The sequence below is a fragment of the Micromonospora sp. C97 genome (assembly GCF_018070385.1).
In the GTDB taxonomy this organism is placed as follows: Bacteria; Actinomycetota; Actinomycetes; order Mycobacteriales; family Micromonosporaceae; genus Micromonospora; species Micromonospora parva.
In genome coordinates, this window is record NZ_JAGPXU010000020.1 from 57,672 (window position 1) to 113,368 (window position 55,697).

A 55,697-nucleotide genomic window follows, 5' to 3' on the forward strand; every position below is an offset into this window, starting at 1 on the left:
GCCGTCATCAGGATCGGGCGCAGCCGGCGACGGCCACCTTCGACCACCGCCTCCTGAACCCCCATGCCCTGCGCCCGGTACTGGTTGATCAGGTCGAGCAACACGATCGCGTTGGTCACCACGATGCCGACCAGCATCAGCACACCGATCAGCGCCGGCACGCCGAGCGGCGTTCCGGTGACCAACAGCAGGCCGATCGCACCGGTCGCCGCGAACGGGATGGAGATCAGCAGGATCAGCGACTGGGTCAGGCTGCGGAACGTCGCCACCATGATCAGGAAGACGATCGCGATCGCGGCCAGCACCGCCAGGCCCAGGTCCGCGAAGGCGTCCGCCTGATCCGCGCTGACACCACCGATGGTGAAGCTCGCACCCGGCACGTTGATGCCGTCCAACCGCTTCTGCAACTCAGTGCTGGTCGCGCCCAGGTTCGAGCCGGTCGCCGAGCCGGTCACCGACACGCTGCGCTCACCGTCGATCCGACTGACCTGCTGCGGCCCCTCGCCCTGGGTGACCTTCGCGATGTCGCCCAAGGTGACCGGACCCACCGGCAGCGCCCGCAGCGCCTCCACCGTCGTCGGCGGCTGCGTGCCCAGCCGCAGCACCACGTTCTGCTGCCGGCCGTCGAGCGTGACCTGCCCCAGCGGCGCTCCCCGGAACGCCTGCGACACCAACTGCCCCACGGCGGCCTCGGTGAGCCCGACCCGACCGGCGGCGACCCGGTCGACCGTCACGTCGACTCGCGGCACCTGCGCGGCCAGGCTGGTGGTGACGTCCTCGACGTCCGGCACCCCGGCCATCGCCGTGCGGGCCTCCTCGGCGGCCCGGGCCAGCACCTCCGGGTCGCTGGCCTGGACGATCACCTCCAGCTGGCTGGTCGACGCCTCCTGCCCGCCACCGAAGCTGATCTCGCCCAGCCCGCTGCCGAGCTTGTCGAACTCCTCGCGCAGCACCTCACGCATCTGCTTCGCGTCGGTGTCACCGTCGAGCGCCAACGACCAGTTGGCGACGTTGTTGCCGCCACCCCCGAACGGGTTGTCCCCGCCGCCGGCGGTCACCTGGTACGTCTTGACGCCCTTGGTGCGGGACAGCACCGACTCGATCTGCTTGGCCGCCGCGTCGGTGGCCGCCAGACCACTGCCGGCCGGCAGCTCCTGGCTCATGTTGAGGGTGTCCTGGCCGGAGTCGTCCAGGAAGTTGGTCTCCAACTTCTGCGACAGGCCGAAGGTGCCGAAGAGCACCAGCAGGCCGAGCCCGACGGTGATCCAGCGGGTGGACCGCTTGCGGGTGGCGAAGCCGATCACCGGCAGGTAGCCCCGCTGCAACGGGTTGCGCAGCTCCTTCTCCTCCGCGCCGCGCCGTACCGCCTCGTCGTCGGCGGTGCCGCTGGGCGGCTTGAGGAACCAGTACGCGAGGACCGGGATCACGGTCAGCGACACCAGCAGCGAGGCGACCAGGGCCACCGTCACGGTGATCGCGAACGGCGCGAAGAGCTGGCCCACGAACCCGCCGACCAGCGCGATGGGCGCGAACACCGCCACCGTGGTGAGGGTGGACGCGGTCACCGCACCGGCCACCTCCCGGACCCCGGTGATGATGGCGTGCCGCTTCTCCTCGCCGTACTCCAGGTGTCGTTTGATGTTCTCCAACACCACGATCGAGTCGTCGACCACCCGACCGACAGCGATTGTCAACGCGCCGAGGGTGAGCAGGTTGAGCGAGTAGTCACCGATCCACAGGGCGATCAGCGCCACCAGCACGGAGAGCGGGATGGAGACCGCGGTGACCACCGTCGAGCGCACCGACAGCAGGAAGACCAGGATGACGATGACCGCCATCACCAGGCCCAGCAGGCCCTCGGTGGTCAGCGACTCGATCGACTTCTCGACGAACGGCGCCTGGTCGAAGACCACCGTCAGCTCCGCGCCGGAGGCGTCCTTCAGGTCGTCGAGCCGGTCACGGATCTCGTGCGAGATCTGCACGGCGTTGCCGTCCGGGGCCGCGGTGATCGCGACACCGAGGCTGTCCTTGCCGTTGGTACGGGTGATCGCGGTGGCCGGAGCGAGCTGCTGCTCGACGGTCGCCACGTCACCGAGTCGCACCGGTGCCGCCGCCGGGGCGATCACGATGCCGCGCAGCTCCTCCAGGGTGGCGATCGGCGTACCGACCTGCACCGGGAGGGCCAGTGTGCCGTCGGTCACCGCGCCGGCCGGCACCGCCACGCCGTTGGTCTTCAGCGCCGCGCCGATCGCCGTCGGTTGGATCTTCGCGGCGGCCAGCTTCGCCGGGTCCGGGGTGACCACCACCACGTCGTCCCGGTCGCCGGTCACCTCGACGGTGCGTACCCCCTCGATGCCCTCCAGCTCCGGCACCACTGTGGCGCGCAGTTTCTCGGCGAGCGCCCGCTCGTCCCCGGTGCCGGCCGCGGCCAGCACCACCGCCGGGAGGTCGTCGGTGCTACCCGCGATGACCTGCGGGTCCACGCCCTCCGGCAGCTGGGCGTCGATGCGGCTCAACGCGGTCTGCATCTTGTTGACCACGTCGTCCAGGTCGGTGCCGAACTCGTACATCACCTGGACGGTGGCCGCCCCCTCGCGGGACGTGGAGGTGATCTTGTCCAGCCCGGGGATGCCCTGCAGGGCGTTCTCGATCGGCTCGGTCACCTGGGACTCGACGATCTCGGGGCCGGCGCCGGGGTAGGGGGCCACGATGAACGCGGCCGGGAACTCGAGCGACGGCAGCAGTTGCTGCTTCAGCGACGGCACGGCGAACGCTCCGAACACCGTGGTCACCACCGCGATGAGGGCGATCAGCCCTCGGTTGGCGAGGCTGAATCTGGCGAGCAGCGACATCGGCCTGGCTCACTCCTGAACGAGAATGCGGGCGGGGATACCCGAAAGTGTGCCGGACTCGCCTACCTCGACCCCCGCCGCCCCCGGGCCGCCCGCCCGCCGTCGATCACCACCAGGACGGTGGCGCGCTCAGGCGAGGTCGAGGGCGCGAGCCGCCGCCAGCGGGTCGTTCCCGATGGTCACCGGCGCCGGTGCGGTGGAAATCGCCCATTCCGGGTCCTTCAACCCGTGACCGGTCACCGTGCACACGACAGTGGAACCGGGCGGCACCGCGCCCGCCGCACCCTGCTGGAGCAGACCGGCCACGCTGGCCGCGCTGCCCAGCTCGACGAAGACCCCCACCTCGCGGGCGAGCAGGCGGTACGCGGACAGGATCTCGCGGTCGGTCACCGACGCGATCAGGCCACCGGAGGCGTCCCGGGCATCCAACGCCTTGGTCCAGCTCGCCGGGTTGCCGATCCGGATCGCGGTGGCGATCGTCGACGGCTCCGGCACCACCTGGCCGGTCACGATCGGGGCCGCCCCGGCGGCCTGGAAGCCGTACATCTTCGGCGTCCGGGTGGTGGCACCGGCCGCCGTCTCCTCCGAATATCCCATCCAGTACGCGGAGATGTTGCCGGCGTTGCCGACCGGCAGGCAGTGGATGTCGGGCGCGTCACCGAGCGCCTCGACGATCTCGAAGGCGGCGGTCTTCTGCCCGTGCAGACGGTCGATGTTGACCGAGTTGACCAGCGCGACCGGGTAGTCCTGGGCGAGCTTGGCGGCCGTCGCGAGGCAGTCGTCGAAGTTGCCGTTGACCTGCAACAGCTTCGCGCCGTGCACCAGCGCCTGGGCCAACTTGCCCAACGCGATCTTGCCCTGCGGCACCAGCACGGCACAGGTCAACCCGGCCCGAGCCGCGTACGCCGCGGCGGAGGCGCTGGTGTTGCCGGTGGAGGCGCAGATGATGGCCTTGTTGCCGGCCTCGACCGCCTTGGACACCGCGAGGGTCATCCCCCGGTCCTTGAAGGAGCCGGTCGGGTTGGCACCCTCCACCTTCAGGTACACGTCGCAACCGAGCCGGGCGGACAGCACCGGCGCCGGCAACAACGGGGTGTTCCCCTCGTGCAGCGTGACGACCGGCGTGGCCGCGGTGACCGGCAGCCGATCCCGGTACGCCTCGATCAGACCCCGCCACATGTCGTTTCTCCTCGCCTCTACCGCCGCGCCCACCCGAGCGTCACGGCCACCTTGGACCAGCCTGCCGGAGCGGTCGATGGCACACCCCGGCGTACCCACCTGACGGGACGCGCGAGCCGTGCCGTCGATGATGCAACGACTCAGGCGTCGCCCTCGACCCGCAGCACGCTGGTCACCGACCGGACGATGTCCAGCCCGCGCAGCTCGCCGACGGTCGCCGCGAGCGCGGCGTCCGGGGCCACATGCGTGACGATGACCAACTCGGCGTCGCCGTCGCGGCCCGCCGGTCCGCCGGCCGAGCCCTGCCGCACCGTCGCGATCGACACGTCGTGCCGGGCGAACACGCTCGCCACCGACGCCAGCACACCCGGGCGGTCGGCCACGTCGAGGCTCACGTGGTAGCGGGTCAACGCCTCACCCATCGGCCGGACCGCCAGGTCCGCGTACGCGCTCTCGCTGGCCGCGCGCACCCCGGCGAGCCGGTTACGGGACACCGCGACCACGTCGCCGAGCACCGCGCTGGCGGTGGGCGCTCCGCCGGCGCCCCGACCGTAGAACATCAGCTGCCCGGCGGCGTCCGCCTCCACGAAGACCGCGTTGAACGCGTCACCGACGCTGGCCAGCGGGTGGCTGCGGGGGATCATCGCCGGGTGCACCCGGACGCTGACCGTCTCCCGGCCGGTGGGGTCCACGCCCCGGGCCGCGATGCAGAGCAGCTTGATCGTGCAGCCCATCGCCTGGGCGCTGGCCATGTCCGCGGCGGTCACCTCGGTGATGCCCTCGCGATGCACGTCGGCGGCGCCGACCCGGGTGTGGAACGCCAACGAGGCGAGGATCGCCGCCTTCGCCGCCGCGTCGAAGCCCTCCACGTCGGCGGTCGGGTCGGCCTCCGCGTACCCCAGGGCGGTGGCCTCGTCGAGGGCCTCGGCAAAGCCGGCGCCGGTCGCGTCCATCGCGGAGAGGATGAAGTTGGTGGTGCCGTTGACGATGCCGGTGACCCGGTTGATCCGGTCGCCGTGCAGCGACTCGCGCAGCGGGCGCAGCAGCGGGATGGCCCCGGCCACCGACGCCTCGTAGTAGAGGTCGCCGCCGCCCTCGGCGGCCGCCTCGTGCAGGGCCACCCCGTCCTCGGCGAGCAGCGCCTTGTTGGCGGTGACCACGCTCTTGCCGGCGCGCAGCGCCTCGACCAGCCAGCTGCGGGCCGGCTCGATGCCACCGACCACCTCGACCACCACGTCGACGTCGTCGCGCTTGATCAGGCCGAGCGCGTCGGTGGTGAACAGGTCCTCGGCGACCGGCAGGTCACCCCGGTCGCGGCCGAGCCGGCGGACGGCGATGCCGGCGATCTCCAGCGGAGCGCCGATCCGCGCGGCCAGGTCGGCCGACTGCTCGTGCAGCAGCCGGACCACCTCCTGGCCGACAGTGCCACAGCCGAGCAGCGCCAAGCGCACAGGTGACGTCATCCAACATCCAATGCGAGCAGGTCCTCTTCGGTTTCCCGCCGGACGATCAGGCGCGCCTGGCCGTCGCGCACCGCGACCACCGGTGGCCGGGGCACATGGTTGTAGTTGCTGGCCATGCTTCGGCAGTACGCACCGGTGCCGGGCACTGCGACAAGATCTCCGGGCTGCACGTCGGCGGGCAGGAATTCATCCTTCACCACGATGTCCCCGGACTCACAGTGCTTTCCCACCACGCGGGCGAGCAACGGCTGCGCGGTCGAGGCGCGCGAGGCCAGCGTCGCCGAGTAGGACGCGTCGTACAGGGCGGTGCGGATGTTGTCGCTCATCCCCCCGTCGACGCTGACGTACGTCCGGAGGCCGTCGAGATCCTTGACCGTGCCGACCTCGTAGAGGGTGAACACGGCCGGCCCGACGATGGCCCGGCCCGGCTCGATCGACAGGTGCGGCACTGCCAGGTTCTCCACCGCGCACTCCGAATCGACGATCTTGCGAAGTCGCTTGGCCAGATCCTGCGGTGTCGCCGGGTCGTCCTGGGTGGTGTACGCGATGCCGAACCCGCCGCCGAGGTCCAGCTCGGGAAGCTCCACCCCGCGCGCGTCGCGGATCTGGGCCTGCAGGGCGAGCACCCGACGGGCCGAGACCTCGAAGCCGCTGGCGTCGAAGATCTGCGAGCCGATGTGCGAGTGCAGACCGCGCAGCTCCAGCACACCCTCGTCGAGGATCTTGAACGCGGCGTTGGCGGCGGCCCCGCCAGCCAGCGAGAAGCCGAACTTCTGGTCCTCGTGGGCGGTGGCGATGAACTCGTGGGTGTGCGCCTCGACGCCCACGGTGACCCGGACCAGCACCCGGGGCCGGACCCCGCGCTCGCGGGCCAGCGCGGTGAGCCGGTCGATCTCGGTGAACGAGTCGACGATGATGCGACCCACCCCGGCGTCCAGCGCCCGGCCCAGCTCGGCGACCGACTTGTTGTTGCCGTGGAAGCCGATCCGCTCCGGCGGCATCCCGGCCGACAGCGCGGTGGCCAGCTCGCCGCCGGTGCAGACGTCCAGGTGCAGCCCCTCCTCGGCGATCATCCGGACCACCGCCCGGCAGAGGAACGCCTTACCGGCGTAGTAGACGTCCTCGGTCGGGAAGGCCGCCCGGAAGTCGCGGCAGCGCGAGCGCAGGTCGGCCTCGTCCAGGACGTACACCGGGGTGCCGAACTCGGCAGCGATGTCGCGGACGCTCAGGCCCGCGACGGCGACAGCGCCGTCCGCGCCACGCGTCACCGACCGCGGCCACAGCGCCGGCACGAGGGCGTTGACGTCGGCAGGGGTACGCAGCCAGGCCGGCCCCTGGTTGCTGATGTCCGCGTGCAGCGCACCAGCCTCATGAGCGCGCATGTCACATCCTCTCGGGGGCGGAGACGCCGAGCAGGTGCAGACCGTTGGCGATCACCGTGCGGGTGGCGTTGTTGAGCCAGAGCCGGGCGCGGTGCAGGTCGGTGACCTCCTCGTCGCCCAGCGGCAGCACCCGGCAGTTGTCGTAGAACCGGTGGTAGGAGGCAGCCACGTTCTCCTCCAGGTAGCGGGCCACCCGGTGCGGCTCGCGCAGCTCGGCGGCGGTGGCCACCACCGCCGGGAACTCGGCGAGCGCCTTGAGCAGCTCGTTCTCCTTCTCGTGGTCGAGCAGCTCGGGGCGGAACGCCTCGGCGTCACCCGGAACCAGCCCCACCTCGGCGGCGTTGCGGGCCACGCCCGCCGTCCGGGCGGCCACGTACTGCACGTAGTAGACCGGGTTGTCGCGGGTCGCCCGGGTCCACAGCTCGATGTCGATGTCGATCGGCGAGTCGCTGGAGTAACGGGCCAACGCGTACCGGGCGGCGTCCACGCCGATCGCCTCGACCAGGTCCTCCAGGGTGATCACCGTGCCGGCCCGCTTGCTCATCCGCATCGGGGCGCCGTCGCGCAGCAGGTTGACCAGCTGCCCGATGAGGATCTCCAGGTTGCGCTCCGGGTCGTCGCCGAAGCAGGCGGACATCGCCTTCATCCGGCCGATGTAGCCGTGGTGGTCGGCACCCAGCATGATCACGACCCGCTCGAAGCCGCGCTCGCGCTTGTCCAGGTAGTAGGCGCAGTCCGCGGCGAAGTACGTCCACTCGCCGTTGGACTTGCGCAGTACCCGGTCCTTGTCGTCACCGAAGTCGGTGGTACGCAGCCAGGTGGCGCCCTCGGACTCGTACAGGTGCCCCTGCTGGCGCAGCCGGGCCAGGGCGAGGTCCAACTCACCCCGGTCGTGCAGGTCCTTCTCGTTGAAGTAGGTGTCGAACTCCACCCCGAAGTCGCGCAGCGAGCTGCGGATCTCGTCGAACATCAGCGCGACGCCCTCGACCCGGAAGATCTCCTGGGCGGCGTCGTCGTCGAGCGAGCGCACCTCCGGCCGGCGGGCCTGCACCTCGCTGGCGATCTCGGCGATGTACGCCCCGCCGTAACCGTCCTCCGGAGCAGGCTCGCCCTTGGCCGCGGCGAGCAGCGACCGGGCGAACCGGTCGATCTGCGAACCGGCGTCGTTGAAGTAGTACTCCGTGCCGACCTGCGCGCCGGTGGCCCGCAGCAGCCGGCTCAGCGCGTCACCGACGGCCGCCCAACGGACCCCGCCGATGTGCACCGGCCCGGTCGGGTTGGCCGAGACGAACTCCAGGTTGATCTTCTCGCCGGCGAGCCGGTCGCTGTGGCCGTACTCCGAGCCGGCCTCGACGATCATCCGCGCGAGTTGACCGGCGGCAGCGGCGTCGAGCCGGATGTTCAGGAAGCCCGGCCCGGCGATTTCCACCGATTTCACACCCGCCGCCCGACCCAGCTCGTCGGCCAGGGCCGTCGCCAACTCCCGGGGCGGGACGCCCACCTTCTTGCTCAACTGCAGCGCGAGCGTCGAGGCGTAGTCGCCGTGCTCGGGGTTGCGCGGTCGCTCCACCACCGTGCTCGCCGGCAACGCGGCGCGGTCGAGGCCACGCTGGTCGAAGACGGCGTGGGCGGCGGCAAGGACGACCGAGGCTAGTTCTGCAGGAGTCACCCATCCATGTTATCGGGGGTAGACTCGGGCACTCGGCGGCTCCCCTGCGCGTCATCCGGCCCGCCACTCCCCTGACCGACCGACTTGACGAGGCACGATGAGCATCAGCACCCCGGGTGGCCCTGAGCGCCGCCCGACCGTGGTCAGCACCGGCAAGAAGCCGGCCGCCGGCCGGCCGGCGTCCGGCGCCAAGGCCGGCTCCGGCAAGCCGACGGGCAAGCCGGCAGGCTCTCCCCGGGCCGGCGGCAAGGGCCCGCGCAAGCCGGTCACCCCGGTCAAGGTGAGCCAGGGCCGCGCCTGGGGTCCGATCGCGCTCTTCGTCGCCGTGGGTGTGCTCTTCGTGGCGATCGTCGGGTACGGCGCCTGGGCGACCTTCCAGGGCTCCAAGCCGTGGGACAAGCGGGCCAACGCCATCGACGGCATCGTCAACATCCGCAAGTCCGACCCGGACAGCCTGAAGTACGAGTCGCACAAGTCGGGTCCGCTGACCTGGAACTACTCGCCTCCGGTGGGTGGGGTGCACAACGCCGCCTGGCAGAACTGCATGGGCGACGTGTACGACGCCCCGATCGCCAACGAGCACGCGGTGCACAGCCTGGAGCACGGCGCGGTGTGGATCACCTACCGCCCCGACCTGCCGAAGGACCAGGTCGACAAGCTCGCCGGCAAGGTGCGCGGCGTCGAGAAGACCTTCATGAGCCCGTACGAGGGCCTGGACAAGCCGATCTCGCTGCAGGCCTGGGGCTACCAGCTCAAGGTCGACAACGCCGACGACTCGCGGATCGACGAGTTCATCAAGGACCTGCGGGTGAACGCCTCCGTCGAGGGCCCGACGGCGCTCTGCAACACCGGCATCACCGCCACCGGCACCACGCCGCGTGAGCTTCAGCAGCAGCCCACCCAGTAAGGACCGCAATGACCGCTCCGGCGACCACCGACAGCGAGCACGACGACGACATCCCGGCCACCCCGGACGAGGGTGGCCGGGCCCCGGCGTCGCGCTACGGCGTGCTGGCGCTCGCCGTCATGCTGGTGGTGGGGCTCCTCCTCGGGTACGCGGGCGGTCTGCTCACCCCGCGACTCACCCAACCCGGTGACGCCTCGGTCGAGGCGGGCTTCGCCCGGGACATGACCACCCACCACGCGCAGGCGGTGGAGATGAGCCTGATCGCGTACCGGTCGGCGACCCTCCCCGAGGTGCGGCAGATCGCTGTCGACATCGCCACCGGGCAGCAGGGCGAGATCGGCGCCATGCAGACCTGGCTGCGCGAGTGGGGTCTCAGCCCGACCGGGTCGAAGCCGCCGATGTCGTGGATGTCCGACGGCGCCACCGTCACCGACGGTCTGATGCCCGGCATGGCCACGCCGCAACAGATGACCGCCCTGCGCGAGGCTCAGGGCATCGATGTCGACCGGCAGTTCCTGGCCCTGATGTACGACCACCACCTGGGCGGCATCCACATGATCGACGCGGCGCTCGGCGCTACCGACAACGACGAGGTGCTGCGGGTGGCGAACACCATGAAGGCCACCCAGCAGACCGAACTGAACAACCTCCGGCAACTCCAGGCGCAGGCAGCCAAGGGCTGACCGACCCACGGGCACACACCGGGCCCGCGTCTCCGCCGCACGATGGCGGGACGCGGGCCCGACCCGTACCACCCATACCTGCCCATACTCGGCCCACGCACCCGGCCCATTGCCCGCGCCCAACCCATGCCCAGCCCCGCCCATGATCGACTCGGGTTTCAGGAAACTGGGGTGTCGTCGTGAGCGGGACACCACGACTTCTTGAAACCCGAGTCGATCAAGGCGCACACTCGGTGGCTTGCGCCCCGAAAGATACTCTTTGTCCCTTGTGGGGCTATCGCGAGGCACGGGCGATTACGTTGCTTAGAGAGTTTTCTCCCCACATATCGTGACCAGTTGCGATTCGGGCTCGTTGCCCAAGACGTGGGGGTTGCACTCAGAGACGCACGGCGTTCGGTCACCAGTTGGTGCCGACGCCACACCATCGGTGGTGACGGGGCGGTGGCAGCCGTCCGTCGCGGACAGCGGCAGGGCGAGCCGGGAATGCTCAGCCGCGAACAGGAACTCGAGTTGATCGACACGCTGCGGGGCGTCCACCCCGACGAGTTCGGCCTGGACGAGGAGCTGTGGACGCGGCAGAGCCTCACCACGCTCATCCAGCGGCGCTTCGACCTGCCGTTGGACCCTGGTGCGGTCGGGGCGTACCTGCGGGCCTGGGGGTTGGGTCCGCGCGAGCCGCGCGAGCGCGCCTGCGGGCTCTGCGTCAGCGCGGTCGAGCGGTGGGTCCGCAGTGACTACCCGGCGATCACCCGGGCCGCGCAGGAGCACCTCGCGGAGGTGTACTGGATCGGGCGGGTCCGACTGCGTGGCACCATGCCGGCAGCGGACGTGATCTCCGCGGTCTCGTCCCGTGGCCGGGTGCGCTTCATGATCACCACGCCGACGGTGGACCCGCCGCTTCCCCGCGACTTCGTGCTGCGGCTCAGCGGCGAGGAGCAGCGCACCGTGCACCTGATCGTGGACGGCTCCTGGCCGCGCAACGAGTGGCCACGTCGGCTTCCCCGGCGGATCGTCCTGCACCCGCTGCCCAGTTGCGGGCGGGCGATCGCGGCGGCCTGAGCACCGGGTGAGCCGGTTGCCGACACGATCGGCTCACCCGATACCGATTCGGCGTACGCGGAAGAGGTTTGCTAGTCTTCTCCAGTCGCTGAGCCCCCGTAGCTCAGGGGATAGAGCACCGCCCTCCGGAGGCGGGGGCGCAGGTTCGAATCCTGCCGGGGGCACCAGGAAACAGTTTTACCCGACACTGCCGGGCGCAGGGGCACACAGCCTCCACGCGCCCGGTTTTGCGTTTCCGCTCGCCGAAGCCCGGAACGGGTCGCCTGGGTGGACCTGAGCCCGTGCGTCGGTGCAGCTGCCACGCCTGACCAGGGGAAGCACCGCATCGGCCAGCTCCACGCTTCCGGTTCGCCGCTCCGCCCTCCCGTACCGCTCCGCTTCGAGTGTCACCTCAGCGGTAGCGGCGCGTCCGTCACCTCATCCGTGCCCGGGTACGTCAGGGCTGATCACCGCCAGCTGTGGGGTCGTCGCCGCCGCGACGACACAACGCGCACGGCCGCCGAGCGTCTAGCTCGGACGGGCCGCGTCGGCGTAGCGGCGGGCGAGTCCCCCGAAGGCGGCCTTGAGCTCTGCGGGCCCGATCACCTCGATGTCCGCGTCGAACCTGCCGAGCGCGGCGGCGAGGCCGACCCAGGACCAGGAGCCCTGTACGAGCTTGCAGCGGTCGGGGCCGAGTTCTTCGACAAGCCCGTCGCGGGTGTACGCGGCGACGGCGGCGGCGGGAAGGCCGAGGATGACCTCCCCCACGCAGGGCCACGCCGAGGTGTCGGTGGAACCTCGGAAGCGGCCCGTGACGTACGTGGCCACGTCTCCCCTGGGCAGTCGTCGTGGGGTGAAGCGTGGCCCGGTCGGGGTACGCGGGCTGACCCGGTCACAGCGGAAGGTTCGCCAGTCGTCTCGGTCGAGGTCCCAGGCGACGAGATACCAGCGCCCCTTCCAGGTGACGAGGTGGTGGGGCTCCACGCGGCGGGGCGGCGCGTCGGTGGTGGCGCTCGTCGAGCCGTAGTCGAAGCGCAGAACCTCGTGGGCGTGGACGGCCGCGCCGAGGGCTGTCAGCACGGTGCGGTCGACCGGGGAGTCCGACCCGGTGGCGGGTTGTCCGACGGCGGTGACCTGGAGGGCGTCGATGCGGTGCCGCAGTCGGCTGGGCATGACCTGCCGCATGGTGTTCAGCGCTCGCGTCGCGCCCTCCTGGATGTCCGCGCCGGAGAGGGCTGCCACCTGGAGTGCGACGGCGATCGCGACGGCCTGCTCGTCGTCGAACAGCAGCGGTGGCAGTCGGGCGCCGGCGTCGAGCCGGTACCCGCCGTCCGGCCCCTTGAAGGCTCTGATCGGGTAGCCGAGCTCGCGCAGCCGGTCGACATCGCGTCGCACCGTTCGCGGGCTCACGTCCAGCCTCTCGGCCAGGAGGCCGCCCGGCCAGTCACGTCGGGCCTGGAGGAGCGAGAGCAGCGACAGCAGTCTCGCGGAGGTCGTGGCCATGCATCCGAGTCTGCTCCAGGTAGCGGCCACAACCTGACCGCTACCCCTGCCATCGTCGGCGTCACGCCCGGGCAACAGCCACGGGCGACGTCACACGAGGAGCAGCAATGAGCATCAACACCGTCGCGCACATCAACCTTCGGGGCAACGCGCGGGCCGCCCTCGGTTTCTACCGGTCCGTCTTCGGCGGGGACCTCGCAGCGGTGACCTACGCCGACGCCCACAACGTGCAGAACCCGGACGAGGCCGACCAGATCATGTGGGGTCAGGTCACGTCCGCCGAGGGCTTCCAGATCATGGCGTACGACGTGCCGTCGGCGCGGCCGTGGAGCCAGGGCGAGAGCCCGTTCTTCGTCTCGGTCCGGGGCAGCGACGCCGACGAGATCACCGGCTACTGGAAGAAGCTGAGTGAGGGCTCGACTGTCCTGGTCGACCTCGCACCCGCTGGCTGGGCTCCCCTCTACGGCATGCTCACCGATCCGTTCGGCGTCACCTGGGTGCTCGATGTCGCCGTCGAGTACGACCCCGCCTGACCAGAAGGAGCAGCCCACCGCCGATCGCGAGGGATCGGCGGTGGGCCTCGGTGCCGCTCAGTGTGCCTCGGCCGGCACCAACCTCGGGTGCGCCTCGGGTGTCGTACCCGCGTCCGGGCCGCCGGAGTCCGAGCGGCGCTTGAGCCAGCGGTCGATCACGAGGTTCAGGACCAGCCCGACAGCGCCCCAGATGGCGATGACCAGCAGGTTCTGTCCGACGCCGACACCGTCGAAGTACCGCAGCGAGCGGGCGATGTCGACCGCCGCGGGCAGCGGCAGCACGTCCTGGAGAGGGCGGAACACCTCGGGCACCAGGTACACCGACATGCCACCGCCGGAGGCGGGTACGCCGGCCATCATCAGCACCACCATCATCGGGATGATGCCCGCCAGGCCGACGGTGCGGGTGAGCACTCCGGTGGCCAGGGAGACCGAGAAGATGGTCAGGGCTCCGTAGGCGATCATCTCCAGGGCGTTGCCGGTGATCGCGCCGATGAGGACGTCGAAGAGGAACCACAGCCAGACGGACATGCCGATCGCCCAGCCGCCCAGCAGCGGCAGGAACTGGGGCAGGCGCCGCACGTGCGGGGCACCGCCGCGCAGGACGGCCAGGAACAGGAAGCCGGCCATGATCCAGGACATGCCGACGTACATGCTGTTACTGCCGCCGGTGTCGGTCTCGCTCAGGGGTTGCACGTCGGTCAGCGTGAGCGGGAGGCCCTGGGCTGCGGTGATCGGCTGGAAGATCGCGCGGATCGCGGACTGCTGGCTGGCGTTGGCGGCGGACGCCGAGTACAGCGTCGCGGGAGTGTCCGGTGCCGACGGGAGGACGAAGGCGGCGACCACGTCGCGGGAGCGGATCTGCTCGGTGGCTTCGTCCACGGTGTCGGCGACTGTGACGTCGAGGATGCCGTCAAGCTGTGCGTTAAGACCGGCGGCGGTCTGCTGAGCCTGCCCGGGGGCGGCGGCGACCACGACGACCGGGATGTCGTGCGGTTGCGGTTTGTGCATGGAGAACCCCATGGCGCCCACGACGACCACGAGGATGGCCAGCGGGAAGCCGGCCGCGGCCACGTACCGGAATCGCTTGGAGCGCGCAGGCCCGCCGGCCAGAGCGGGGGCCTTCGAGTCGGGGTCGGTGATCGGGGGGACGCCGGGGATCATGTTGCCGCTCGCGCTGCGCTCCTTGAGCAGGCAGAGCGCGAGGGCGGCCACGATCCACACGGCCAGGACGATCAGGTGGGTGCCCAGGCCGTTGCCGTCGAAGTACAGGACCGAGCGCAGCGCCTCACCGGCCGCCGGGAGCGGCAGCACGCCATGCAGGAACTGGAAGAACCCGGGCATGTTGTGAACGGAGAGGGCCAGGTTCGACGCGGGCATGCCGAACACGACCCAGAGCAGCATGCCGGGCAGCACCGCGAGGGGCCCGATCAGTTTGGAGAGCAGCAGCTGGGCCAGGCCGACGGCTGCGGTGGCGAGCATGCCGACGCCGAGGAAGGTGAGGTAGTGGCCCTCGACGGCACCCACGACCGGCCCGAGGATGAGCCAGATGATCGAGCTGGTGAGCGCGGACCAGCCGGCCAGCACGGGCAGGAACCGTCGCAGCCGCAGCAGGTGGGGGACGCCCATCACCATGATGCTCAGTGGCACGTAACCGGCCAGCATCATGCCCATCGCGGCGAACAGGACCGCGATGCCGGCCGAGTCACCGGAGGGTAGCGGCGCGACGTCCTCGGTGGCGGTCTGCCAGCTGTTCTGGACGGCCACGGGCGCGAGCAACTGCTGGACGGTGGCGTTCTGTGAGGCCCCGGCCGCCGAGGCGGTGAGGATGGTCGCGCTGGCACCGCCGTCGGTGGGCAGGACGAGCGCTCCGGCGGCGTCCTGGTCGTGCAGCAGGGCGACGGCGTCGTCGCGGGTGGCCACCAGGGTGGCTTCGGTGCTGTCACCGGCGTTGAGCCCGTCGACGACCGCCTGCGCCGTGGCGCCGCTGCCGACGACCGCGACCGGCATGTCCCGGGGGTGCGGTGAGTGCATTGTCGACATGTAGGTCGCGAACATCATCGTGACCATGAGGAACGGCATCACGAACAGGGCGACCATACGGATGATCTGTTCCTTGCGGTCCGCGCCGGGCGGGCGGCCGTCCACCACGTCGGCAGCCTCGATCACGGCTTCGGTATCCATGCACGCTCCAGATCAGTTTGTACGCCAGTTGACTTACAAACTGTAGGCGGCGGATGTCGGGACCGGGAATCCGGCTAGGTTGACCTGAGTCACATCCGGGCGAGGACACGAGGGGGCCGGTCATGAGGCGGTCCGACGCGGCACGCACCGCGCTGCTGGACGCCGCGGAGCGGCTGTTCGCCGAGTCGGGTGTCGCCGAGGTCTCCGACCGCAGGGTGGCCGAGGCGGCTGGCAACACCAATCACTCGGCGGTGCGCTACTACTTCGGCGGGCGCGAGGGCCTGTTGAAGGCGCTCATGGCCCGCCACGTGCACGACGTGGCGGAACAACGCGAGGGGATGCCCCCACCCGAGGACTCCGTCCTCGGCGACATCCGCGGCCTCGTGGAGCCGAGCATGCGGGTTCTCGACCGGCTGCCGCGCCCGAGCTGGCGGGCCCGGTTCCTGGAACACATGCTGCACAACCCCACCACTTTGCCGATCATGCAGGAAGTCCAGGACACCACGCCACAGGCACTGGAGCTGCGCGAGTCACTGGCCGCGCGGCTACGGCACCTCGACCCGGAGGTGGTCGCCGGCCGGGCGCTCCTGATCACCCGCATCGTCAGCACCACGACGGCCGAGGTCGAGGCACGCGCCGAACGCAACGGCGAAGACCCGCGATGGCCCGAGGTCGGCGACTTCCTCGTCGACGCCATCACCGGAATGCTCAGCGCCCCGATCAGCCGGCCACGCCGAGCGGAGCGCTGATCACCGGTCCCGGTCGCCGGTAGCCCGGAGAGGCCGACCGTTGCCGCGTCGCCCCCCGCGGGCTCACCTGCCGACGTACGCCGCCAGGTGCTCGCCGGTGAGGGTGGAGCGGGCGGCGACCAGGTCGGCCGGTGTGCCCTCGAAGACGACCCGGCCGCCGTCGTGGCCGGCGCCGGGGCCGAGATCGATGATCCAGTCGGCGTGCGCCATGACCGCCTGGTGATGCTCGATGACGATCACCGACTTGCCGGCGTCGACGAGGCGGTCGAGCAGGCCGAGCAGGTGCTCGACGTCGGCCAGGTGCAGGCCGGTGGTCGGTTCGTCGAGGACGTAGACGCCGCCCTTCTCGGCCATGTGGGTGGCCAGCTTGAGCCGTTGCCGCTCGCCGCCGGAGAGGGTGGTGAGCGGCTGGCCCAGGCTCAGGTAGCCGAGCCCGACGTCGGCGAGCCGGTCGAGGATGGCGTGCGCGGCCGGCGTACGGGCGTCGCCGGCGCCGAAGAACTTCTCGGCTTCCGTCACCGACATCGCGAGCACCTCGCTGATGTCGCGCCCGCCGAGCCGGTATTCCAGCACCGACGCCTGGAACCGCTTGCCCTCGCAGTCCTCGCAGGGCGCGGCGACGCCGGCCATCATCCCCAGGTCGGTGTAGATGACGCCGGCGCCGTTGCAGCTCGGGCAGGCGCCCTCGGAGTTGGCGCTGAACAGCGCCGGCTTCACCCCGTTGGCCTTCGCGAACGCCTTGCGGATCGGGTCGAGCAACCCGGTGTAGGTGGCCGGGTTGCTGCGCCGTGAGCCGCGGATGGCCCCCTGGTCGATCGACACCACGCCGGCGCCGGCCGGGACCGACCCGTGCACGAGCGAACTCTTGCCGGAGCCGGCGACGCCGGTCACGACGACGAGCACCCCGAGGGGCACGTCGACGCTGACGTCCTGGAGGTTGTTGGCGGTGGCGCCCCGGAGCTCCAGCTTGCCGGTGGGCGTGCGCACCGTCTCCTTGAGCGTCGCCCGGTCGTCGAAGTGGCGGCCGGTGATGGTGCCACTGGCCCGCAGGCCCGCCACGGTGCCCTCGTAGCAGACCGTGCCGCCGTCGGTGCCGGCTCCGGGCCCGAGATCGACGACGTGGTCGGCGATGGCGATGGCCTCCGGCTTGTGCTCCACGACCAGCACGGTGTTGCCCTTGTCGCGCAGTTGGAGCAGCAGCTCGTTCATCCGTTGGATGTCGTGCGGGTGCAGCCCGATGGTCGGCTCGTCGAAGACGTAGGTGACGTCGGTGAGGGAGGAGCCGAGGTGGCGGATCATCTTGGTGCGTTGCGCCTCGCCGCCGGAGAGGGTGCCCGACGGCCGGTCGAGCGACAGGTAGCCCAGCCCGATCTCCTCGAACGAGTCGAGGAGGTGTTGCAGGCCCGCCAGCAGCGGGGCCACCGACGGTTCCTCGATCTCGCGTACCCAGGCGGCCAGGTCGCTGATCTGCATGGCGCACGCGTCGGCGATGTTCTTTCCGTTGATCTTCGACGACCGGGCCTCCGCGCTGAGCCGGGTGCCGGCGCACTCGGGACAGGTCGTGAAGGTCACCGCGCGTTCCACGAAGGCGCGGATGTGCGGCTGCAACGCGTCGATGTCCTTGGCGAGGAAGGACTTCTGGATCGACGGGATCAGGCCCGCGTACGTCAGGTTGATCCCGTCGATTTTGATCTTGGTTGGCTCCCGGTGGAGCAGGTCGTGCAGCTCCCGCTTGCTGAACTTGGCGATCGGCTTGTCCGGGTCGAAGTAGCCGCAGCCCCGGAAGATCCGGCCGTACCAGCCCTCCATGCTGTAGCCCGGGATGGTGATCGCGCCCTCGTTGAGCGAGAGGTTGTCGTCGTAGAGCGCCGACAGGTCGATGTCGGTCACCGCGCCCATGCCCTCGCACCGCGGGCACATGCCGCCGAGACGGTTGAAGGTCGCCTTCTCGGTCTTCGTCTTGCCGGCACCGCGTTCGACGGTGATCGCACCGGTCGCCTTCACCGACGGGACGTTGAAGGAGTACGCGTTGGGCGGGCCGATGTGCGGCTGCCCGAGCCGGCTGAACAGGATGCGCAGCATCGCGTTGGCATCGGTGGCCGTGCCGACGGTGGAGCGGGAGTTGGCGCCCATCCGCTCCTGGTCCACGATGATCGCGGTGGTCAGGCCGTCCAGCAGGTCGACCTCGGGCCGGGCCAGCGTCGGCATGAAGCCCTGCACGAAGGCGCTGTAGGTCTCGTTGATCATCCGCTGCGACTCGGCCGCGATGGTGCCGAACACCAGCGAGCTCTTGCCGGAGCCGGAGACCCCGGTGAACACGGTCAGCCGGCGCTTCGGGATCTCGACGCTGACGTCCTTGAGGTTGTTCACCCGCGCGCCCTGCACGCGAATCAGGTCGTGACTGTCGGCGACGTGCGGCGCGGACGGCTGGCTGGCCGTGCTCATCGTGTCTCCATCTGTCGAGGGCGCGGGACTCAGCGCGCTTCCTGGATGCGGATCATATTGCCCGCCGGGTCGCGGAAGGCACAGTCGCGCACGCCGTACGGCTGCTCGGTCGGCTCCTGGACCACTTCGGCGTCGCTGGCCTCCAGCTTGGCGAAGGTGGCGTCGAGGTCGGTGGTGGCCAGGTTGACGCCGAAGTAGCTGCCCTTGGCCATCAGTTCGAGGATGGTCTGCCGCTCGTCGTCGGTGATGCCCGGGTTGGCGGTGGGCGGGTGCAGGACGATGGCGGTGCTGGGCTGACCGACCGGCCCGACCGTGATCCACCGCATCCCCTCGTACCCGACGTCGAGGCGGACCTCGAAGCCGAGGACGTCGCGGTAGAAGGCCAGGGAGGCCTCCGGGTCGGTGTGCGGAAGGAAGCTGGAGTGAATGGTGATGTCCATGCTGGTCACGCTAGTTGCGGCTCGGTGGCGCGCGCTTCTCGATTCCTGACCGGTCGGGTCACCTGCTTGGCCACGCACGACGGCATCCCGGCCGTCGCCTGTGCCGCCCGCCGCCGGTAGACGCTCGGCGGCACGCCGACCAGCTCGGTGAAACGGGTGCTGAAGGTGCCCAGCGAGGAGCAACCGACAGCGAAACAGACGTCGGTGACGCTCAGGTCGCCACGGCGCAACAGGGCCATCGCCCGCTCGATGCGTCGGGTCATGAGGTAGCTGTACGGGGATTCGCCATAGGCGAGGCGGAACTCGCGGCTCAGGTGGCCGGCCGACATGTGCGCGCCACGAGCGAGCGCCTCCACGTTCAGCGGCTGCGCGTACTCCCGGTCGATCCGGTCGCGGACCTTGCGCAGCCGCGCGAGGTCGTCGAGTCGCTGCGTCGCGTCGGATTTGCTGCTCACCAGGAAAATCGTGCCACAGCCCACCGACAAGCGGCCGCCGCCGCCACGCGGGCGAGCCGGTCAGCCGGCCTCGCGGCGGGCGCGCGCCCGGCGCTTCCCCTCGTGCATGGCCTGCACCCGGGCCACCGGGATGGTCCGACCCTCGGTGACCAGGTCGGCGGGGAGCGCTTGCGGGGCGGGCATCAGCGCGGCCCACGGGTCGCCGTCGGCGAGCAGTGCGGGCGCGCTGCGGATGGTGAAGTCGGCGGGCCTCACGTCGGGCAGGTCGGCCCAGTCGACCGGAAACGAGACCGGCATCCCGGGGCGCAGCCGGGGGCTGTACGCGGCGGCCACTGTCGCCCCGCCCGCCCGGGTGGCGTCCACGAAGACCCGGCCACCCCGGTCCTCCCTGATGTACGCCGTGGTGGCCAGCGCCGGATCGAGCCGCTCGGCGCGGACGGCGAGCGCCCTGGTGGCGGCCGCCAACTCCTCGGCCGTTGGCTCGTCGGTCACCGGCACGAAGACGTGCACCCCCTTGGCGCCGCTGGTCTTGACGGCACCGGCCAGGCCGGCGTCGGCGAGCGCCTGGCGCACCAGCAGGGCCGCGTCGACAGCCGCGCGGAACCCGTCGCCGTCCGGCGGGTCGAGGTCGAGGACCAGGTGGGTCGGGCGGTGCAGATCCGCCGTGGTGGCCAGCGTCGGGTGGAACTCCACCGCCCGCTGGTTGGCGAACCAGAGCAGGGTGCGGCGGTCGTCGCAGAGGGCGTACGAGATCTCCCGGTGCGACGCCTCCGCCCAGACCGCTGCCCGGCGGACCCAGTCCGGGGTGTACCGGGGCAGGTTCTTCTGCATGAACGGCGGCTGGCCGGGGCGGACCCTGATCACCGACAGCGGCCGGCCCCGCAGGTGCGGGAGGATCCGGTCCGCGACCGCGTCGAGGTAGTCGACAAGGTCACGCTTTGTCGCGTCGTCGCGGTCGGACAGCGGCTGGTCCAGGTTGGTCAGGGCCACCCCGTCCCGGGTCTCGTCAGCCTCGCTCACCCGACCACCCTCCCGGCCGGACCGCCGCCGGTCAACCGGACGCGGCGCTTCGGTACGGATCGGTTCCGGTACCCGCCGCGGCGCGGTCGGACGGATCGGCGGCCGACGACGGCCCGGCCGACGGTCGGGGCACCGCGGTCAGCGCCACCAGCCACGCGGCGAGAACGAGACCGGCGGCCACGGTGAACGCGGTCCGGTAGCCGCCGGCGAGCGCGGCGGCCTCGGCCCAGCCGGCCGCCCGCAGCCCGTCGCTGCGGGCGGCGGCCAGTGTGGCCAGCGCGGCCAGACCGACCGCGCCGCCGACCTGTTGGGTGGTGTTGGCCAGGCCGGAGGCGAGCCCGGCGTCCGTGTCGGTGGCGCCGGCCATGGCCAGTGTGGTGACCGCCGGCAGGGTCAGGCCGCCGGCCACGCCGAAGAACAGCATCGCGGGGAGTACGTCGGCGACGTAGCCGCCGTCGACGGGCAGCCGGGCGAGCAGGAGGAAGCCGACGGTCGCCAGGACGAGCCCGACCAGCAGGACCCTGCGGGCACCCCAGTGCGCGATCAGCCGACCGGCCAGACCGAGCGAGACCACGGCGATCACGACCGGGGTGGGCAGGAAGGCCCAGCCGGTCGCGGCGGCGTCCAGCCCCAGCACCAGTTGCAGCTCCACGGCGAGCAGGAACTGGAATCCGAAGTACGCGCAGACCATCAGGAACTGCACCGCGTTCGCCGCCACCAGACCCCTGACCCGCAGCACCCGGGGCGGCACCAGCGGGGTCGGCGCCACCCGTTGCCGCAGCGCGAACCCGCCGAGCAGCAGCGCCGCGAGGGCCACCGCGCCGAGCGTCCGAGGGCTGGTCCAGCCGTGCTCGCCCGTCCCCACGATGCCCAGCACGGCGGCCATCAGACCGGCGGTGGCGAGCAGCGCGCCGGGCACGTCCAGGCCGGCCCGCAGGCCGATCCCCCGCTCGGCCGGGAGCCGGCGGAGGGCAGCGATGAGGATGACCGCCCCGATCGGCACGTTGACCAGGAAGATCGTCCGCCACCCGGCGGCCTGGGTGAGCACCCCTCCGGCGACGGTGCCGACCGACGCGCCGGCCGCGCCGGTGAAGCTGAAGATGGCGATGGCCCGGGCCCGTTCGGCCGGTTCGGGGTAGAGCCGGACGATCATGCCGAGGCTGACCGCCATGGCCAGGGCGCCGCCGACGCCCTGCCCGAACCGCGCGCCGACCAGCAGGGTCGGCCCGGTGGCGACGGCGCAGGCCAGCGAGGCCGCTGTGAACAGCGCGACGCCGGCCAGGAAGACCCGCCGTCGGCCCAGCAGGTCGCCGAGCCGGCCGGCGAGCAGCAGCAGTCCGCCGAACGCGACCAGGTAGGCGTTGACCACCCAGGCCAGGCCGGCGGCGGTGAAGCCCAGGTCGCGTTGCACGGCGGGCAGCGCCACCGCGACGACTGTGCCATCCAGAATGATCATCAGGCTGCCGGCGCAGAGCACCAGCAGCGCCGGCCAACGGGCTGGGACGACACGTTCCACGAGAACCTCCTTGGTGCACGGTTTGTTACCGAGGTCATCGTCTGTGACCATGAACCGGAGCGGAAGGAGGCACTGTTGTGTCCCAGAGGAACAGCGATGTGTCCGCGCAGGTCGAGGCCGAGTTGACCTGCGCACCCCAGAACGTGCCGTTCACCGAGGGGCAGGCCCGCGCCTGCACCGTCCGCGAGGTGCTCGACCGGGTCGGCGGCAAATGGAGCATCAGCATCCTGGTGTCCGCCTCGCACGGCCCGGTGCGTTTCACCGAACTGGAGCGGCACATCGAGGGCATCAGCCGCCGGATGCTCACGCTCACACTGCGTAACCTCGAACGGGACGGCCTGCTGCACCGCACCGTCCACCCGACCGTCCCGCCCAAGGTCGAATACGTCGCCACCCCGATGGCGCTGGAGCTCTACGAGTCACTGGTCGCGCTGACCAACTGGGCCGAGCGGCACCGCCGGGCCATCGCCGAGGCGCGGACCAGGTACGACGCCCAGCACACCGGATAAACCCGCAGGGGGTGTGGTGAACGCCACCGCCTCAGTCTGACCGATCGGTCAGGGGCTGACCGATCGGTCAGGCATGCTGGGTTGCGGGAGGTGGACCGGGCATGGCCAGAGCGGTACCCGACACGCACGGTGAGATTCTCGCCGCGGCGGCGCGGCAGTTCACGGTGACCGGCTACCGGGGCACCTCCCTGCAGGACATCGCCCGTGAGGTCGGCTGCTCCAAGGCCACCGTGCTCTACCACTTCGCCAACAAGGAAGCCCTTCTCGCCGAGCTGATGGCTCCGGCGATCGGCGTGCTGCGGGACCTCGACGACCGGCTCACCGGCCTGACCGGAACGGCCGCCCAGGAGGTCGCCGCAGAGGGCTTCGTCGACCTCGCGGTCCGGTTCCGGCGGGAGATCGCCGTGCTCCGCGGCGAGTTCCCGGAGTTGCTGTGCCAGCCGGCCTTCGCGCACATCCAGCAGATCTCCGACCGGCTGCGCGACGCGTTGGCCGGTCACTCCGACCGGCCGGGCGCGCGGATCGCCGCGCTGGTGCTGCTAGCCGGGATCTCCGAGGCGTGCGGCGAGTTCGCCGACATCACCGACGACGACCTGCGCTCCGCCCTGCTCACCCTCGTCCGACGGGCCGTCGAACCCGTCGACGCGGCCCTGCCCCAACAACCCACGACCGAGGACAAGGACTCCTGATGGCCACCCTGCTCTACCGGCTCGGCCGGGGCGCGTTGCGCCGGCGACGGCTCGTCGTCGCGCTCTGGCTCGTCGTACTCGTCGTCGCCGGCCTGGCCGCGGCGACCCTGCGCGGCCCGACGGCGAGCAACTTCACCATGCCCGGCACCGAGAGCCAGCGCGCGCTCGACCTGCTCAGCGAGCAGTTCCCCGCGGCCAGCGGCGCCACCGGCACCATCGCGGTCAAGGCCCCGGCCGACGGTCAACTGGGCACCCCCGAGGGCCAGGCCGTGGTGCAGGAACTGGTCCAGGAGGCCTCGGCGCTGCCCGGCGTGGTCGGCGCGGTCAACCCGCTCCAGGTCGGCGCGGTCTCACCCAACGGCCGGTACGCGCTGGTCCAGGTCCAGTTCGCCACCGGCGGCGACGAGGTGACCGACGAGCAGCGCACCGCGTACGAGGAGGTCGGTGCCGCCGTCGAGGCCAAGGGTTGGCAGGTCGCCCCGGGTGGCGAGGTGCTCGGCGGCGAGCCGGAGATCGGCTCCACCGAGGCGATCGGCGTACTGGTCGCCGCGATCGTCCTGATCATCACGTTCGGCTCCCTGGTGGCCGCCGGGATGACCATGCTCAACGCGCTGATCGGCGTGGGCGTCGGCATGGCCGGGCTGTTCGCGCTGAGCGGTGTCATCGAGTTGACCAGCACCGCGCCGATCCTGGCGCTGATGCTCGGCCTCGCCGTCGGCATCGACTACTCGTTGTTCATCACCTCCCGGCACCGACAGAACCTGCTCGAAGGGATGTCCCCCGAGGAGGCGGTCGGCCGGGCCGTGGGCACCGCCGGCTCCGCGGTGGTCTTCGCCGGCGCCACTGTTGTCATCGCCCTCGCCGGCCTGGCCGTGGTGAACATTCCGTTCCTGACCGTGATGGGTCTCGCCGCCGCCGCGACGGTCACCATCGCCGTGCTCGTGGCGATCACCCTCCAGCCCGCGCTGCTCGGCTTCGCCGGCCACCGGGTGCTCCCGCGCCGGCTGCGTGCCGTGCCCACCGCGACCGTGGCCGACGGCGTCGGCACCGACGAGGACGACACGGACGTCACCGACCGGCCGGCCGCGACCACGACCCCGATCGAGGACCGCACCGGGTTCGGCTTCCGCTGGGCGCGACTGGTCACCCGGTTCCGGGTGCCGGTCATCCTGGTCTCGCTGCTCGGCCTGGGCCTGCTCGCACTGCCCACGCCGGACATGCGGCTGGCCCTGCCCGACGCCAGTACGGCGACGGAGGGCTCACCGGCCCGGGTGGCGAGTGACCTGACCACCGAGGGCTTCGGTCCGGGCTTCACCGGCCGGCTCGCGGTGGTCGTGGCGGGCGACGACGCGCAGGCGACCGCCGCCGCCGTGCCGCAGGTGACCGCGATGATCCAGCGCACCGAGAACGTCCTCGCGGTGGCGCCGCCGCAGCTGAGCCCGGACGGTCGGACCGCCCTGCTCGGCGTGGTACCGAAGACCGGCCCGACCGACGAGGCCACCGAGACCCTGGTGCACGACGTCCGCGACGCGGTCGGCGGGGTGCAGGGCGCCGACGTGCTGCTCACCGGCGCGACCGCCATCGGTATCGACGTCTCGGAGAAGCTCTCCGACGCGCTGCCGATCTACCTGCTGCTGGTCGTCGGGCTCTCGGTGCTGCTGCTGATGCTGGTGTTCCGCTCGCTGCTGGTGCCAATGAAGGCGGCGCTGGGCTTCCTGCTCACCGTGGCCGCCACGTTCGGCATCACGGTGGCGATCTTCCAGCAGGGTCACCTAGCGAGCCTGGTTGGCCTGGACACCCCGGCCCCGCTGGTCAGCTTCCTGCCCATCCTGCTGATCGGCATCCTGTTCGGGCTGGCGATGGACTACGAAGTGTTCCTGGTCTCCCGGATGCGGGAGGACTTCGTCCACGGCGACACCGCGCGTGAGGCCACGATCAGCGGCATGGGCCACGGCGCCCGGGTGGTCACCGCCGCCGCGCTGATCATGATCTCCGTCTTCGGCGGTTTCGTGTTCCTCGACGACCCGATCATCAAGTCGATGGGCTTCGCGCTCGCCATCGGTGTCGCCATCGACGCGTTCGTGGTCCGGATGACCATCGTCCCGGCGGTGATGTCGCTCCTCGGCGACCGCGCCTGGTGGCTGCCCCGCTGGCTCAACCGCGCCCTGCCGAACGTGGACATCGAGGGCGAAGGCCTGCGCACCCACCTCGGGGATCGCACGCCGACGCACGTCTGACCCACCGATGGTGGAGGTGTGGTGCCCGCCGGGCACCACACCTCCACTGCGTTGACCGCCTGCTCACACGCCCGCCGGATAGGTCTCCATCTCACCGGGGACCGCCGGCACCGGTAGCGGGTGCAGGGCGCTGGTGTCGTCGCACCAGATGAACGCGTCGTAGCGTTCACCGATCCGGGTCGGCACGTAGTTGCCCCAGGACTCGAACGACGGGTCGTAGACGACACCGATCGCCCGGTGGTCCACGGTGTCGGTGACCCAGCCCGGCTGGTCGTCGCCGCCGAAGATCAACACGGCCCGCTCCGGCATCAACTCGTGCAGCCGCCGCTCGATCGACCCCTCCCGGGCCGGCGGCACCACCATCGCCTCGGCCGGCGAACCCCAGCGGGGTGCGGCGATCGCCGTGCCCCGGTACGTGCCGAAGCCGATCAGGACGACCTCGTCCTCGCCGTGCCGCTCCCGAGCCAACTGACCGATGTTGACCATCCCGTCGGCGGTCATGTCGGTGGCCCGCGCGTCCCCGACGTGCGTGTTGTGCGCCCAGACGATGCCCCGGGAGTCCGGACCGTACCGGTCCAGCAGCCGGTCCAGGGTGTCCTGCATGTGGGTGTCGCGGATGTTCCACGAGTCCGGCCCGCCGGCCACCATTGCCCGGTAGTAGCGCTCCGCGCCGGCCACCACCTCCGCGTTCTGCCAGGCCGAGAAGCGGTCCGGGCCGTCGGAGAGGGCGTGTTCGCGGGTCCGGGCGAGCAACCGGACGACCTCCTCCTCGCAGCGGGCCGAGACGAACCGGCTGGCCGCGCCGTACTCCTCGACCCTCTTGCCGTACGGCTCGAAGCACCGGTACGCGTCCTGCGCCGCCTCCAGCGACTTCGGGTCCTCCTCCCCCAGGTAGTCGAAGATCGCCTGCATCGACTCCCAGAGGCTGTACACGTCGAGCCCGTGGAACCCGGCCCGTTGCTCCTCCGGCCGCTCCACGTTCCAGGCCCGCAGCCAGCTGGCGAACCGGGCCACCTCGGCATTGGCCCACATCCAGGTCGGCCATCGCTCGAACTCGGCGAGCGCGAGCTGCGGTTCGAGCGCGCCGCCCGGCGCGGCAGTCACCGACCGGTGCACCCGATCACAGTCGGGCCAGTCACCCTCCACGGCGACGAAGGAGAACCCGCACTCCGCGATCAGCCGGCGGGTGAGCTGCTCACGCAACCGGTAGTAGTCGTAACTGCCGTGGGTGGACTCACCGATCATCACCACCCGGGCGTTGCGAACGCGCTCCAGCAACGGGTCGAAATCGCTCGGCGCGCCGAGCCGCTGAACCAGCATGCCAGCGGCTACCCGGCCGCCGCTGCGGCAAACCGTGGGCGCGTCGCGGGCCGACACGCCGGCCGCCGGGCCGTGGTGGGTGCCAACCACACCGGTGTACGACCATCGCGATCGGGTAGCCGGCCGACATGACCGTCACCGGCGTGCAGTTGCAGGAGTACCTGGCCGGGCTCGACTACCCGGTCTCGCGGGAGGACCTGATCCGCTGGGGTCAGGAGAACGGCGCCAGCACGGCCCTGCTGCAGATGCTGCAGGCGCTGCCCCCAGAGCAGTTCAACTCCCCCGACGAACTGAACGCCGCCCTACCCACCCCCACCTAACCCCCCATCCACCCACCGACCTCCCACCCCACCGACCTCGGTGATCAAGAGGTTTGCGTCATGCCGTACCGCGTGTCGTGACGCAAACCTCTTGATCAACAGGGGTGGGGCAAGGGCAGGGCAAGGGCGGGGTTCGGGTTCGGGTTCGGTTAGGGGATCTGGATGGTGCGGGATTCGGTGCGGGCGGTTTCGGCGGCGGCGAGGATGGTCACGACCTCGCGGCCGAAGCGGACGTCGCAGCGGTGGTCCCGGGTGCCGGCGCGCACCTGTTCAATCAGTTGGTCGATGGCGACGCCGAACGCGGTGGCGGGGTCGTTCTCCCCGGACGGGACGTTCTCGATGCCGTTCTCGCCGTAGAACACGAACTCCCGGGCCATCGACTCGGTCGGGGCATCCAGCGAGAGCGAGGCGCTGCTGGTGGCACCGCCCTCGTGGGTGAGCAGCAGGTGCACCATCCCGCTCGGTCCGTTCATCGCCGCCACCTGCGTCACCCGACCCAGCACCGGCAGGAGGATCGACAGGGCGTGCGGGGCGATGTCCCAGAGCGCTCCGTGCTCCCGACGCCACAACGAGCCGCCGTACGGGCTGCCGTCCTGGAAGATCGAGGCGAATGCGGTGGTCCGACCGTGCTGCCAGCCCCCGGCGGCGGCGGTGGCGGCGAGGAACGCTGTCACGTTCGGCTGGAACCGCTGGGTGAAGAAGACGACCGAGGCGACCCCGGACTCCTCGGCGGCGGCCACGACACGGTCGGCGTCGGCCACGCTGAGCGCCAGCGGCTTGTCCAGCAGCAGGTGCCGGCCGGCGCGGGCCGCCCGGACCGCGATGTCGGCCTGGATGTCGGGCGGCAGGGCGACGGCGATCGCCTCGCACTGCTCGATCAGCGCGTCGACGTCGGCGTAGGCGGGCACCCCGTACCGTTCGGCCAGCGCGGAGGCCCGCTCCGGGTTGCGACCCCACACCCCGACCAACTCCGCGTCGGGATGGGCGTGCAGTGCCTTCCCGTGCGTCTCGATCGCCCAGTGACCGGTGCCGAACAAACCGAACCGCACGTGTACCTCCGCTGTTTCCCCGCACCGCGGCAACGCCACGGACGTGATCCACGCTAGTCGCCCCGGCGGCCATGCCGGCGGCGGGTTCGACCAATCGAAGCAGCCCACCTTCGTTTCGGGGACGCCGTCGCGCCAACCGCCGGCTGACGGCAGACGCCGGTGCACCGACAACGCCGGTGGCCTGACGGCACCGTCCGCGCGATCCCGGACGCCCCCGCCCGTGCGCTCCCGGACGACACCGTCCGCGCGCTCTCGCCGACGTCAGGTCCGATTGCCGCCAGACACCCCGGGGGGTGGCGCGGCAGTGTCGACGACATGCCAACGACGAATCCAGCGGCGACCAGCGGCGCCGTGACGTTTGCCCACTGGTACGACTTCGCCGAGGGCGGCCCCGTGCACCGCGCGCTGCTGCCGTTCCCGTCGACGGCGCCCGCGCCGTTCGAGGTCGCGCGCTGGTCGGTGGCCCCGAACACGTCCAACGACCTCGATGTCCATCGGTCCCGCGAGGTGTGGATCATCGTGTCCGGAACCGGGACGTTGACGTTCGCCGACCAGACGGCGGTGCTGCGGGCCGGGGACGTCACGGCGTTCGAGAGCAGGGTGCCGCACCAGATTCGCAACGACGGACCGGACCCGCTCGTCGCCGTCTCCGTCTACTGGCTGCCGGCCGGCGACTGACGCCCACCGGAAGGCGGGGGAACACGAACCGGGAAGACGCCTCGACGGGCCCTCGTCACACGCGGAGAGGCAGAGCACCCGCTTACTACGACGGTTAGTAGGCTGTGCCGGTGACCGAGGCAACGACCGGGTGGATCCGGTGAATTCGCCGGTGGACGGGCTCGTCGCGACCGTACCGATCGTGCTGTCGCTGCTCGTCGCGGTGTGGGCGCTGGTGGCGGCGGTACGCCACCGGCCGCCGGACCGGGTGCAGTTCGTCGGTCTGGCCGTACTCGAAGTGGCGTTGCTGGTGTTGACAGTGCTGGCGCTCGTCGCGGTCGGTGGCGGGGAGCGGCCCGGCGAGCCCGGCGCCTTCTTCGGCTACCTGGTCACGCTGGTGTGCCTGCCGCCACTGGCCTGGGTGCTGGCCCGGATGGAACCGACCCGCTGGGGCTCGGCGATCGTGTGTGCGGTCTGCCTGGTGGCCCCGGTGGTGGTGGTCCGGTTGCAGCAGACCTGGGAGGTGCTCGGTGGTTGAGACGGAGCAGGCCCCCCGGCGTACGAACTCCGGCCCGGGTCGGCTGTTGATCGCGGTCTACCTGCTCTTCGCGATCGCGGCGACGAGTCGGGCCGGCCTGCAGATCGCCACCAAGTTCGACGAGGCCCCGGTGGCGTACCTGCTCTCCGGGGTGGCCGCGCTCATCTACATCGTGGCGGCGATGGGATTGGCCCGCGCCGGGCACGCCGGCCGGCGGGTCGCGCTGGCATGCTGCTCCGTGGAACTGGTCGGGGTGGTCGCGGTCGGCATTCTGAGCCTGGTCGACAGGGAGCTGTTCCCGGACGAGACGGTCTGGTCGGGGTTCGGCAGCGGGTACGGCTACATCCCGCTGGTGCTGCCGGTGCTCGGCCTGCTCTGGCTCTGGCGCACCCGCCGCGCGCCGGCCTGACCCGGCGACGAGGGCGTCCCGCCGAGCGGAGCGCCCTCGTCGGCAGCGCGGGTCAGTCCCGGGGGCCGCCCGCGACGTAGATGACCTGACCGGAGACGAAGCCGGCACCCTCGCTCGCCAGGAACGAGATGGTGTGCGCGACGTCCTCCGGCCGACCCGGGCGACGGACCGGGATCTCGGCGGCGGCGTGCTTCTGGAAGTCGTCGAAGTCGACCTTCATCCGGGCGGCGGTGGCGGCGGTCATGTCGGTGACGATGAAACCGGGTGCTACCGCGTTCACTGTCACCCCGAACGGACCCAGTTCGATGGCGAGCGTCTTGGTGAAGCCCTGCAGACCCGCCTTGGCGGCGGCGTAGTTCGCCTGGCCCCGGTTGCCCAGCGCGGAGGTGCTGGAGAGGTTGACGATCCGCCCCCACCTGCGGTCCACCATGTGCTTCTGGGCGGCCTGGCTGAACAGGAACGCGCCGCGCAGGTGCACTCCCATCACCGTGTCCCAGTCGGCGTTGGTCATCTTGAACAGCAGGTTGTCGCGCAGCACTCCGGCGTTGTTGACCAGCACGGTGGGCGCGCCCAGCTCGGCGGCGATCCGGGCCACCGCCGCCTCGACCTGGTCGCGGTCGGAGACGTCGGCGCCCACCCCGAGCGCCCGGCCGCCGGCGGCGGCGATGGCGTCCACCGTCTCCTTGGTGGCGGCCTCCTCGATGTCGACCACGGCGACGGCCATTCCGTCGGCGGCCAGCCGCCGGGCGGTGGCCGCGCCGATGCCGCGTGCGGCTCCGGTGACGATGGCGACGCGGGGCTCCTCCGACATGATTACCTCCCGGTAACGTGGGGTCGATCGAAGGAGCTTAACCTTCCACTGCTAGTTATCGGTGACGACCATGGCCGGATCCACGACACACCGGATCGCCGTGCCTCAGAAGCCCCGGCCCCGGCAGAGCCGGATCCACCGGTATCCGTGGCCGGAGACCTTCACCGCGCCGAGCTTGCCCAGCTCGCCGTAGCCACGGTCGGCGAGCACGTCGGTCGGCTGGTCCGCCTCCGGCTCGAGACTGCTGAGGTCGACCTCCACGTCGTCGGTGCCCAGGTTGTGCACGAAGACCATCGTGCCCGTCGACCCGTCGGCCCGGTGCGCGAGCACTCCGGGCGGCATCGCCACGTCGATGTGGGTCGTCGAGCCGGAGCCGATCTCCGGAGCCTCCCGCAGCGTACGGATCATGCGCTCGAACCAGCCGAGCAGCGACTTCGGGTCGCCCCGCTGGGCGGTGACGTTGACGTTCTGGTAGCCGAACTCACCCTTGTCGATCACCGGACGGACCAGCTTCTCCGGGTCCGCCGTGGAGAAGCCGGCATTCGGCTGGAACGACCACTGCATCGGGGTACGGATCGCCTCCCGACCGGGCAGCGACAGGTCCTCGCCCATCCCGATCTCCTCGCCGTAGCGCAGCACCGGCGTGCCGCGCATCGAGAACTGCAGGGCGTACGCCAGCTCGATGCGCCGCCGGTCGTTACCGAGCATCGGGGCGAACCGGCGACGGATGCCCCGGTCGTAGATGCGCATGTTCTCGTCCGGGCCGAACTGCGCGTACACCTGGTTGCGTTGTTCGGTGGTGAGCCGGGACAGGTCGATCTCGTCGTGGTTACGCAGGAAGGTGGCCCACTGCCCGCCGACCGGCAACTTCGGGGTGTCGCGCAACGCCTCGATCAGCGACTCCGGGTCCTGCCGGGCGAGGGCGAGCATGAGTCGGCCGTTGAGCATGAAGTCGAAGAGCATGTGGATCCGGTTGCCGGAGCCGCTGGCGTCGCCGAAGAACGTCGGTAGCTGGTCCGGCTCGACGTTCGCCTCGGCCAGCAGGACGGCGTCACCGCGACGCCACTGGACGTGCTGGCGCAGCTCGGTGAGGAACTCGAAGTCCTTCGGTGAGTTCGCGTTGCCGGGCTCGGTCAGCTCGATGATGAACGGCACCGCGTCCATTCGGAAGCCGGAGACACCGAGCTGGAGCCAGAACGACATGATCTTCTTGACCTCGGCCCGGACCTGCGGGTTGGCGAAGTTGAGGTCGGGCTGGAACTTGTAGAACCGGTGGTAGAACCACGCCTTGGCGGTGCGGTCGTAGCTCCAGGTCTCCTTCTGCTCGCCGGGGAAGACCATGCCCTGGTGCCGGTCGTCCGGTTCGGTGTCGGACCAGACGAACCAGTCCCGGTACGGCGAGTCCGGCGACGAGCGGGCGGACTGGAACCACGGGTGCTCGTCGGAGGTGTGGTTGACTACCAGATCGATGATCACCCGGATGCCCCGGTTCTGCGCCTGGTGCAGCAGCTCGGCGAAGTCGCCGAGGGTGCCGAAGCGCGGGTCCACGTTGTAGAAGTCGGTGACGTCGTAGCCGTCGTCGCGGTTCGGTGACGGGTGGATCGGGTGCAACCACAGGCAGGTGACCCCGAGCCGGGCCAGGTAATCCAGCCTCCCGATCAACCCACGGATGTCACCGACCCCGTCGCCGTCCGAGTCGGCGTACGTGTCGATGTCGAGGCAGTAGACGACGGCTTCGGAATACCAACGGTCACCCATGCCGGAGAAACATCTCCGATCGATCACCGCGGCAAACCCTTGGTTATCGTGCCTGTCATGGGAAACGACCTGGTACCGCCGAGCGAACCGTTGGACTGGTCCCGGGGTGCCTGGCTGCACCCGCCGGTACGCGTCGAGGAGGGCCCGGCCGGTGAGCTGCTCGTCGAGCCGGCGGCGGACAGCGACTTCTGGCGCAGGACCAGCTACGGCTTCGTCCACGACAACGGACCGGCCCTGCTGGCACCGCTGCCGGTGGACACCGCCATGGAGGTGAGCTTCCGGCTCGACTTCTCGGCGCAGTTCGACCAGGCCGGTGCGTTCGTCCGCGTTGACGAGCGCACCTGGACCAAGGCCGGCGTCGAGATCAGCGACGGGGAGGTGCAGCTCGGCGCGGTGGTGACCAGGGAGTTCTCCGACTGGTCGGTGGGGCCGGTGCCGGAGTGGGCGGGTCGGGAGGTGACCGTCCGGGTCAGCCGGGCCGGCGACGCGCTGACCGTCCGCGCCCGGGTCGACGACGAGCCGTGGCGACTGGTCCGGCTCGTCCCGCTGGATCCGGCGGCGGACGCGGTGGCCGGGCCCTTCTGCTGCGCCCCGTCGCGCGCCGGGCTGACAGTGGTGTTCACCGGCTGGCGGCAGGGGCCGGCGGACACCGCCCTGCACCCCGAGGTGTAACGACCGCTCCGGTGGGTATGACCGTACGATCCCGAGCACCGACGCGGAAGGACGACAATGGCGTACGCCCAGGCTGGCGACCCGTCCGAGTTCACCGGGTTGACCGGCTGGGTGGCTTCGGTGATCGAGGCGATGGGCCCGGTCGGCGTGGCGCTGCTGGTGGCGTTGGAGAGCATCGTCCCGCCGATCCCCAGCGAGGTCGTGCTGGCGCTCGCCGGTTTCCTGGCGCACGAGGGTCAGTTCAACGTCGTGGTGGTGGTGCTGGCCGCGACGGTCGGCTCGCTGGTCGGCGCGTTGGTGCTCTACTGGCTGGGCGCGGCGCTCGGCGAGGATCGACTCAAGCGCTGGTTGGACCGCATCCCGTTGGTGGACAGCGACGACCTGGAGCGGGCCGACAGGTGGTTCGAGCGGCACGGTCGGTGGGCGGTGCTGATCGGCCGGGTGGTGCCGGTGGTCCGCAGCCTGGTCTCCGTGCCGGCCGGGGCCAACCGGATGCCGCTGGGCGAATTCATCCTGCTCACCACCATCGGCAGCGGGGTGTGGAACGGTCTCATCGTGGGCGCCGGTTACGCGCTCGGGAGCCGTTGGCAGGACGTCGCGCGCTACAGCGACTGGTTCAACTACGCGATCGGCGCCGTCTTCGTCGTCATGGTGGTCAGTTGGGTGATCCGTAAGGTCCGCAAGCGTCGGGAGCGCGGCGACCGGCGGTCGGTGACCGCCGGCCGCTGATCCGAGCTACCGGTTACCGCTGACTTGTGAACAAGCGTCAGCCTGGGCTGTCAGGGCAGAGTGTCCAGGTGTGGGCCCACCGTGTTGGCGAAGCCGTTGCCGTTGCTGACGTCCCAGTTCACCGACCAGGTCATCGCGCCCCGGATGCCGGGGTACGTGCGCGGCGGGCGGAAGCTGCCGCAGTTGGTGCCCCGGGCCAGGCAGTCCAGGGCGGCGTTGACGACGCTGGGCGCGACGATGCCGCCACCGGCCGCACCCGCTCCGGCGGGCAGGCCGAGGCCGACCTGGTCGGGGCGGAGCCCGGCCTCCAACTGGATGCAGGCCAACGCGACGATGAAGTTCACGGTGCCCTGGCCGTACGCGGCGTTCTGGTCGCAGCCGAGCATCGCCCCGGAGTTGTAGAACTGGGTGTTGACGACGGTGAGGATGTCCTTGATGTCGAGCGCCAGCTTGAAGTAGCCGCCGGCCGGGTTCTGCATGTCGATCGTCTGCGGGGCCATCGCGATGATCAAGCTCGACCCGACCTTGGCTCGCAACGCGCGCAGCGCCTGCGCCATGTACGTCGGGTTGAGGCCGTTCTCCAGGTCGATGTCGATCCCGTCGAAGCCGTACCGGGCGATCAGCGCGGCGGCCGTGTCGGCGAACACGGTGGCTGACGCGGCGTCGTTCACGGTGACCCGGCCGGTCTCACCGCCGACCGAGAGGATCACCCGCTTGCCCCGGCTGTGCAGGGTGCGGACGTCGTTGGTGAAGTCCGCGTCGGTGTAGCCGCCGAGCGACGCGGCGAGCCCGGGGTCGATGCCGAAGGTGAGCGCGCCGGGTGTCGACGTGGCCTCGGCGAAGGCGACGGCCACCAGGTCGTACTCGGCGGGCACGTCGCGCAGCCGCAGCTCGACGGCCGGGTTGTCGAAGTTGTGCCAGTAGCCGGTGAGCAGGTGCTTGGGCAGGTCACCGGTGGGCGGGTCGGTCGGCGGCGGGGTGGTCGGCGGCGGCGTGGTGGGCGGTGGGGTGGTGGGCGGTGGGGGGGTGGGCGGCGGCGTGGTGGGCGGGGTGCCGCCGCCGCAGGCCGCGCCGTTGAGCTGGCAGCCGCTCGGCGAGCCGGAGCCGCCGGCCAGGAAACCGAAGGAGACCGAGGCACCCGGGGCGATGACGCCGTTCCAGGACCGGTTGGTGAAGGTGTGCCGCTGGCCCGCGGAGGTGAGCAACGCGTCCCAGTAGCTGCCGAGTGTGGTGCCGGACGGCAGGTCGAAGGTGAGGCTCCAGCCGTTGATGGTCGAGCCGCCGCCGTTGGTGATGGTGTACTTCCCCTCCCAACCGGAGCCCCAGTCGGCGGTCTTGACGAAGCTGGCGGTGACTCCGGCGGCGTACGCGGGCAGCGCCACCCAGGCTGCACTGAGTGCCGCCACCAGGGTGGCGACGAGGGACAGGACAAGGGTTCTGGAGCGTTTCATGCGACCCTCCGGGCCCGGGGCGGGCATTTATGGACGTCAACGTTGGCGCTAATTATTAAGACAGTTAACTGTTTCTGTCCAGGGGTCGACACGGATGCGCGGGCCGCCCGTCGCGTGACCATCGCGACGGGCGGCCCGGGACACCCCGGTCAGCGGCGGAAGGTGAACCAGTTGACGTTGACGAAGTCGTTCGGCTGGCCACTGGTGAAGGTCAGGTACACGGAGTGCCGACCGGTCACTGCTCCCACGTTGCCGGGCACCGAGCGCCAGCTCTGCCAGCCGCCGGTGTTGCCGATCGCGAAGCTGCCGATCGGCGTGGCAGTCGGGCTGTCCAGCCGTACCTCCACCAGGCCACTCACCCCGCTGCCCGCGCCGGAGGCCACCCGCGCCACGAAGTCCCGCGCCGAGGTGGAGCCGAACTCGACGTTGTCGTAGCGAACCCAGTCCCCGTTACGCAGCGCCCCGATGTTCTGCCCGCCTTCGGAGCACGCCTCCACGATCACGCCGTTCTGCGCATTGAACGACTCGGCCTGGATCTGCGCGTACGCGTCCCTCGTGCCGCCGGGTGGCGGCGTGGTGGGCGGCGGGGTGCTGCCGCCGCCGCGCTGGTACACCGCCACGTAGTCGACGAGCATCGGCCGCCCTGGGACGGTGGCAGGGGTCGGCGTGCCGCTGCCGGCCACGCCGTTCGGGAAGGCCCCACCCATCGCGACGTTGAGCAGCAGGAAGTAGCCCGCGTGCGAGGTCATCTGCGACCAGGCGGACGCACCGACCTGGCTGGACGTGACGGTGTGGTAGAGCTGCCCGTCGACGTACCAGCGCAGTTGTTGCGGGCTGATCGAGGCGTCCCACTCGAACCGATAGGTGTGGAACGCGGACTGGCAGCTCGCGCCCGGGCAGGCCCGGGACGCGCCGAGGCCGTTGGACTCGTTGCACGGCCCGCCCGGTGCGACGCCGCAGTGCAGCACGCCCCAGACCGAGTTGATGCCGTTGACGTTCTCCATCACGTCGAACTCACCGATGCCCGGCCAGTTCTGGTAGTTGCCCCGGTAGGGCGCGCCGAGCGCCCAGAACGCCGGCCAGTAGCCCGCAGCTGCGGCACCGGTGACGTTCGGCATCTGGATTCGGCCCTCGATGGCCAGCACGCCGCCGGCCGGGGCCTTGAAGTCGCTGCGCACGGTCTCGATCCGGGCGGAGGTCCAGCCGCCACCGCTGTCGCGCAGCGGCGTGATCCGCAGGTTGCCGCCACCGTCGTGGCTGACGTTGGCGGTGCTGGCGGTGTAGTTCTGGATCTCGCCAGTGCCCCAGTTGCCCGGGCCACCGGGATAGCTGTGACCGGTGTCGATGATCCAGTTGGCGGACGACGGCAGGCTGCCGGCCGCGCCGGTGAAGTCGTCGCTCCAGACCGTGCTCCAGCCGGCCGGGGGTGACGGCACGGCCGCCTGCGCGGTGACGGTGGCGGCGGCCAGGACGGTGGTGGTGGCGACGAGCAGGACGGAGGCCAGCCGCAGCCGACGTCGGACGAGTGGGGCGGCGGGGGCCGCTGAGGGAGGTGGCATGGACGTGCCTCTCTGCGGGGGACGGATCGAGAGAGCGCTCTCTCAGAGTTGTACGTCCCGTCCACACAGTTGTCAACGTCGATCTATGTCGGCAGTCGGAGTTGCCTGCGGGCGGCGGAGCACCGCCTGCTCGATGGCCGACCAGACGCTGGTGGTCACCAGGTAGATCACCGCGGCGAGCGGCAGCACCAGCGCCACCAGCACCGTCGTGAACGGCAGCAGGGGCAGCAACCGGCCGAGCGTGGCCGCACCCGGCCCCTCGGTCGGCGTACCGGCCACCGTGCCCACCGCCGCCGACGCCCGGCGGGCCCGCCGCGACGACCACCAGGCCACCGCCAGCAACACCACGAGCAGTACGCCGAACAGCGGCCCGGCCGCCCCGGTCAGCCCGTCGCTGAGATGGTGACCCAGCCGCACCCCGGCCAACCGCTCGTCCAGCAACCCGGTGCCACCCTCGCTGGTGCTGAACAACCGGTACAACACCAGCAGGAACGGCGCCTGGAGGAGCAACGGCAGGCAGCCGGCGATCGGGTTCGCGCCGGCCTCGCGGTACAACGTGAACACCTCGCGCTGAAGCGTCGCCGGGTCGTCGGCGTACCGCTGCTGAAGGTCGCGCACCTGCGGGGCGAGCGCCGCGCGACGCCGCTCGCCGCGGACCTGCGCGACGGTCAGCGGCGAGATCAGCAGCCGGACGGCGATGGTGAAGAGCACGATGGCGGCGGCGGTCGCCGCGCCGCCGGCCAACGGTTCTAGCAGCTCGGTGAGCCAGGACAGCGCGCTGCCGGCAGCGCCGACAACGTCGTGCAGTGGTGCGAAGGCAAGCATGGGAAACCCCTCGGTCCGATTCCGGTGAGGCCCTCCCCCGGGCGGCGTCCGCTCAGCGAGGGGGCCGGTGACGGCGGGATCGGCCGCGCGGCGGCGGGGCGCTACGCGGCCGAGGGGTGCCCCGGAGCACGGGGACGAGGGCGACCGGCGGCATCCGGGTCGATCTGGCGGGGCATTCGGCGACTTCGGGAGCGGGCCCGCAGACCAGCCCACCGTGGCCCGGCACCGGACGCGCCCGCCCGGTCCCGCACCCGGGCCGCCAGCACCACCGCGAGCAGCACCAGGGCGGTCAATGCGGCACCCGCGAGCAGGTCGGCCGGGCGGCCCGCGAGCAGGGTGAGCTGGGCGAACGCGGACATCCACGCGACCCCGACAAAGCCCAGCAGCACCGGCACGGGCTCAGCATAGGACCCGCTGTCACGTCGCCCAGCCGAATCCGGCGGCCCGACCCCAGTACGACGTGTCGCCGCCACGTTTCCCGGCATCGCCACGTTGGGTAACCAACGGCGGACCGACGCGGACGGACCGCGAACGGTGGAAACGGACGGGTGATGTCGATGACCGGTCAGGTGGCCGAGGTGCCCAGCGACATGGCTGCGGCGACCGGATTGCTCACCGTGGGTGTCGAGGAGGAGTTCCTGCTCGTCGACCCGCACACCGGGGCTGCGGTTCCGGCCGTGGACCTGGTCATGGAGCAGGTTCCGGCCGAACTCCGCGGGCAGGTGGAGCGGGAGTTCCAGACCAGTCAGATCGAGATCGGCAGCCCGCCCGGTCTGGAGCTCTCGTCGATCCGGCACTCCCTGGGCGTCCTGCGTCGGGCGCTCTCCGACGCCGCCGAACGGGCCGGCGTACGCCTGCTCGCCATCGGCACCGGCCCGGTGGACGGCCCGGTGCCACCGGTGGTGGACAAGCCCCGCTTCGACCGGATGATCGAGCGGTTCCGGCTGCTCGTTCCCGGCCCCGGCAACAACGGGATGCACGTGCACGTGGGGGTGCCCGACCCGGACACCGGCGTGCAGGTGCTCAACCACGTCCGGCCGTGGCTGCCGATGCTGCAGGCGGTGACCACCAACTCGCCGTTCGCCCGGGGCGAGGACACCGGCTACGCCAGTTGGCGCTCGGTGGAGTGGGAGCGCTGGCCGTCGGTGGCGCCGACGCCGTTCCTGGAGTCGCATGAGCACTACCAGCGGCTGATCCGCCAGTTGATCTCCACCGGGGTGATGCTGGACGAGGGGATGCTCTACTGGTACGCCCGGCTGTCGGCGAAGTACCCGACGGTGGAGCTGCGCATCGGCGACGTCTGCCCGTCGGTGGACGACGCGGTGCTGGTCGCCGCCCTGGTCCGGGCGCTGGTGGCCACCGCGATGGCGGATGTCGAGGCCGGCCGCCCGGCGTTGCGGACCGACCACCACCTGCTGGTCGGCGCGCACTGGCGGGCCGCCCACGACGGCCTCGAGGGTGAGGGCGTCGACGTCACCACGGGCGAGCTGGCCCCGGCCTGGGAGCTGCTGGACCGGTTCGTCGAGCGGATGCGGCCGGCGCTGGAGGAGCACGGCGACTGGGCCGAGGTGACCGACCTGCTGGCTGGGCTGCGCCGGCACGGCAGCGGCGCGGCACGGCAGCGCGCCGTGTTCGAGCGCACCGGCCAACTCACCGACGTGGTGCAGGACGTCGCGCGGCAGACCCGCGGCTGATCGTCGCGTGACAGGATGAACTCGTGGCCCAACGGCTGATCGTCATCGGCGGGGACGCCGCCGGAATGTCGGCGGCGTCCCAGGCCCGACGCCGCCGTGGTCGCGACGACCTGGAGATCGTGGTCTTCGAGCGCGGCCACTTCACCTCCTACTCGGCGTGCGGAATCCCGTACTGGATCAGCGGGCTGGTGCCCGACCCCGAGGCGCTGATCGCCCGCGATCCGGAGGTCTTCCGCCGGGAGCACGCGATGGACGTCCGCATGCGCCACGAGGTCACGACCATCGACCTGGAGCGCCGCGAGGTGGTGGCCCAGAACCTGGAGGACGGCGGCGAGGTCCGTGAACGCTTCGACGACCTGATGTACGCCACCGGCGCGGTGCCGGTGAAGCCACCGTGGGCGGTCACCGACGCGCACGGGGTGTTCGGCATGCAGACCCTCGACGACGGGGCGGCGCTGCGCGACTGGCTCGACGCCGACCCTCAGCCGCGCCGGGCGGTGGTGATCGGCGGCGGATACATCGGCGTCGAGATCGCCGAGGCCATGATCCAACGCGGCCTCTCGGTGACCCTGGTGGAGGCGGGCGAGCAGCCCATGTCGACGGTGGACAGCGACATGGGCGAGCTGGTCGCCGACGCGATGCGCGGCCTCGGCATCACGATCCGGGGCAGCCTGCCGGTGACCGGCCTGGAGGAGCACAACGGCCGGGTGTCCGCCGTGGTCACCGAAGAGGGGTCGATCCCGGCCGACGTCGTCGTCCTGGGTCTCGGTGTACGCCCCAACACCGCGCTCGCCGAGGCGGCCGGGCTGCCTCTCGGGCCGACCGGAGCGATCCGGGTCGACCGTCGGATGCGGGTGCCCGGGCTCCCCGGGATCTGGGCGGCCGGCGACTGCGTGGAGACCCTGCACCGGGTCAGCGGGCTGCCGGTGCACGTGCCGCTCGGCACGCACGCCAACAAGCAGGGCCGGGTCGCCGGGATCAACATCGGCGGCGAGTACGCCACCTTCACGGGCGTGATCGGCACGGCGGTGACCAAGGTCTGCGACCTGGAGGTCGGTCGGACGGGTCTGCGCGAACGCGACGCCAAGGCTGCCGGCTTCGAGTTCGTCTCGGTGATCGCCGAGTCGACCAATCGGGCCGGCTACTACCCCGGTTCGCGGCCGATGACGGTCAAGCTGATCGCCGAGCGTCCCAGCGGCCGGTTGCTCGGCGCGCAGATCGTCGGTTGGTCCGAGGCGGCCAAACGGATCGACACGCTGGCCGTGGCGCTGTGGAACGGCATGACGGTGGACGATATGACGCAGCTGGACCTGGGCTACGCTCCGCCGTACGCGCCGGTGTGGGATCCGGTGCTCATCGCCGCCCGAAAAGCGGTCGACGCGCTCGCCGCGCTCGACCGTTGACCCGCGCCCGCCGTGGAGGACCACCCCGTGACCCAGACCCCGACCCGGCCGACGACGCGTCGGCGCCCCACCATGGTCGACGTGGCCCGGCGGGCCGACGTCAGCCTGAAGACGGTCTCCCGGGTCGTCAACGACGAGCCGGTGGGGCAGGAGTTGGTCGGCCGGGTGCTGGCCGCCATCGCCGAGCTGGGCTTCCGGCGCAACGACATCGCTCGTAACCTGCGCTCCCGGCAGCTCAACGCCACCGTCGGGCTGCTGATCGAGGAAATCGCCAACCCGTTCTACGCGACCATCGCCAGCGTCGCCGCCGAGATCGCCGCCGCCCACGGCACCATGCTGATCACCGCGTCCTCCGAGGAGGACCCGGAGCGGGAACGCGCCCTGCTCCAGGACTTCACCCAACGCCGGGTCGACGGTCTGCTGGTGGTGCCGGCGGGCCTCGACCACTCGTTCCTGCGGCGTGAGGTCGAGCTGGGCATGCCGGTGGTGTTCCTGGACCGGCCGCCGCAGGGGCTGCAAGCCGACGCCGTGCTGTTGGACAACCGGGGCGGCAGTCAGGCCGGGGTCAACGCGCTGCTCGACGAGGGGCACCGGCGGGTCGGGCTGCTGCTCGGCGCGCCGAGTGTGCCCACCATGCGTGAGCGGCTGACCGGGGCCCGGGCGGCGCTGGACGCCGCCGGAGTCGAGCCGGACGATTCGCTGGTCCGCGAACGGCTCATCGCTCCCGAGGAGGCCGGGCGGGCGGTCGCCGCGCTCCTCGACCTCCCGGAGCCGCCCACCGCGTTCTTCTGCGCCAACAACCGGCTCACCGTCGGTGCGCTCCAGGAGTTGCACCGGCGGGGCAGTGACGCCGCGCTGGTCGGCTTCGACGACTTCGAACTGGCCCACCTGATGCCCCGGCCGCTGACCGTCGTCGCGTACGACACCCGGGAGCTGGCGAGGGTCGCCACCGAGCGACTGTTCCAACGGATAGCCGGCGACGACACCCCGCCCTCCACAACGGTCCTCCCCACCACCCTGCTGAAGCGCGGCCTCCCCTAACCCCTCCCTCCCCCGGCCCCGCACCCACACCGCACCCCACCCCACCCCACCGCACGCGCGATCTTGCGGTTTCTGTTGTCGCTTTGTCGGCATATCGCCCGCTCTGCCGGGACAGAAAGCGCAAGATCGCGGAGGTGGGGAGGGGCGGCGCGGGCAGGGTCAGGCGGGGTTGGTGGTGAGGAGGGCTTCGACCTCGGCGCGGGTGGGCGGGTTGGCGCCGCGGCGGGCGCAGGTCAACGCGGCCACCGTGGCGGCCCGCCGGAGGACCACACCCCACTGCGGCCCGGTCACCGCGGCGAGCCGGTCGGCTGGCCGGTCACCGAGCGCGTCGAGGTCGGCCAGCGCGGCCAGCAGGCCACCGGTGAACGAGTCGCCGGCACCGACGGTGTCGACAACAGTGGTCCGCACCGCCGGCTCCTCGTGCAGCGAGCCGTCGGGCGCGAGCAGCCAGGCACCCTCGCCGCCCCGGGTCACCACGGCGCAGGACACCCCGGCCGCCCGCCACTCGGTCATCACGTCGGCCAGCGACCGGTCCGGGTAGAGCCAGGCCAGATCCTCGTCGCTGGCCTTGACCAGGTGCGCGAGGCGGATCTGCCGGCGTACCCGCTCCTGCTCCGCCGCCCGGTCCGTGACGATGCTCGGCCGCAGGTTGAGGTCGATGGAGACGGTGAGCCCGTCCCGCTGGCGTTCCCGGGCGAGCAGGCCCTCCAGCACTTCCGCACCGGGGGCCAGCGCGAGCGCGAGGGATCCGGTGTGCAACGCGACCGCCGGTGTTCCGGCCAGTTCGGGCAGCTCGCGCGGCGTCCACTGCCAGTCCGCCGCACCGGCCAGCCGGAATTCGTAGCTGGCCTGCCCGGCGGCGTTCAGCGTGGCCACCGCCACCGACGTGGGCTCCTCGGCGTGCACCGCCCACCCCAGGTCCACCCGGTTGGCGCTCAGGTGCTCGACGAGCTGCCGACCGTACTCGTCGTCGGCGAGCCGGGCCAGCAGTCGTACCGGCTGGTCGAGCCGGGCCAGTGTGACAGCGACGTTCGCCGGGGAGCCACCCGGCACCGCCCGCTGACCCTCGGCGGTGACGACCAGGTCGATCAGTGCCTCACCCGCGACGACGATCACGCGGTCACCTCCCCCGGTGCGAGCGGGCCGGGGCCACCGAGCCCGTCGGCCGCGCGGGACAGCAGTACCGCCTGGTAGGCGTGGTAGACGTCCGGTCGGCCGTGCCAGACCGTGCCGGCGGGCCGGTTCTGCGCGTCCAACTCGTGCCGCCATCCGGTCTGGTCGATGAGACTGCGGCGGGCGTACGCCCAGAAGGCCCGGTACCAGTCGAGGTAGACCGCGTCCCCGGTGCGCCGGTGCAGGGTGATCGCCGCACCGACGGCCTCGGCGAGCACCCAGTGCATCCGGGAGCGCACCACCGGCCGGTCGTCCCAGTCGATCGTGTAGACGAAGCCGTCCGCGCCGTCGGCGGCCCAGCCGCGACGCACGGCGGCGGCGAACAGGGCGCGGGCGTCGGCGAGCAGCCAGCGGGGTGGCTGCGGCAGCACCGCCTCCAGCTCCAGCAGCAGCCGGGCCCACTCCAGCCAGTGCCCGATGGTGGAGCCGTACGGCCGGAACGGGTCGGCGGGCTGGTCCCGGTTGTAGTCGGGCAGCGGCGACCAGTCGGTGGTGAAGTGTTCGGGCAGCCGCCAGTCGTGCCGGGCCGCCTCACCGTGCACGAGGTGGGTGGCGATCCGCAGGGCCCGGTCGGCCCAGCTCGCGTCGCCGGTGGCGGCGGTAGCGCCGAGGAACGCCTCGACCATGTGCATGCTGCTGTTGGCGCCCCGGTAGTCCTCGGTGACCGTCCAGTCGCGGTTCCACGACTCGCGGACCGCCCCGGCGTCCTCGTCCCAGAACCGGTCCCGCACGACGGCCAGCACGTCCGCGAGCAAGCGGTCCGCGCCGGGCCGTCCGGCGCGCGCCGCGCTGGAGGCGGCGAGCAGCACGAACGCGTGGTCGTAGCCGGCCTTGCGGTCGTTGACGGGTGCGCCCTGCTGGTCCACCGCGCTGAACCAGCCGCCGTACCGGTCGTCGCGCAGCAGCGTGCTGAGCGCGGCGACCCCGTGGTCGACCAGGGCGGCGGCGTCCGGGTCGCCGTTGCGATGGGCGAGGGCTGCCACGTGGGTCATCCGGCAGGTGATCCAGGTGTGGATCGGTTCGCCCCGATCCGGGGTGCGGTCGTCGGTCAACCACCAGAAGCCGCCCTCGGCCCGTACCGAGCGGCGGGCGGTGTCGAGCAAGGTCCGGGTCTGGTCGGCGAGGAAGTCGTCCAGATCGGGCAGGTCTGTCGACCCCGCCGGAGCGGGGGTCGTTGCGGCGTCGGATCGGGGCACGTCGGTCATCTCAGCTGGTCACCGTTGGGTAGGAAAGGGACATACGGCCAGGATCGGCGGACAGACCGGGTCCGCGCCGGGAAACCGTCAAGGGGACACCGCGAACCGGGTGCGGTAGGGAGAGGATCATGCACACAATCCCTTCCCTTTTGTCCGTTGACATCGTTGTCACCGGTCAACCCTGCTCCGGCAGCCGGCCGACTGTCAATTCCGGCTGCGTCACACCACAGCGGGACAGCTTCGGTCAGTAGTAGTCGTCGATCGGCCGACGTGCCTCCTCGAACAGCGCCGGCCCCTCGTACCGGACCGGGGGCAGCGCCGGGGTGGGCGGCTTGACCTCCTCGAACTGCTCGCTGGACAGCGCGTACACCACCCGGCCGAGGCCAGACCGCTCGATCGCTGTCGCACACATCCCGCAGGGCTGGCAACTGGTGAACATGGTGGTGCCGGCAGCCACCTCGGGCGGAAGCTCCCGGGCCGCCCAGACGGCCAGCTTCAACTCCGGATGCGCGCTGATGTCCGCGTCGGAGACCACCGTGTTGTGGTCCTCGACCAGGACCACGCCGGCCGCGTCGACAAGCAGCGAGCCGAACGGCCGTTCGCCGGACGCCCCAGCCCGCCTGGCGATCTCCACGGCCTGGCGGAGAAACTTCTCGTCGTCGGGGGTCATCGATCCTCCTCGCCAATCTGCACCCGTCCACGCTAGCCACTGTGGACCGGCACAGGAACGCCGTGACAGCCCAGGAGGACCAGATGGATCTGCCCGAGGGACTTGACTGGGTACGCGGATCACCCGCCGGTCGCGCCTGGCTGGCCACCCTCCCGACGTGGCTGGCGGAGTGCGCGCAGCAGTGGTCGCTGCGACTCGACCCACCCTTCCGGTACGCGTACGCCTCGCTGGCGCTCCCCGCTCAGCTGCCCGACGGCACGGCGGCGGTGCTGAAGCTCCAGTACCCCGACGAGGAGAGCCGGCACGAGGCCGACGCGTTGGCCCACTGGGACGGTGACGCGGCGATCCGCCTGCTCGCCCACGACCCCGGGCGGCGCGCCCTGCTGCTGGAACGCTGCCAGCCCGGCACTCCCCTGCACGACCTTCCGCCGGACCGGGCGCTCGACGCGGTGATCGGGCTGCTCCCCCGGCTCTGGCGACCGGCCGGCGCGCCGTTCACCCCGCTGGCGCAGGAGGCCGCCGGCTGGATCGACCGGATGCCCCGGGCCTGGGAACGGACCGGCCGGCCGTACCAGCGGCGGCTGCTCGACGCGGCGCTCGACCTGCTCGGCGACCTGGCGTCGAGCCAGGGTGAGCAGGTGCTGGTCAATCAGGACCTGCACGCCGGCAACGTGCTCGCCGCCGACGCGCTCCCCGGCGACCGGGGGCCGTGGCTGGCGATCGACCCGAAACCGCTGACCGGGGAACGGGAGTTCTCGGTGGTGCCGATGGTGCGCGGCCAGGAGTTGGGGCACTCACCGGCCGCCGTCCGGCACCGGCTGGACCGGCTCTGTGCCGAGCTGGGGCTGGACCGGGAGCGGGCTCGGGGTTGGACGATCGGGCACACGCTGGCCTGGAGCGTCGCCGACGACGTTGTCTTTGCGCAGAATATCGAGGTGGTCCGCTGGCTGCTCGACGCCGACTGAAGCCGCTCAGCGTCAGGACGACCGGCTCAATCCACCTGACAGGTACGACACCAGTAGAGGTTGCGCCCGGCAAGCTCACCACGGCTGATCTCGGTGCCGCAGACGTGGCAGGGCGCCCCGGGGCGGCGGTAGACGTACACCTCGCCACCGTGCCGGTCCACCCGGGCCGGGCGGCCCATCGCCTCGGGCAGGTGCGCATCGCGGACCGTGTCGATGCGGCCGTGCTCCACGGCGAGCCGCATCAGCCCGACCAGGTCCGCCCAGAGCGCGTCCCAACCGGCTCCGGTCAGCTGCCGGCCGGGCATCGTAGGCGACAGCCCGGCCCGGAACAGCGCCTCGGTCACGAAGATCAAGCCGGTGCCGGCCACCACCGACTGGTCCAGCAGCAGCGCGGCGAGAGGTGTGGCACTGCGCGAGATCCGGGCGTACGCCCGCTCCGGGTCGGCGTCGCCGCGTAACGGATCCGGCCCGAGGCGGTCCCGCAGTGCCGCCACCTCGGGCGGAGTGAGCAGCTCGCAGGCCGTGGGGCCACGCAGGTCGAGCCAGTGCCGGTCGCTGGCCAGCCGCAGCCGCACCTGGCCGACCGGCTCCGGCGGCTCCCCCGGCCCGTCGGCGAACTTGCCGTACAGCCCGAGGTGTACGTGCAGGGTCAGCTCACCGGCGTAGTGGTGCAGCAGGTGCTTGCCGTACGCCTCGGTGCCGTCCAGCACGGTCCCGGAGAGCCGGGCCGCACCCTCGGCGAAACGACCCTGCGGGCTCGCGGCGTGCAGCTTGTCCCCGGCGAACAGCTCGGCGTGCCGGGCCGCCAGGCGGTGGATCGTGTGTCCCTCTGGCACGGGTGCCAAGGATAGCCAGTCCCGCCCGGCCCGGGCCGCGCGCCGATCAGGGCCCGCATCAGCCGGGCTCGGCGCTCGTACCCAGGATTGGTGTCAGGAAACGCCCAGGTGGGTATTTGAGGTGCGATACCGCGTGGGTGCCACCCTTTCCGTCGGCCACCACGCATTCATCAGGAGGTGTGTAGTGGTCAGGATTCCTTCGCTGTCCCGCCGGTCCGAGCCGGCACCGACGCGGGACGAGAACCTCGACGGCCGCGTGGACGGCCGCGACACCGCGGTCACCGGGACCGGCCCGACCGGTGACAACGCCGGCCGGCCGGTGGTCACCGACCGCGACGCCGACCAGACGACGTACCGCAGCGCGGGCGCCACCGACGGTCAGACCAGTGAGGCCGAGCGGCGGGCCAACGAGCGGGCGGCGGTTGCCCGCGCCGCCACCGCGCGGCCGGTGGAGCCCGAGCCCCGGGCCGGCACCGCTCGCCCGGTCGCGCCCGAACCGTCCAACGGCGCCACCCGTCCCGTCGCACCCGAGCCCGTGTCCGGCACGACCCACCCGGGCGCCTCCCAGGCCCGCACCGGCACCGCAGAGACTGCGGAGACCGACGCCCGGCCCACCGTCACCCCGAGCACGGCACGCACCGCCGAGCGCGACAGCGTCACCCGGCGGCCCGACACCACCGACCGGGCCACCACGGACCGCCCCGTCGACCCGACTCCGGGCGTCACCACGCCCGAGCCGCCGGTGACGCGGGGCCCGAAGCCGCGGGCCAGCCTGCTCGCCACGCTCGGCCTGATCGTCTCGGTCGCCGGCGCGATGTTCGTGCTGACCGGCACCCTGGCCGGGTACGGCATCGGCCTCGGCGCGTTCGGTGCGGTGCTCGCGGTGCTCGGCCTGATGGCCACCCGCCGTCGGCACGTCGCCGGCACTACCGACGCGCTCTTCGGCGTGCTGATCGGGTTGGCCGCGGTCGTGATCGGGGTGCTCGCGATGACCGGCCAGTTCGACTGGCCGACCACCGACGGCGACTGGGTGCAGCGCTTCCGCGAGTGGCTTGACTCACAGTTTGTCGATCGTTTCTAGCGGGCACTGTTCCGCTCGCCGGTGATGCACCGGCGAACAGCCGGCGGTTCGCCGGCAGCCCGACCAGTCCGGTGGTTCACCGGCCGGGCGACACCCTTTCAGGGGCGGCGGTTCGCCGCCCCTGAAGTGTGTCCGGGGGTTGACAGTCCCTCGACAGGGACGACGACGACTTCCCCGGCGCAGCGACGCCGCCGGATGGGCGAGCGGCCCGTCGCCGGGTGGCCGGAAGCGCGATTTCCGACGGACGCCGCCGTGACGCAACGAATCACATCCGGGAACCGCCCAGACGCAACGAATCTTCGGTCTGCGCAACTCTCGGTGGTGGATCCTGCCGCTGACGCCGCATAACGTTGAGTCACGGCGCCAGCCCGTGGGCCACGGTGGCCGGGCGCGCCCGACCCCTGGGAGCAGGACAATGACGATGGACGCCACCAGCCAGCGCCTGTTGATGTGCCGGCCGACGTACTTCGCCGTCGACTACGCCATCAACCCCTGGATGGACCCGAGCGCGCCGGTCGACGCGGCGCTGGCCGTCCGGCAGTGGGAGCAGCTGCGCCAGACGTACCGTGACCTGGGCCACACCGTCGAGGAGATCACTCCGGTGCCCGGCCTGCCCGACATGGTCTTCGCCGCCAACGGCGGCACCGTGATCGACGGCAAGGCGATGGCGGTGCAGTTCCGTGACCCGCAGCGCGCCGACGAGGCGCCGGCGTACCGGGCCTGGTTCGAGGCCGCCGGCTTCGAGATGTACGACCCGAAGCACGTCAACGAGGGCGAGGGCGACGTCCTGCTGGCCGGTGACCACCTGCTCGCCGGCACCGGCTTCCGCACGGCACACGCCGCACACGCCCAGTTGCAGGAGGTCTTCGGCTACCCGGCGATCACCATGCAACTGGTCGACCCGCGCTTCTACCACCTGGACACCGCGCTGACAGTGCTCGACGAGCGGACCGTGGCGTACCTGCCCGAGGCGTTCTCTCCGGGCAGCCGGGCGGTGCTGCGCCGGCTCTTCCCGGACGCGGTGCACGCCACCATGGCCGACGCCGAGGTGCTGGGGCTGAACGCGGTCAGCGACGGGCGGCACGTGGTGCTGCCCGCGCAGGCCACCGACCTGGCCGCCAAGCTGCGCGACCGGGGCTACGAAACCATCGGTGTCGACCTGTCCGAGCTGCGTAAGGCCGGCGGCGGACCGAAGTGCTGCACGCTGCGACTCCGTCAGGGAAAGGCAAGCAAGTGATAGTGGATGACATCCTGCGGACGCCGGGAGCGGTCCGGGACGCCGAGCGCTGGACGGCGCACAACTACCACCCGCTGCCGGTGGTGATCTCGTCCGCCGAGGGCGCGTGGCTCACCGACGTGGACGGCAAGCGCTACCTGGACTGCCTGGCCGGTTACTCCGCGCTGAACTTCGGTCACCGGCATCCGCAGCTGATCGCCGCCGCGCACGCCCAGCTGGACCGGCTCACGCTGACCAGCCGGGCGTTCATCCACGACCAGTTCGCCGACTTCTGCCGGGAGCTGGCCGAGCTGTGCGGCAAGGACCTCGTGCTGCCGATGAACACCGGCGCCGAGGCGGTGGAGACCGGCATCAAGGTGGCCCGCAAGTGGGGCTACCAGGTCAAGGGCGTGGCCCCCGGGCAGGCCAACATCGTGGTCGCCGAGGGCAACTTCCATGGGCGGACCACCACCATCGTCAGCTTCTCCACCGACGAGGACGCCCGCGCCGACTTCGGGCCGTACACCCCGGGCTTCACTGTCGTGCCGTACGGCGACCTGGACGCGCTGACCGCCGCGATCGACGAGAACACGGTGGCAGTGCTGCTGGAGCCGATCCAGGGTGAGCAGGGTGTGGTGGTGCCGCCGGAGGGCTACCTGCCCGGCGTACGGCAGGTCTGCACCGAGCGCGACGTGCTGTTCATCGCCGACGAGATCCAGTCCGGTCTGGGGCGTACCGGCGCGACCTTCGCCTGTGACCACGAGGGCGTCGTGCCCGACATGTACCTGCTGGGCAAGGCGCTGGGCGGCGGCATCGTGCCGGTGTCCGCGGTGGCCGCGAACGCGGACGTGCTCGGCGTGCTCAAGCCGGGCCAGCACGGCTCCACCTTCGGCGGCAACCCGCTCGCCTGCGCGGTGGCGGTCGAGGTGGTCCGGCTGCTGGCCACCGGCGAGTTCCAGCGCCGCTCGGCCGAGCTGGGTGAGCGGTTGCGGGCCGGCCTGGAAGGGCTGGTCGGCAAGGGCCTGGTCGGGGTACGCGTCCGTGGACTGTGGGCCGGTCTGGACATCGACCCGGCGCTGATGAGCGGCCGGGAGGCGTGCGAGCGGCTGATGGCGCGCGGAATCCTCGCCAAGGACACCCACGGCTCCACCATCCGACTCGCCCCACCGCTGGTGATCACCGAGGAGGAGATCGACCTGGCGGTGGCCGCTCTGGCCGAGGTGCTGGCCGGCTGACCCAGAACGTGGTGGGAGGCGGGCGTCGGGTCTCCGACGCCCGCCTTCCGCGTCAGGGTCGGGGGAGGCGCATGGCCATCGTCGGGGCCTCGGCCATCACCGAGGTGGGGGTGAACGGAGCGCCGGTGGGCAACTCCTCGGCGCGGCCGATCTGCACGCCCGGGTACAGCTCCACCATGTCGTTCTCACCGAGCACCCGGGACTGCTGCGGGGCCAGCGGGATCCGGTCCGACTCGGCCATCGAACCGGCCGGGCGGATGCCGGAACCGTTGGTGCTGACGTCGGTCACGATGACCTCGCCGACCCGCAGCTCGAAGCGGACGTGACCACGGCTGATCCAGCGTCGGGCCTCGTCGTTGAGCCACTGCCCGAGCATGATCCCGCCGTCCTGCTCGGGGGCCCGACCAGCCACCACCGGCTGCTCCTCGCTGAGCACGAACCGCCGCCGGACGAGGCCGCCGACGCGCACCGCGAGCACCTCGGTACGCGGGCGCGGCCCGGCGTCGCCGAGCCGTGCGCCGTGCCGGGGGCAGGTCGGCACGCCGTTGCGCAGCGCGGGCGGCGGCTGCGCCGCAGGGCTGCGGTCGGCACCGCCGGCCAGGTCGGCGAACGCGCCGCCCCCACCACCGCCGCCGAACAACGCGCAGCCCGACTCCGGGCAGCGCCACTGGCGGGCCAGCAGCTTCACGCCGGTCGGCGAACGCTTGCCGGCCACCGGCGCGTGACCCCCGCCGACGTGCGCGATGAACACCGGCCCACCGGCGCCGGGGACCGGAGCGACCACCCGACCGGGCTGCTCGACCAGCCACGGGAACCGACCGCGCAACCCGTCGAAGCGGACCCGGCTGAGCACCGGCAGACCGAGCAGGTCGGCGACCTCCAACATCCGGTCACCCGGGTTGTCGAGCACCTCGACGAGCCCGTCGTCGGCCCAGCGGCGGACCACCATCCGTTCGTTGGAGGTGAGGTCAGCGTCGGAGAGTAATGCCCGGTGCACCACCGCGTAGACCTGGACGCTGTCCTCCTCCAACTCGCGGGAGAGCGCGTCGATGACCATGCCGAGGCGCAGCAGGCTGGCCCGCCGACCACCATCAATGTCCTGGTAGCGGATCACCTCGGCCAGGTCGACCACGGCCCGGGCCAGCGACGGGTCGGTGCAGACCCGCCCCTCGATGGCGTCCAGCACCTTGCTGATCTCGAATCTCATGCCACGCTCCCGACGATGTCGTCGATCCGCCGGGTCGGGGACCAGCCCGTCAGCCCGCCCAGCTCATCTCGCACCGCTCCCGCGGTGAGCAGGTCTGCCATGCGCCGACCCTACCGGGGACGACGGACGGCATCGACCAGCGGTAGCAGGGTGTCGATCGACCCGGTACGCAGGCGGGGGCGGTGCCGCCCGGCACCGCCCCCGCCTTCCCCCTGGTGTGTTCAGCCGCGCAGCGGCCGCCCCACCTCGTGCAGATGACCGAGTGCCTGCCGGTACGACTCGACCAATCCGGTCTCGGCGTACGGGATGCCCTGCTCGACGCAGTAGGCCCGGACGATCGGCTGGGCCCGGCGCAGGTTGGCGCGCGGCATGTTCGGGAACAGGTGGTGCTCGATCTGGTAGTTGAGACCGCCGAGCGCGGTGTCCACCAGCCGGCTGCCCCGCACGTTGCGGGAGGTCAGCACCTGCTTACGCAGGAAGTCCAACTCGTCCTCGGCGGTCGGCATCGGCATGCCTTTGTGGTTCGGCGCGAACGCGCAGCCCATGTAGAGGCCCCACAACGCCTGGTGCACGACGGCGAAGAGCAGCGCCTTGACCGGGGACATGACAGCCAACAGCAGTGCCACGTACGCGGCGGTGTGCACGACGAGCAGTGCCGCCTCGACCGCCCGGTGCCGCATCGGGACGGTGTACCCGCCGTTCGGCTCCCGGCCGATGATCGCCCGGATGCTCGCCACGTGCAGGTTCAAACCCTCCAGCAGGAGCATCGGGAAGAAGAGGTACGCCTGCCGCTTGGCCATCCAGCGGTTGATCCCGCGGGTCTCCAACGCCTGCTCGGGCGTCCACACCAGGGCACCCGCGCCGACGTCCGGGTCCTCGTCCTCGTGGTTCGGGTTGGCGTGGTGCCGGTTGTGCTTGTCGACCCACCACCCGTAGCTGATCCCCACCGCCACGTTGCCGGCGAACAGCCCCACCAGTTCGCTGGGACCACGCCGACGGAACATCTGGCGGTGCCCGGCGTCGTGACCGAGGAACGCGACCTGGGTGGTGGCCACCGCCATCACCGCCGCGAGCGGGAGCTGCCACCAGGAGTCGCCGAGCAGGAACACGGCCACCCAGCCGGCCACGAAGGCACCGAGGGTGAGCACGATGCGGGTGACATACCAGCCGGGACGCCGCTCCAGCAGGCCCGCCTGGCTGATCCGTCGGGACAACTGTGCGTAGTCACTGCCTCGCCGTCGTACCGGCGGTTCCGCCACCGCTCCGAGCGCCATCGCTGCTCCCGTTCCGCTTGCGCCCGTACCAGGGTGGTTCGGGCTTAATGTCAAGTCTCCCGATCGCGGTAGCGCTGAGTAACCCCGACAACCCCCGAATAGTGGGTAGGGCAGGCCCTACCTTCCTGACTTCAAACTCAACTCAGCCGCCCAACTGCCGCGCGCAGTCGAGCCAGGTCACGTCGACGTCGCTCGTAGGTGGCGGCGAGCCCGACCAGCGCCAGCCCGCCGACCCCCAGATAGATCCACCGGGGCAGCAGATCCCACCCCCGGGCCACCTCGTGCAGTGCCAACAGCGTCAGCACCCCGCCGCCGAGCAGCACCGGCGCCTGCCACCGGCGGGTCGCGCCGGCGAGCACCACGCCGACCGCCGCCGCGCCGAGGAGCAGTCGCCGCCACGGCTGCGGGTCTGGCCCGGCCAGCACCGACACGAGACTGGGCAGCAACGCCGCCACCAGCCCCGGGCCGAGAGCCGGCCAGCTGGTCAGCCCCGGCCGGGTGCGCAGCGCCAGCAGACCCGCGCCGACGGCGAGCGCCGCAGCCGGCAGTGTGTACGCCTCCAGCACCGTCACCCCACCGCCGGCCAGCAGCACCCAGGCCCCGAGCAACTCGCTGCCGGCGGCGATCCCGGCGAACACCCACCGTCGACCGGCCGGTTCACCCCGGCGCAGCAGTCGCAGCGCGACGGCGACACCCCAGAGCACGCAGACGGTGGCGAGATGCCGTGCCACCTCGACGGCGAACACCGCCGCCACCAGCGCGACAGCCTGCGCGGCGGCATCCAGCACCCGTCCCAGCCGGGCCCGCGCCGGGGTGAGCGCCGCAGCGGCCAGCGCCACCGCGGCCACCCCCAGCAGTGGGTACGCGGCCGCCCGCAACGGCAGCCCGCCGGCGAGCGGGGCGGTCACCGCCAACGCGGACGCCACACCCACGGCGGCGAGACAACCGACGACCCGTACCGCGGACCTGCGCGCCCCGACGGCGACCGCGACCGCCGCCACCAGCAGCACCGCCTCGGCCGCGAGCGTCGCCGCCCGGGTGGCCAGCAGACCCGCCACACCGGATGCCACCAGCACCACGCCCACCGGTACGGCGACCGGGGCGAGCACCGGGCGGGGCGGGGCCAGCGCGGTGAACAGCAGCGCGGCCAGCCCGGCGAGCAGAACGGCGGCCGGCAGCACCGGCCAGGGCGCCCCGATCGCGATGAGCAGCACCGGCAGCGCCGCCGCGACGAACGGCAGGGCGGCCGGCACCGGCAGCCCCACCCGCCGACCGGCCAGCGCCCCGGCCACCGCCAGCACGACCAGCGCGAACCCCACCGGGAGCACCGTCGGGTCGGCGACGACAGCCGGAACCCCCGACCACACCCGGCCCCGCCCGCCGTGCGGCGACCCGAGCGCGGTCAGCACCGTCGGCAGGGCCACCAGCACGGCCACCGCCGCCAGCGTCCCGCCCGCAGCCAGCAACAGCGCCGACCGGGCCGGCTCGCGCTCGGCTGCCGAAGGCCGGTCCCCGAGGGCCGCCGGACCGGAGTCGCTCACCGACGGCACCCAGCAGGCGACGACCGCGACGCCCAGCGCCGCCAGGGCGGCGTACAACGCGAGCGGTTCGTCACCCGCCCCGACCAGCGGCGCGAGGGCGGGCACTGCCACCGCGACGACGGCGCCGGTCTGCGCGTACCCGATCAGCTCCACCCGGTGACGACGCGCCGCGAGCGCCGCGACCAGCGACAGCCCGGCCCCCGCCAGCGCGAGCCGGGCCTGCCACCACGGCGGGGTGCCCGCGGCGAACAGCGCCACCGCCGCGATCGCGGGCAGCGTGAGCTGCCCGACCAGCAGACCCGCACCGGCCACCTCGCGGTACGCCCCGACCCCCCGTCGTACGCCCAGTGCCAGCCCGAGCGCGGCGAGAACGCCGAGCGCCACCAGGGCGCCGGTCGGGGCGGCCAGTGCGACAAGCAGCCCGTGCCCGAGCAGGACGGCACCGCCGAGCGCACGGGTGAGCAGGGCGACCGGCGGGGTGGCCGGGCGGGCCAGCACGGCGAGCAGCAGCGCGACCCCGCCGACCAGGTCGACGGCGACCACCTGAGCCCAGGAGGCCGTCCAGCCGGCGGGCACGGCCAACAGCACCGCCACCGCACCGGCCGTGCCGAGCACCGCCCGCGCGTTGCGGGGCAGCAGGAGCACCGCCGCGCCAACCGCCAGCGCCACGGCGGGCGCCAACTGCCAACCCCAGCGCAGGTCCGATCCCAGCCCAGCCCCACCCCACGGCGGCAGTGACCGGCCGACGGCGGCGGCCGCAAGCCCGATGGTGATCAGCACCGTCACCTGTGCCGTGCCCGCCGCGACGAACAGCGCACCGGCCCGCGCACCGGCCCGCCAACCGTCGCCACCGCGCGCCGCCGGCAGTAGCCGCACGGCAGCGGCCAACCCGAGCGCCACCGCCGCCGTGGCGAGCAGCAGCATTGACGGCCGCAGCTCGGCCACCGGGCGCAGCGCTGCGCCGGCGAGGACCGGCACCAGCAGCCCCGCCGCCACCGCCCGCAGCGCCCGCCCCCCGACGAGCCCGGCCGCACCGAGCCCGACCAGCACGACCAGCAACAGCGGCACACCGGCCAGCAGTGCGGAGCCCCCCGCCCGCCCGCTGACCAGCGGCACCAGCGCGCACGCCGCAGCATTCAGCAGCGCGGCGACATGGGCGATGCCGGCCAGCACCCGACCGACGAGCTGCGCCGCCCCTTCCCGGCCGCGCAGCGCGGCAAGCACGGCCAGGTTCAGCAACGCCACCCCGAGCAGGATCAGCGCCCACCCGGCCGCCCCCGCCCCGGTCTCGGCGGCGAGCAGCGGCAACGCCGGCTGAGCGGCCACCAGGGCGGCGAACCACGGCCCCGTCAACCCGCTCCACCTGCCGTACGCCACGGCAACCGCCGCGCTGGCCCCCCCGACCAGCGCGGCGTACCGGCTGCCCGGCCAGCCGGCCACGCCGGCCAGGTTCACCGACCAGGCCGCGTAACCGTCCAGCACCACCAGCAGCAACCCCACCGCGGCGAACGTCTCCGCCGTACCGCGCAGCCCCCGGCGGACCGCCAGCAGCGGCACACCCAGGGCGAGCGCGGTGAACGCGGTCAGGATCAACGCCCGCCCGCCAACCCCCAC

48 protein-coding genes and 1 tRNA gene (1 of these 49 only partly in view) are annotated in these 55,697 nt (G+C 71.8%); 22 read left to right on the top strand and 27 right to left on the bottom strand.

Features of this window, described 5'->3' with window-relative positions:
- From KBX26_RS23060 to argS, 5 genes are all read right to left on the bottom strand, one after another.
- Nucleotides 1-2,852, bottom strand: the 5' portion of a protein-coding gene (locus tag KBX26_RS23060) for an efflux RND transporter permease subunit (RefSeq protein ID WP_210866401.1). The gene continues 436 nt to the left of window position 1, outside the view; only the first 2,852 of its 3,288 coding nucleotides appear in the window; it begins with the start codon at nucleotides 2,850-2,852; its stop codon lies off the left edge, out of view.
- A 129-nt stretch (nucleotides 2,853-2,981) separates the two neighbouring features.
- Nucleotides 2,982-4,031 (bottom strand): threonine synthase, encoded by a 1,050-nt coding sequence (gene thrC, locus KBX26_RS23065; protein WP_030333136.1) that lies wholly within the window; start codon nucleotides 4,029-4,031, stop codon nucleotides 2,982-2,984.
- A gap of 140 nt (nucleotides 4,032-4,171) precedes the next feature.
- Nucleotides 4,172-5,482 (bottom strand): homoserine dehydrogenase, encoded by a 1,311-nt coding sequence (locus KBX26_RS23070; protein ID WP_030333133.1) that lies wholly within the window; start codon nucleotides 5,480-5,482, stop codon nucleotides 4,172-4,174.
- 8 nt (nucleotides 5,483-5,490) lie between these two features.
- Nucleotides 5,491-6,876, bottom strand: coding sequence for a diaminopimelate decarboxylase (gene lysA / locus KBX26_RS23075; protein ID WP_210858010.1), 1,386 nt, complete (start codon nucleotides 6,874-6,876; stop codon nucleotides 5,491-5,493).
- Between the two features lies 1 nt (nucleotide 6,877).
- On the bottom strand, nucleotides 6,878-8,545 hold the full coding sequence (argS, locus tag KBX26_RS23080; RefSeq protein ID WP_210858011.1) for an arginine--tRNA ligase: 1,668 nt from the start codon (nucleotides 8,543-8,545) through the stop codon (nucleotides 6,878-6,880).
- 97 nt (nucleotides 8,546-8,642) lie between these two features.
- Between argS and KBX26_RS23085 the strand changes: the two genes are divergently transcribed.
- The 4 genes from KBX26_RS23085 (at nucleotide 8,643) to KBX26_RS23100 (ending at nucleotide 11,361) form a co-directional block, all read left to right on the top strand.
- Nucleotides 8,643-9,452, top strand: coding sequence for a DUF3105 domain-containing protein (locus KBX26_RS23085; RefSeq protein WP_030333127.1), 810 nt, complete (start codon nucleotides 8,643-8,645; stop codon nucleotides 9,450-9,452).
- Between the two features lie 8 nt (nucleotides 9,453-9,460).
- Nucleotides 9,461-10,135: a DUF305 domain-containing protein gene (locus KBX26_RS23090; protein ID WP_210866402.1), complete on the top strand. Its 675-nt coding sequence runs from the start codon at nucleotides 9,461-9,463 to the stop codon at nucleotides 10,133-10,135.
- Nucleotides 10,136-10,498: 363 nt separating this feature from the next.
- Nucleotides 10,499-11,194 (top strand): winged helix-turn-helix domain-containing protein, encoded by a 696-nt coding sequence (locus KBX26_RS23095; RefSeq protein WP_030333124.1) that lies wholly within the window; start codon nucleotides 10,499-10,501, stop codon nucleotides 11,192-11,194.
- A 92-nt stretch (nucleotides 11,195-11,286) separates the two neighbouring features.
- Nucleotides 11,287-11,361, top strand: a tRNA-Arg gene (locus tag KBX26_RS23100).
- 340 nt (nucleotides 11,362-11,701) lie between these two features.
- Here the strand turns inward: KBX26_RS23100 and KBX26_RS23105 are convergent.
- Nucleotides 11,702-12,676 (bottom strand): YafY family protein, encoded by a 975-nt coding sequence (locus KBX26_RS23105; protein ID WP_210866403.1) that lies wholly within the window; start codon nucleotides 12,674-12,676, stop codon nucleotides 11,702-11,704.
- Nucleotides 12,677-12,783: 107 nt separating this feature from the next.
- Here KBX26_RS23105 and KBX26_RS23110 point away from each other — a divergent pair, with 107 nt between their 5' ends.
- The gene (locus KBX26_RS23110; RefSeq protein WP_210866404.1) at nucleotides 12,784-13,209 is read left to right on the top strand and encodes a VOC family protein; all 426 of its coding nucleotides are present in this window, start codon (nucleotides 12,784-12,786) and stop codon (nucleotides 13,207-13,209) included.
- Nucleotides 13,210-13,266: 57 nt separating this feature from the next.
- Here KBX26_RS23110 and KBX26_RS23115 read toward each other — a convergent pair whose 3' ends face one another.
- The gene (locus KBX26_RS23115; protein ID WP_210866405.1) at nucleotides 13,267-15,393 is read right to left on the bottom strand and encodes an ABC transporter permease; all 2,127 of its coding nucleotides are present in this window, start codon (nucleotides 15,391-15,393) and stop codon (nucleotides 13,267-13,269) included.
- Nucleotides 15,394-15,515: 122 nt separating this feature from the next.
- Between KBX26_RS23115 and KBX26_RS23120 the strand changes: the two genes are divergently transcribed.
- The gene (locus tag KBX26_RS23120; protein ID WP_030333116.1) at nucleotides 15,516-16,142 is read left to right on the top strand and encodes a TetR/AcrR family transcriptional regulator; all 627 of its coding nucleotides are present in this window, start codon (nucleotides 15,516-15,518) and stop codon (nucleotides 16,140-16,142) included.
- A gap of 63 nt (nucleotides 16,143-16,205) precedes the next feature.
- Here the strand turns inward: KBX26_RS23120 and KBX26_RS23125 are convergent, their stop codons facing one another.
- Genes KBX26_RS23125 through KBX26_RS23145 form a run of 5 tightly spaced genes read right to left on the bottom strand, consistent with a single transcriptional unit; the run spans nucleotide 16,206 to nucleotide 22,018 of the window.
- The gene (locus KBX26_RS23125; protein WP_210866406.1) at nucleotides 16,206-18,587 is read right to left on the bottom strand and encodes an excinuclease ABC subunit UvrA; all 2,382 of its coding nucleotides are present in this window, start codon (nucleotides 18,585-18,587) and stop codon (nucleotides 16,206-16,208) included.
- A gap of 29 nt (nucleotides 18,588-18,616) precedes the next feature.
- On the bottom strand, nucleotides 18,617-19,027 hold the full coding sequence (locus KBX26_RS23130) for a VOC family protein (protein WP_030333113.1): 411 nt from the start codon (nucleotides 19,025-19,027) through the stop codon (nucleotides 18,617-18,619).
- A 5-nt stretch (nucleotides 19,028-19,032) separates the two neighbouring features.
- Nucleotides 19,033-19,482 (bottom strand): helix-turn-helix transcriptional regulator, encoded by a 450-nt coding sequence (locus KBX26_RS23135; protein ID WP_030333111.1) that lies wholly within the window; start codon nucleotides 19,480-19,482, stop codon nucleotides 19,033-19,035.
- Between the two features lie 60 nt (nucleotides 19,483-19,542).
- Nucleotides 19,543-20,502, bottom strand: a complete 960-nt coding sequence (gene ligD / locus KBX26_RS23140; RefSeq protein WP_210866407.1) for a non-homologous end-joining DNA ligase — start codon at nucleotides 20,500-20,502, stop codon at nucleotides 19,543-19,545.
- 31 nt (nucleotides 20,503-20,533) lie between these two features.
- Nucleotides 20,534-22,018, bottom strand: coding sequence for an MFS transporter (locus KBX26_RS23145; protein WP_307857886.1), 1,485 nt, complete (start codon nucleotides 22,016-22,018; stop codon nucleotides 20,534-20,536).
- Between the two features lie 122 nt (nucleotides 22,019-22,140).
- On the opposite strand from KBX26_RS23145, the gene KBX26_RS23150 reads away from it, so the two are divergent.
- From KBX26_RS23150 to KBX26_RS23160, 3 genes are all read left to right on the top strand, one after another.
- Complete coding sequence (locus KBX26_RS23150) at nucleotides 22,141-22,527, top strand: helix-turn-helix domain-containing protein (RefSeq protein ID WP_051708596.1); 387 nt, start codon at nucleotides 22,141-22,143, stop codon at nucleotides 22,525-22,527.
- Between the two features lie 101 nt (nucleotides 22,528-22,628).
- Complete coding sequence (locus KBX26_RS23155) at nucleotides 22,629-23,216, top strand: TetR/AcrR family transcriptional regulator (RefSeq protein ID WP_051708568.1); 588 nt, start codon at nucleotides 22,629-22,631, stop codon at nucleotides 23,214-23,216.
- Nucleotides 23,216-25,453, top strand: coding sequence for an MMPL family transporter (locus KBX26_RS23160; RefSeq protein WP_210866409.1), 2,238 nt, complete (start codon nucleotides 23,216-23,218; stop codon nucleotides 25,451-25,453). Before KBX26_RS23155 ends, KBX26_RS23160 begins: the two co-directional genes overlap by 1 nt.
- A gap of 63 nt (nucleotides 25,454-25,516) precedes the next feature.
- On the opposite strand, the gene KBX26_RS23165 is transcribed toward KBX26_RS23160, so the two are convergent.
- Nucleotides 25,517-26,773, bottom strand: a complete 1,257-nt coding sequence (locus KBX26_RS23165; protein ID WP_210866410.1) for an erythromycin esterase family protein — start codon at nucleotides 26,771-26,773, stop codon at nucleotides 25,517-25,519.
- A gap of 128 nt (nucleotides 26,774-26,901) precedes the next feature.
- Between KBX26_RS23165 and KBX26_RS23170 the strand changes: the two genes are divergently transcribed.
- On the top strand, nucleotides 26,902-27,093 hold the full coding sequence (locus KBX26_RS23170) for a DUF2795 domain-containing protein (protein ID WP_030333097.1): 192 nt from the start codon (nucleotides 26,902-26,904) through the stop codon (nucleotides 27,091-27,093).
- A 149-nt stretch (nucleotides 27,094-27,242) separates the two neighbouring features.
- On the opposite strand, the gene KBX26_RS23175 is transcribed toward KBX26_RS23170, so the two are convergent.
- The gene (locus KBX26_RS23175) at nucleotides 27,243-28,142 is read right to left on the bottom strand and encodes a Gfo/Idh/MocA family protein (RefSeq protein ID WP_210866411.1); all 900 of its coding nucleotides are present in this window, start codon (nucleotides 28,140-28,142) and stop codon (nucleotides 27,243-27,245) included.
- A gap of 315 nt (nucleotides 28,143-28,457) precedes the next feature.
- Here KBX26_RS23175 and KBX26_RS23180 point away from each other — a divergent pair, with 315 nt between their 5' ends.
- The 3 genes from KBX26_RS23180 (at nucleotide 28,458) to KBX26_RS23190 (ending at nucleotide 29,746) form a co-directional block, all read left to right on the top strand.
- Nucleotides 28,458-28,820, top strand: coding sequence for a cupin domain-containing protein (locus KBX26_RS23180; protein ID WP_210866412.1), 363 nt, complete (start codon nucleotides 28,458-28,460; stop codon nucleotides 28,818-28,820).
- 139 nt (nucleotides 28,821-28,959) lie between these two features.
- A complete protein-coding gene (locus KBX26_RS23185; protein ID WP_374224321.1) occupies nucleotides 28,960-29,337 on the top strand; it encodes a hypothetical protein in 378 nt (125 codons plus the stop codon).
- Nucleotides 29,330-29,746, top strand: a complete 417-nt coding sequence (locus tag KBX26_RS23190) for a hypothetical protein (RefSeq protein ID WP_210866413.1) — start codon at nucleotides 29,330-29,332, stop codon at nucleotides 29,744-29,746. The genes KBX26_RS23185 and KBX26_RS23190 overlap by 8 nt, the downstream gene beginning before the upstream one ends.
- Before the next feature lie 52 nt (nucleotides 29,747-29,798).
- Here KBX26_RS23190 and fabG read toward each other — a convergent pair whose 3' ends face one another.
- Both fabG and KBX26_RS23200 read right to left on the bottom strand, forming a co-directional pair.
- Nucleotides 29,799-30,557, bottom strand: a complete 759-nt coding sequence (gene fabG, locus KBX26_RS23195; protein ID WP_210866414.1) for a 3-oxoacyl-ACP reductase FabG — start codon at nucleotides 30,555-30,557, stop codon at nucleotides 29,799-29,801.
- 105 nt (nucleotides 30,558-30,662) lie between these two features.
- Nucleotides 30,663-32,315, bottom strand: a complete 1,653-nt coding sequence (locus KBX26_RS23200; protein ID WP_210866424.1) for an alpha-amylase family protein — start codon at nucleotides 32,313-32,315, stop codon at nucleotides 30,663-30,665.
- A gap of 57 nt (nucleotides 32,316-32,372) precedes the next feature.
- On the opposite strand from KBX26_RS23200, the gene KBX26_RS23205 reads away from it, so the two are divergent.
- Nucleotides 32,373-32,987 carry a DUF1349 domain-containing protein gene (locus KBX26_RS23205; protein WP_210866415.1) on the top strand — a complete coding sequence of 205 codons (615 nt, stop codon included), beginning with the start codon at nucleotides 32,373-32,375 and terminating at the stop codon, nucleotides 32,985-32,987.
- Nucleotides 32,988-33,044: 57 nt separating this feature from the next.
- The gene (locus tag KBX26_RS23210; protein ID WP_030333084.1) at nucleotides 33,045-33,716 is read left to right on the top strand and encodes a DedA family protein; all 672 of its coding nucleotides are present in this window, start codon (nucleotides 33,045-33,047) and stop codon (nucleotides 33,714-33,716) included.
- A 50-nt stretch (nucleotides 33,717-33,766) separates the two neighbouring features.
- Here the strand turns inward: KBX26_RS23210 and KBX26_RS23215 are convergent, their stop codons facing one another.
- From KBX26_RS23215 to KBX26_RS23230, 4 genes are all read right to left on the bottom strand, one after another.
- Nucleotides 33,767-35,167 carry a chitinase gene (locus KBX26_RS23215; RefSeq protein WP_210866416.1) on the bottom strand — a complete coding sequence of 467 codons (1,401 nt, stop codon included), beginning with the start codon at nucleotides 35,165-35,167 and terminating at the stop codon, nucleotides 33,767-33,769.
- Between the two features lie 149 nt (nucleotides 35,168-35,316).
- Nucleotides 35,317-36,726 carry a carbohydrate-binding protein gene (locus KBX26_RS23220; protein WP_210866417.1) on the bottom strand — a complete coding sequence of 470 codons (1,410 nt, stop codon included), beginning with the start codon at nucleotides 36,724-36,726 and terminating at the stop codon, nucleotides 35,317-35,319.
- A gap of 72 nt (nucleotides 36,727-36,798) precedes the next feature.
- Complete coding sequence (locus tag KBX26_RS23225; RefSeq protein ID WP_210866418.1) at nucleotides 36,799-37,551, bottom strand: YidC/Oxa1 family membrane protein insertase; 753 nt, start codon at nucleotides 37,549-37,551, stop codon at nucleotides 36,799-36,801.
- A gap of 101 nt (nucleotides 37,552-37,652) precedes the next feature.
- Nucleotides 37,653-37,946: a DUF6412 domain-containing protein gene (locus KBX26_RS23230; protein WP_245233654.1), complete on the bottom strand. Its 294-nt coding sequence runs from the start codon at nucleotides 37,944-37,946 to the stop codon at nucleotides 37,653-37,655.
- Between the two features lie 162 nt (nucleotides 37,947-38,108).
- Between KBX26_RS23230 and KBX26_RS23235 the strand changes: the two genes are divergently transcribed.
- Genes KBX26_RS23235 through KBX26_RS23245 form a run of 3 tightly spaced genes read left to right on the top strand, consistent with a single transcriptional unit; the run spans nucleotide 38,109 to nucleotide 41,689 of the window.
- Nucleotides 38,109-39,245, top strand: coding sequence for a glutamate--cysteine ligase (locus KBX26_RS23235; protein WP_209444569.1), 1,137 nt, complete (start codon nucleotides 38,109-38,111; stop codon nucleotides 39,243-39,245).
- Between the two features lie 23 nt (nucleotides 39,246-39,268).
- Nucleotides 39,269-40,648: an FAD-dependent oxidoreductase gene (locus KBX26_RS23240; protein WP_030333073.1), complete on the top strand. Its 1,380-nt coding sequence runs from the start codon at nucleotides 39,269-39,271 to the stop codon at nucleotides 40,646-40,648.
- A gap of 27 nt (nucleotides 40,649-40,675) precedes the next feature.
- Nucleotides 40,676-41,689 carry a substrate-binding domain-containing protein gene (locus KBX26_RS23245; protein ID WP_030333071.1) on the top strand — a complete coding sequence of 338 codons (1,014 nt, stop codon included), beginning with the start codon at nucleotides 40,676-40,678 and terminating at the stop codon, nucleotides 41,687-41,689.
- Nucleotides 41,690-41,848: 159 nt separating this feature from the next.
- Here KBX26_RS23245 and KBX26_RS23250 read toward each other — a convergent pair whose 3' ends face one another.
- From KBX26_RS23250 to KBX26_RS23260, 3 genes are all read right to left on the bottom strand, one after another.
- Nucleotides 41,849-42,805 (bottom strand): carbohydrate kinase, encoded by a 957-nt coding sequence (locus KBX26_RS23250; RefSeq protein WP_030333069.1) that lies wholly within the window; start codon nucleotides 42,803-42,805, stop codon nucleotides 41,849-41,851.
- On the bottom strand, nucleotides 42,802-44,067 hold the full coding sequence (locus KBX26_RS23255) for an AGE family epimerase/isomerase (RefSeq protein WP_030333068.1): 1,266 nt from the start codon (nucleotides 44,065-44,067) through the stop codon (nucleotides 42,802-42,804). The genes KBX26_RS23250 and KBX26_RS23255 overlap by 4 nt, the downstream gene beginning before the upstream one ends.
- Nucleotides 44,068-44,302: 235 nt before the next feature.
- A complete protein-coding gene (locus KBX26_RS23260; protein ID WP_030333066.1) occupies nucleotides 44,303-44,728 on the bottom strand; it encodes a nucleoside deaminase in 426 nt (141 codons plus the stop codon).
- An 83-nt stretch (nucleotides 44,729-44,811) separates the two neighbouring features.
- On the opposite strand from KBX26_RS23260, the gene KBX26_RS23265 reads away from it, so the two are divergent.
- Nucleotides 44,812-45,693, top strand: a complete 882-nt coding sequence (locus tag KBX26_RS23265; RefSeq protein ID WP_030333064.1) for an aminoglycoside phosphotransferase family protein — start codon at nucleotides 44,812-44,814, stop codon at nucleotides 45,691-45,693.
- 26 nt (nucleotides 45,694-45,719) lie between these two features.
- On the opposite strand, the gene KBX26_RS23270 is transcribed toward KBX26_RS23265, so the two are convergent.
- Nucleotides 45,720-46,529, bottom strand: a complete 810-nt coding sequence (locus tag KBX26_RS23270) for an Fpg/Nei family DNA glycosylase (RefSeq protein WP_210866419.1) — start codon at nucleotides 46,527-46,529, stop codon at nucleotides 45,720-45,722.
- A gap of 184 nt (nucleotides 46,530-46,713) precedes the next feature.
- Here KBX26_RS23270 and KBX26_RS23275 point away from each other — a divergent pair, with 184 nt between their 5' ends.
- From KBX26_RS23275 to rocD, 3 genes are all read left to right on the top strand, one after another.
- On the top strand, nucleotides 46,714-47,610 hold the full coding sequence (locus KBX26_RS23275) for a thrombospondin (protein ID WP_307857887.1): 897 nt from the start codon (nucleotides 46,714-46,716) through the stop codon (nucleotides 47,608-47,610).
- A gap of 421 nt (nucleotides 47,611-48,031) precedes the next feature.
- Nucleotides 48,032-48,847, top strand: coding sequence for a dimethylargininase (gene ddaH / locus KBX26_RS23280; RefSeq protein ID WP_210866426.1), 816 nt, complete (start codon nucleotides 48,032-48,034; stop codon nucleotides 48,845-48,847).
- Nucleotides 48,847-50,061 carry an ornithine--oxo-acid transaminase gene (gene rocD, locus KBX26_RS23285; RefSeq protein ID WP_210866427.1) on the top strand — a complete coding sequence of 405 codons (1,215 nt, stop codon included), beginning with the start codon at nucleotides 48,847-48,849 and terminating at the stop codon, nucleotides 50,059-50,061. Before ddaH ends, rocD begins: the two co-directional genes overlap by 1 nt.
- A gap of 52 nt (nucleotides 50,062-50,113) precedes the next feature.
- On the opposite strand, the gene KBX26_RS23290 is transcribed toward rocD, so the two are convergent.
- The 3 genes from KBX26_RS23290 to KBX26_RS23300 all read right to left on the bottom strand — a co-directional run.
- Nucleotides 50,114-51,268, bottom strand: a complete 1,155-nt coding sequence (locus KBX26_RS23290) for an FHA domain-containing protein (RefSeq protein ID WP_210866420.1) — start codon at nucleotides 51,266-51,268, stop codon at nucleotides 50,114-50,116.
- Nucleotides 51,269-51,489: 221 nt separating this feature from the next.
- Nucleotides 51,490-52,542 carry an acyl-CoA desaturase gene (locus KBX26_RS23295; RefSeq protein ID WP_210866421.1) on the bottom strand — a complete coding sequence of 351 codons (1,053 nt, stop codon included), beginning with the start codon at nucleotides 52,540-52,542 and terminating at the stop codon, nucleotides 51,490-51,492.
- 137 nt (nucleotides 52,543-52,679) lie between these two features.
- Nucleotides 52,680-55,697, bottom strand: a 3,018-nt coding sequence (locus tag KBX26_RS23300) for an SCO7613 C-terminal domain-containing membrane protein (protein WP_210866422.1), incomplete at its 5' end; no start/stop codon positions are given.

Excerpts from the sequence above, each read along its gene's own strand:
- KBX26_RS23160 (WP_210866409.1), top strand. The coding sequence starts at position 23,216 with ATGGCCACCCTGCTCTACCGGCTCGGCCGGGGCGCGTTGCGCCGGCGA.
- KBX26_RS23125 (WP_210866406.1), bottom strand. The coding sequence starts at position 18,587 with ATGAGCACGGCCAGCCAGCCGTCCGCGCCGCACGTCGCCGACAGTCAC.
- KBX26_RS23180 (WP_210866412.1), top strand. The coding sequence starts at position 28,458 with ATGCCAACGACGAATCCAGCGGCGACCAGCGGCGCCGTGACGTTTGCC.
- KBX26_RS23260 (WP_030333066.1), bottom strand. The coding sequence starts at position 44,728 with ATGACCCCCGACGACGAGAAGTTTCTCCGCCAGGCCGTGGAGATCGCC.
- KBX26_RS23115 (WP_210866405.1), bottom strand. The coding sequence starts at position 15,393 with ATGGATACCGAAGCCGTGATCGAGGCTGCCGACGTGGTGGACGGCCGC.
- KBX26_RS23265 (WP_030333064.1), top strand. The coding sequence starts at position 44,812 with ATGGATCTGCCCGAGGGACTTGACTGGGTACGCGGATCACCCGCCGGT.
- ddaH (WP_210866426.1), top strand. The coding sequence starts at position 48,032 with ATGGACGCCACCAGCCAGCGCCTGTTGATGTGCCGGCCGACGTACTTC.
- KBX26_RS23235 (WP_209444569.1), top strand. The coding sequence starts at position 38,109 with ATGACCGGTCAGGTGGCCGAGGTGCCCAGCGACATGGCTGCGGCGACC.
- KBX26_RS23165 (WP_210866410.1), bottom strand. The coding sequence starts at position 26,773 with ATGCTGGTTCAGCGGCTCGGCGCGCCGAGCGATTTCGACCCGTTGCTG.
- KBX26_RS23210 (WP_030333084.1), top strand. The coding sequence starts at position 33,045 with ATGGCGTACGCCCAGGCTGGCGACCCGTCCGAGTTCACCGGGTTGACC.
- KBX26_RS23110 (WP_210866404.1), top strand. The coding sequence starts at position 12,784 with ATGAGCATCAACACCGTCGCGCACATCAACCTTCGGGGCAACGCGCGG.
- KBX26_RS23200 (WP_210866424.1), bottom strand. The coding sequence starts at position 32,315 with ATGGGTGACCGTTGGTATTCCGAAGCCGTCGTCTACTGCCTCGACATC.
- KBX26_RS23295 (WP_210866421.1), bottom strand. The coding sequence starts at position 52,542 with ATGGCGCTCGGAGCGGTGGCGGAACCGCCGGTACGACGGCGAGGCAGT.
- KBX26_RS23170 (WP_030333097.1), top strand. The coding sequence starts at position 26,902 with ATGACCGTCACCGGCGTGCAGTTGCAGGAGTACCTGGCCGGGCTCGAC.
- KBX26_RS23220 (WP_210866417.1), bottom strand. The coding sequence starts at position 36,726 with ATGCCACCTCCCTCAGCGGCCCCCGCCGCCCCACTCGTCCGACGTCGG.
- KBX26_RS23130 (WP_030333113.1), bottom strand. The coding sequence starts at position 19,027 with ATGGACATCACCATTCACTCCAGCTTCCTTCCGCACACCGACCCGGAG.
- KBX26_RS23290 (WP_210866420.1), bottom strand. The coding sequence starts at position 51,268 with ATGAGATTCGAGATCAGCAAGGTGCTGGACGCCATCGAGGGGCGGGTC.
- KBX26_RS23215 (WP_210866416.1), bottom strand. The coding sequence starts at position 35,167 with ATGAAACGCTCCAGAACCCTTGTCCTGTCCCTCGTCGCCACCCTGGTG.
- lysA (WP_210858010.1), bottom strand. The coding sequence starts at position 6,876 with ATGCGCGCTCATGAGGCTGGTGCGCTGCACGCGGACATCAGCAACCAG.
- thrC (WP_030333136.1), bottom strand. The coding sequence starts at position 4,031 with ATGTGGCGGGGTCTGATCGAGGCGTACCGGGATCGGCTGCCGGTCACC.
- fabG (WP_210866414.1), bottom strand. The coding sequence starts at position 30,557 with ATGTCGGAGGAGCCCCGCGTCGCCATCGTCACCGGAGCCGCACGCGGC.
- KBX26_RS23105 (WP_210866403.1), bottom strand. The coding sequence starts at position 12,676 with ATGGCCACGACCTCCGCGAGACTGCTGTCGCTGCTCTCGCTCCTCCAG.
- KBX26_RS23085 (WP_030333127.1), top strand. The coding sequence starts at position 8,643 with ATGAGCATCAGCACCCCGGGTGGCCCTGAGCGCCGCCCGACCGTGGTC.
- KBX26_RS23205 (WP_210866415.1), top strand. The coding sequence starts at position 32,373 with ATGGGAAACGACCTGGTACCGCCGAGCGAACCGTTGGACTGGTCCCGG.
- KBX26_RS23090 (WP_210866402.1), top strand. The coding sequence starts at position 9,461 with ATGACCGCTCCGGCGACCACCGACAGCGAGCACGACGACGACATCCCG.
- KBX26_RS23225 (WP_210866418.1), bottom strand. The coding sequence starts at position 37,551 with ATGCTTGCCTTCGCACCACTGCACGACGTTGTCGGCGCTGCCGGCAGC.
- KBX26_RS23155 (WP_051708568.1), top strand. The coding sequence starts at position 22,629 with ATGGCCAGAGCGGTACCCGACACGCACGGTGAGATTCTCGCCGCGGCG.
- KBX26_RS23120 (WP_030333116.1), top strand. The coding sequence starts at position 15,516 with ATGAGGCGGTCCGACGCGGCACGCACCGCGCTGCTGGACGCCGCGGAG.
- KBX26_RS23255 (WP_030333068.1), bottom strand. The coding sequence starts at position 44,067 with ATGACCGACGTGCCCCGATCCGACGCCGCAACGACCCCCGCTCCGGCG.